Consider the following 57,671-nt stretch of genomic DNA (forward strand, 5'->3'; position numbering starts at 1 on the left):
CCGGCAGCCATCGGAGCTTGCTTAGCAACAGGGGACGAGACTCTCGTCATTGCGGGAGACGGTGGCTTTCAATTGAACATACAGGAATTAGATACGGTTGTCCGGCTGCATCTGCCCATTAAAATAGTGGTTATGAATAATAGCTCTCTGGGAATGGTGAGGCAGTTCCAGAATTTGTATTTTGAGGGCAGGAAACAGTCTACAGTAAATCCTAATCCTTCATTTATCGATATTGTTAAAGCTTATACCATTCCGGCCTTTCAAATGAATAACACGGATGATATTCATCAGCTTGAACAGTTCTTAAGTACTAAGGGACCGGCATTTATTGAGGTTAAGGTGGACAGAACAACCGACGTCTATCCCAAGCTGGTTGTAAATAGGCCTATTGAGGATATGTATCCGTATCTGGACAGGGACGAATTGAAAAGAATCATGCTAATCGACCTCGCGTCAGAGATGGGTCATCCTGAGTAAATCTCTCCTAGCCCAGAGGGAGATCACCAACGAAGAAGCGGTGTCCATCTGCTGAATGCAGTGGAACACCGCTTTTCTGTAGTTCGGTCCGGCTTCTGCATATATTGCCTTTGCAAAGAATAATTTAATTATTATGCAATACAACAATAGAGGTGAGTAGATGAAATATTTCCAGAATCATGTGCATGGGATGGAGGGGCTCTGTAATCAGCTGATGGCTCTTTACCGGGCAGTATCGGAAGCATTCCTGTGCATTGAACGGGGCGAATCGGCCTGTATTATCCTTGCTGATGGTCAAACACGCAACTTTATTAATCTGACCAACGAACCTTTTTTTTCACCTTTATCTATTGATGCTTTCATAGAGGTAGATCAATTCCAGTCAGTCCTGGCCTCCCGAAGTGTGTCACTCCTACGAATGAGAGATGCAGAATCATTGTCTGAACTGGCGGTTAGATGCTCCCGTTTCCCTATCAGCACCATGACTCCAGAGGAGGCCCTTAACACGGGGATCTGGATAGCTGCTTCATTTCCTTTTGCCGCCAAGCCGTTGGAATTAGCCCACACGATCATCGGCTCTATGTCCCATTACCCCAAATGGGCTGCTATGCAATTACGTATCGAAGGAGATATATTGTATGGCCAAGAGGCCATGAACATAAGTCTTGATAATTACGCACAGCAGTATGTGCATCTGGCAGCCGGCCACTTGGCTCAGTTCCCTGCAATGTCGGCAGTATATATAGCAACCGGTGTGAAGGAAGAGGTTCTCAGAAGGGCTTCCAAAGAGCTGACGGAAAGATTCCCAGATACGGTTCTGCTTAGTAAAAAAGAAATTCTGCGGCGATCTTCGGGACTTTGGGAGGAATTTCAAGCCCTGTCTCTGGAAGAGCAGGCGTTGGTGGATTGGCTGGTCTGCCTGAATGCTCCTCACTTTCTGGGTCCGCACGGGAACTCCTTTTCGTACCTGGCCGGATACATGCGTCACTACCGTGGATTAGAGCCAGACACTACATTATTATGGCCGGAGTACCAGCCTTACTGGGATTTATGGTTTCCCAGAGTGTGAACAGAAGCTGTAACCAATTGTTTTTTATGTATAAAAAAGTCGTGCGTGAATATTAATCAAAAGAGGTGTTAGGCGTTTTTTGGGAAGCAGAGGCGTAGTTTGAAATTGAAAGGGGTTAATATAATGGATGTACCGAACCCTGAACAAGGGAGCTATTTCAGTTGTGGATCACAATCGGTATTGGCGGAGAATGGTTATGTATCCAATCCCTCCTGTGTTTCTATAGGCAACCATGTAAATGTGCAGGCGGGTTATCACTGGAGGATCAAGGGAGCGGATTCAGGCAATGCTCCTAGTTTGACAATTAAGGACGGTTGCAGTATTGGAGCAGGTTTTCATGTTAACAGTAACCATAAAGTCCACATAGGCCGGAATGTGCAGATTGAACCTTATGTCATTATATCAGACCGGACGGTTAGACCGGGTTTTCCAAGTTGGGTAAGCACTTCAGAAGAGATGAATAGCCCGGAAACGCTGGAGGTGGGGGATGGATGTGTCCTTCGCGCACATAGCGTAATTGCCGGAAATGTAAATATTGGAAAATTCAGTATTGTTGAGCTTAATAGTGTAGTTGTTGAGGATGTTCCAAGCTTCTGCACGGTCTCCGGCAATCCCGCTGTCGTTACCAAAGTGTTCATTCCTGAAACACTCGAATGGGTTATCGTGCACGGTGAGGAAGAAACAAAAGCTGCACTTGAACGCCGCCGGGAGCATCCCCTGTTGTCGATAGTCATTCCGACCTATAATCGTGCTCATCATCTGAACAATAATCTTCAATCCATTTATAGTCAAATTTGTGATGAGGACCTGGTGGAAGTGGTAGTCACGGATAATCACTCGCAGGATACTACACAGGAGGTCGGTGAGTCATATACCAAGTTATTCTCCAGCTTTCGTTATAGCCGGAATGAACAGAACATAGGGTTCGATCTCAATATGGCTCATGTCTCCTCACTGGCGAGAGGGAGCTTTATTAAATTGAATGGAGACGATGATTACTGGCTTGATGGGGCGCTGATTGATTTCATAGGGATTGTGCTCAACAACCTTGATTGTGCGCTGTTTCATACGAATCAGTTGGATACGGATGGGCAAGTAGTTACCATGGAGGGCAGTGATCTATTCCTGACACATACAAGTAATGATGCGGTGCACATGACCATGAATACGATGAAACGCTCACTTTGGAGTCAGATTGAGGATACAACGAAGTATGCTTCCACGGGGATCATTCATATGTATTGGCTATATGATATTCTTGCTTTGGACCCTAAGTTTTGTATAATAAACCAAAAATTATATTATTTTGCAGGGGTTGCGCCAGAGGGATATAACGTAGGTAGAATGGTAATTAAGAGTGCGCTGGATGTGTTTCTGCATTATGAAGGCCGGACTCTGAAAAGTGAGACGATTCGTGAGGAGAAGAAGAAGCGTGTGTACGGGGTGATTATTCCATTGTACGATATTATTGTGAGATATGGATACTCAAGTGACATCTCGAATTATGAAGATTATTATACAGAATACTACGCAAATGAAGATTACTATGAAGATGGGCTGATGAAGCTGCGGGAAATCTCGGCGAGGCGGCTGTGAAGAGTCCCACACCAAATAAGATTGCTATACTGGGAGCCACTGGGCACATTGCGAGGAACCTGATTCTCGGTCTAGCTGCTTCACAGGAGTATGAGCTGTATTTATTCTCACGGTTCAGAGACAGAATGGCCCTTTTCCTGGAGGAAAAGCAGCTTCAGAAACATGCCCGGCTCTGTGAGTACAGTCAATTCGAACTTACGGCGGACTATGATGTGATTATCAATGGGGTGGGGATCGGAGATCCGCGTGACCTCATTCAGCATCCGTTCAAGGTCTTTGAGATTACCGAGCATTACGACAAGCTGATTCTGGAATATCTGCATGAGAATCCGGCTGCCATATATATCAATCTAAGCAGCGGGGCGGTATACGGGTCTGACTTCGACCAGCCTGCTACAGACGGGAAGTGGCTCAAGCTTGATCCCAACCATCTATCCGCTCAGGAATTTTACGGGATCACCAAGCTGAACATGGAGGCCAAGCACAGAAGTCTGGGCCAGTACCGCATTGTGGATCTACGGATATTTGGTTTTTTTAGCGAGTTTATTGATCTGGATTCACGGTATTTGCTGACAGATATCATTGATCACCTTAGAAAGGGAGAGATTCTGCACACCTCATCGGACAACATCGTTAGAGACTATGTGCACCCCTGGGATTTGCTCCAGCTCATCAAGCTGTGTATGAAGGAAGATGTACGGAATAATGTATATGATGTATTTTCACTAAAGCCTGCGGCGAAGTTTGAGATTCTGGATTACTTCGCAGGTTCCTACGGGCTTAAGTATGAAATACAAGATAATCCTTCCTATAACTCCATAACCGGCTCTAAGACTAACTATTATTCTCTTAACCACAGAGCCACCCAAATAGGCTACCTGCCCCGTTACACGTCGCTCCAGAGCATAAAGAACGGTTATGATCAATTGATACGCGTATAACTAAATACCATATTCTCCGTTCGTGCTATGTGAACAAACACCATTCTAAGAGAGCTGTCCGGTTCTCCGTCTGGGGATCGACCGGATCAATTTCCGAAAGCATCGGTACGTACAGCAACTACCCGTATGAGACGAAGTGGACCTTCAACTCCGCTCTGAGTCAATGACAGATCAAATGAAATTCATGTTTCCCGTCCCTCAGGGAATTCTAGAACTGGAGAGTTATCTACCATTCTGAAAGCGGTGAGGACGGAATTCATGAAGCAAGCTTCCGGTACAACTGAAGAAGATAAGAAATTGAAATGGTGGCAGCTAAGCCTGCTTGGGATTGCGGGGACGATTGGAACCGGGTATTTCCTCGGCTCGGGGCTGGCAATCACAATCGGCGGACCGGCGGTGCTGCTGGTATATCTGTTAGCTGCGGCGGGGACTTATGTTGTATTCGATGCCCTGGCCCGGATGACGGCGGAGCAGCCTGAACAAGGCTCCTTCCGCTCCTATGCGAAGCAAGCGTTCGGGAATTGGGCCGGCTTCGGCAGCGGTTGGCTGTATTGGTTCTCGGAGCTGCTGATTATGGGCAGCCAGCTCACCGCATTATCCATATTCTCGCGCTTTTGGTTCCCGGCCGTACCCATGTGGGTGTTCGCGGCCGGGTTCGCGGCGGTTGGACTGGGGATTGTATTCTTCGGGAATACAGGCTTCGACCGGGTGGAGAATGTGCTGGCCGTCATCAAGATGGCGGCCATTCTGATGTTCCTGGCGCTGGCGGCGGCGCTGCTGGCAGGCTGGATTGGCGGCGGCAAGTACACCCCGAAGCTGCCGCAGGGTTATAAGGGGTTCTTTCCTGCGGGAGGTATCGGGCTTTGTTCTGCGTTTATTTTTGCCTTTTATGCCTATGGGGGCATTGAGGTGCTGGGGATTATGTCTTACAGGCTCAAGAATCCGGAGGATGCCCCGAAGGCAGGGAAGGTGATGCTGGTGGGACTGGCGTCCGTGTATATCCTGTCTATTGGACTTGCGGTAATTATGGTACCGCTGAGCGCTTTTAACCCGAAGGAAAGTCCCTTCGTGCTGGCCTTGCGCAGCGAACATCTGGCCTTCGTGCCGCATCTGTTCAATGGCGTGCTGATCATTGCCGGCTTCTCTACTATGACTGCCTCGCTGTACGCAATCACCTCAATGATGCTTACGCTGGCCCAGGAGGGGGATGCCCCTAAGATGTTCTCGAAGAAATGGAAGGAGAAGTACCCGTTCTTCGCGCTGTGCCTGATTGCCGCCGGTCTGAGCGGTGCCATTATGATGTCCTTATGGTTGCCGGGGAAGGTGTATGAATACATCACCACCGCTGCCGGACTGATGATTCTCTATAACTGGGCCTTCATTCTGCTCTCCTCGGGCAGGCTGCTGAAGCCGAGTACGCTGGGCGCAGTGAAGCGCTGGAGCGGACTGATACTGATTCTGGTGGCGGTCACCGGAACCTTGTTCCATAAGCTGAGCCGCCCGGGCTTCTACATCAGCCTGCTGATTGTAGCGCTGATTGCGCTGGGGGACTGGATCGTTCAGCATGTCCGCAGCAAGCATGCAGCCGTACCCTATCCTTCACTGCATGGGGGTCCAGGAATTCGGATTAAGGGCATTCGGCTGCGGAAGAACAAGATCTAATGGAATAAAGGCAGCGATTCTCCGGTTTGGGAGAATCGCTGCCTTGTTTATAGCTAATTTTAAATTAAAGTAATGATGGTCACTTCGCATCTGTTTGGGGTAGTAATAATTACAGGAGTACCTAACATATTTTGGACCTGCATGGTAGTATTTACTCCTCCGATAAGATCAATAATCGCATTTGCAGTGTGATTGACATTTGAGGAGTTAGTGGATAAAGATAATGTTCCCTTAACAAAATTCGTTGGGGGATCAGGGAAAGTACCAATGGAAAGTTGGTATCTGTTATCAGGAGTACCTCCTACAGAATATATGACTAGATAAGAGTGCCCAGCGGTTAAATTAATGGTTCCAGGTGGTGTAAGTGTTACTGTGTCGCTTGTTCCATTAAGAGTATCAAACGGCACCGGACCTTGAGGCTCGGCAGTCAGACCGGTAACCGATATAGTAGCATACACAGCGTTAAGAGGTTCACCTGATACACCTGTCACCCCAGTTGGTCCTGTCACTCCGGTGGGTCCGGTGACACCGGTGGGTCCGGTGACGCCGGCGGGTCCGGTGACACCAGTGGGTCCGGTGGTGCCTGTTGGTCCAGTAGTACCAGTGGGTCCGGTGACGCCAGTTGGCCCGGTGACGCCTGTCGGCCCGGTGGTGCCGGTGGGCCCGGTGACGCCGGTGGGTCCGGTGACGCCAGTGGGTCCAGTGATGCCTGTCGGCCCGGTGACGCCCGTCGGTCCGGTGACACCGGTGGGTCCGGTAACGCCGGTAGGTCCAGTGACGCCAGTGGGTCCGGTGGTTCCCGTCGGCCCGGTGACGCCGGTAGGTCCAGTGACACCAGTTGGTCCGGTGGTTCCCGTCGGCCCTGTGGTGCCGGTGGGCCCGGTGACGCCGGTGGGTCCGGTGGTTCCCGTCGGCCCGGTGACGCCGGTGGGTCCAGTGACGCCGGTGGGTCCGGTGACGCCGGTGGGCCCTGTGACGCCAGTGGGTCCGGTGGTACCAGTGGGCCCGGTGACACCAGTGGGCCCGGTGACGCCAGTGGGCCCTGTGGTTCCCGTCGGCCCGGTGACACCAGTGGGTCCGGTGACACCAGTGGGCCCTGTGGTTCCCGTCGGCCCGGTGACGCCGGTGGGTCCGGTGACGCCAGTAGGTCCGGTGACGCCGGTGGGCCCGGTGGTGCCGGTAGGCCCCGTGACGCCGGTGGGCCCGGTGACGCCGGTGGGTCCGGTGGTTCCCGTCGGCCCGGTGGTGCCGGTAGGCCCCGTGACGCCCGTGGGCCCCGTGACGCCCGTCGGTCCTGTTACCCCTGTATTTCCTGTGTCGCCGGTGGGCCCGGTAACGCCGGTAGGTCCGGTGACGCCGGTGGGTCCGGTAACGCCAGTAGCTCCGGTAGCCCCCGTGGTTCCGGTGACGCCCGTTGGCCCTGTAACACCCGTGGGTCCAGTGGATCCAGTGGGCCCGGTGGTGCCGGTAGGCCCGGTGATGCCCGAGGGACCGGTTAACCCTGTAGGCCCGGTGGTGCCGGTAGGCCCGGTGACGCCCGTCGGCCCTGTTGGACCAGTAATGCTGTCACCAGTAGCACCCTGGGGGCCAGTGGAGCCGCGTTGCCCAATCTCTTGCCAGTCTGTCCAGTGCTCTCCGTCATCCTGACTGCTACGGTAATAGAGGACAGGATTAGAGATATAGAGCTGCTGAATATACTCTCCAACCTTGGAGACGTACAAGGTCCAGACTGCGGGGTGAGCTACAAGCGGCGGACCGTGATGAGGATCTCCTCCATTGGGATTATCGGAGCTGTAGACACCGGCTTCGGTGAATGAGTCTAGATCAGACTCAGACGTTTCCTCGCTTAAAGGTAGAGCGCCTATGTCCTCGGCATCAATTACAACGGCTCCGATCTGGGTGTTGACACTGGTGACGGCTCCTGGAAGTCCAGTAGCTCCAGTCAGTCCAGTCGGTCCTGTTATCGTTGGAATACCAGAGGCGGTCTGTAATTTTGAGTCCAGCATCATTTCCTGGCGGATGATGGTATTCAGCATGGCTTGAGTACTGTTATTCACCTCCAGCACCTGTTCCAGAGTGGCGTTCGGACCGCTTATTCCTGGCAGTGTGCCTAGAGCAAACTGGATTTTCTCCCCTTCCGCATTAACAATGTGGGCCAAACCGAGCTCTTCCATAGCGATGGAAGAGAACAACATGTTAACGACATTATCTCTTGTTAATGTGATCGTTGGAGAGATGTTGGGAATATTAGGCGTAGACAAATGAAACCCTCCTTCATGATTTGATGATCAGTATATCGTTATGTCAACGTATTTATCGTAACTCCGCATCTGGCAGAGACAACTGTTATACTTCCCCCTCCAACATTTTGAACCTCCAAAGTAGCAGCAGTTGTCTCACCGCGAAGATCAATAATGGCACTTGTCGTGTGATTGACATTTGTATTATTGGATGCTGACGTAAGAGTGCCCGGAACGAGAGTATTTGGAGCGCCAGGAGCTACACCCCTTGCAAAGCGGAAGGAGTTATTATTACCGGCTCCTACCGTGTAAATAGCCAGGTAGGCGTGCCCGGCTTGTAAAGTAAAGGTTCCTGCGGCAAGTGCAATATTATTGCTTGTTCCAACATAAGCGTCGAACGGAACAGCTGCATTAGGGCCAACAGTTGGAGACGGGTCGGCGGTTATATTAGCATAGAGGTAGTCATTTGCCGGCCCGGTAAATCCTGTTGGCCCGGTAACGCCGGTCGGTCCGGTAACGCCGGTCGATCCGGTAACCCCCGTTGGTCCGGTAACCCCTGCGGGCCCGGTAACGCCGGTGGGTCCGGTAACACCGGTGGGACCCGTGTCCCCGGTCGGCCCTGAGATGCCGGTCGGTCCAGTGACGCCGGTCGGCCCGGTGTCCCCTGTAGGTCCGGTAACGCCGGTCGCCCCGGTAGTGCCCGTAGGTCCGGTATCCCCCGTGGGCCCGGTAATGCCTGTCGGTCCGGTGTTCCCGGTCGCTCCGGTGATGCCGTTCGGTCCAGTGACGCCTGTTGGTCCAGTGTCTCCGGTCGGTCCGGTAACGCCGTTCGGTCCAGTGACGCCGGTGGGACCCGTGTCGCCGGTGGGTCCGGTAACGCCGGTGGGTCCGGTAACGCCGTCCGGTCCGGTGGTGCCAGTGGGTCCGGTGACGCCTGTTGGCCCGGTGACACCCGTCGGCCCTGTTATCCCTGTATTTCCCGTTGCACCAGTGGGTCCCGTGTCGCCGGTGGCCCCTGTAACCCCAGTGGGGCCCGTAACGCCAGTCGATCCGGTGACGCCGTCCGGTCCAGTGACGCCTGTGGGTCCAGTAACGCCGGTAGGACCTGTGTCCCCGGTCGGTCCGGTAACCCCGGTGGGTCCGGTGACGCCCGTTGGCCCAGTAATGCCCGTCGGCCCGGTAATGCCCGTTGGTCCGGTAAGCCCGGTCGGTCCGGTAACCCCTGTTGGCCCTGTAATCCCAGTGGGCCCGGTAACGCCGGTCTCTCCGGTGATGCCGGTGGATCCGGTAAGCCCGGTTGCTCCAGTCATGCCCGTCTCTCCGGTGAGGCCGGTCTCTCCGGTGGCACCCGTCTCTCCGGTGAGGCCGGTCGCGCCAGTGACGCCCATTATTTCTACGCCCGTCACGCCTGTTATCCCCGTTGATCCTGTGAGACCGGTTGGCCCAATGATGTCCGTCGGCCCGGTGACGCCGGTGGCTCCAGTAACACCGGTTAGTCCGGTCGCACCGGTCTGCCCCTCAATTCCCGTGTCTCCGGTAATCCCAGTTACACCCGTAAGGCCTGCGCCAGTAGCGCCTTTCGGTCCGGTGAAGCCTTGCTGCCCGATCTCTTGCCAGGGTGTCCAGTTCGCTCCCGCATCCTGGCTGCTGCGATAATAGAGGACGGGGTTAGAGATATAGAGCTGCTGAACGTATTCTCCCACCTTGGAGACATATAAGGTCCAGACCGGGGGATGAGCTACAAGCGGCGGACCGTTGTCAGGATCTCCTCCATTAGGATCAGCGGAGCTATAGACACCGGCTTCTGTGAACGAGTCCAGGTTGGAAGTAGACAGCTCCTGGGTTAAAGGCAGAGCCCCTATGTCCTCAGGATCAAGCACAATTGTTCCAGTTTGGCCGTTGATACTTAATACGCCGCCAGCAGCACCCGTGGTTCCTGTTGGCCCCGTCGCTCCAATTACAATTTTAAGATTCGAGGCAGTGCTTAAAACAGAATCCAGCATCATTTCATGCTTGGAGGTCGTATTCAGCATGGAGCGTACGTTGTTGCCCAGCTGCAGCAACTGGGCAACAGTAGCTGGCGGACCGCTGAGTCCCGGCAGCGTGCCCAGAGCATACTGGATCTTCTCTCCCTCTGCATTGAGAATGTGAGCCAAACCGAGTTCTTCCATAGCGATTGAAGAGAATAACAGGTTAACGGCATCATCCCTCGTCAATGTGATCGATGGTGTTATATTTGGAATATTAGGTGTTGACAAATAAAACCCTCCTTCATGATTTAATCGTTCATTATCTTAGTGTCACAATCGTCACCTGGCATCTGGCACCATTAACAATAGCAGCTGAACTTTGAGCATTCAGGACTGCTAGTGTAATTGAAGAGACTGTCATAAGATCAATAACCGTAGTCGAAGTGTGATTAGCGTCGGAGCCGCTTGTTGCTAGTGTCAGAGTTCCTGGTATCACTGTATCTGGAGGACCCGGAAACACACCTCTAGCGAACTGAAAGGACTTATCCCGCTCGGACCCTACAGAATAGATGGCTAGATAAATATGACCGCCAGCCAAAGTGAATATTCCTGTTGTGGTATCAAGTGATATATTGTTACTTCCACCTGTAGGAATAATGGTGTTGAAGGGAACCGGGGAATTCCCATTAACAGTAGGAGTGCCGCTGTCGATAGTGGCATTGGCAAAGTCACTGGATAATCCTGCTGCCCCAGTCGCTCCTGTGACAACCCCTGTAGCGCCGGTAAAGCCTGTATTGCCAGTGAGGCCTGTAGCGCCGGTAATGCCCCCTGTAACGCTGGTAACGCCGGTAGCGCCAGTGAAGCCTGTGTCACCGGTAACGCCCCCCGTGACGCTGGTAATGCCCGTAACTCCAGTAAAGCCTGTGTCACCGGTAACGCCCCCCGTGACGCTGGTAATGCCCGTAGCGCCGGTGAAGCCCGTGTCGCCGGTAATGCCCCCTGTGACGCTGGTAACACCCGTGTCGCCAGTCGCACCCCCCGTGATACTGGTTACGCCCGTAGCACCGGTGAAGCCTGTGTCGCCGGTAACGCCCCCTGTGATGCTGGTAACGCCGGTAACGCCGGTGAACCCTGTATCCCCAGTAGCACCGCCTGTAATACTTGTTGTGCCCGTAACACCTGTGAAGCCCGTGTCACCGGTCACGCCGCCAGTGACGCTGGTCACACCCGTGTCACCGGTAACGCCCCCCGTGACGCTGGTCACGCCCGTAGCGCCGGTGAAACCCGTATCGCCGGTAACGCCCCCCGTGATGCTAGTCACGCCCGTAACGCCAGTGAAGCCCGTGTCGCCGGTCACGCCTCCCGTGACGCTGGTAAGGCCCGTAACACCGGTGAAGCCTGTGTCACCGGTCACGCCGCCGGTAACGCTGGTAACACCCGTGTCGCCCGTAATGTCCCCAGTGACGCCCGTCCCCCCCGTGTCACCGGTAACGCCTGTGTTTCCGGTCACGCCCGTGTCGCCAGTAATACCTGTTGCTCCGGTGAAAGCTGTAGCGCTGGTAACACCCGTTGCGCCTGTGAATCCCGTAACGCCCGTAACGCCAGTGAGGCCGGTCTCGCCCGTGGGTCCAGAAGTAACACCCGTTGGCCCGGTGACACCTGTAAGTCCAGTGACACCTGTCGATCCGGTGACACCAGTAGGTCCAGTGGCACCTGTAGGTCCGGTCACACCCGTGTTCCCGGTAACACCGGTATTTCCAGTATCGCCTGTGGCTCCGGAGACGCCTGTATGACCGGTAACCCCTGTGTTCCCGGTCATGCCCGTGTTTCCGGTGATACCTTCGGGTCCGGTGTTCCCGGTAACGCCTTGTGGAGCTACAGTAGCATCTGGACCGGTCGGGCCTGTGATACCTGTCGCGCCGCGTTCGCCAATCTCTTGCCATGCAGTCCAGTTCACTCCGTTATCTGGACTGCTGCGATAATAAAGGGCAGGATTGGAGATATAAATCTGCTGAATGAAAGACCCAACCCGAGATACATACAGGGTCCAGACGGCTCGATGCGCTACTGGCGGACTGTCAACAGGGGGGAATCCATGAGGATCGTTGGAACTGTAGACTCCGGCTTGGGTAAATGAGCCTAAGGGGTAATAAGAAGGATTCTCTGTGAGGGGAACTGCTCCTACTTCTGCAGGGTCCAGCACAACATCTCCAGTCAGGCCATTGACGCTGGTAACAGGACTTGCAGCACCCGCAGGCCCAACAGGACCTGAGGGACCAATCATGCTGGGAACACTTGAAGCAGCCTCCAGCTTGGAATCAAGCATCATTTCCTGACGGAGAATGGTGCCCAGTAACCCTTGTGCGCTATTGTTCACCGCCAGAATCTGTGCCAGAGTGGCAGGTGGACTGGTGAGTCCCGGCAGTGTACCCAGTGCGAACTGGATTTTCTCTCCTTCTGTATTAATAATATGAGCCAAACCGAGTTCTTCCATGGCAATGGAAGAGAACAACATATTAATTGCATCGTCCCGCGTCAATGTAATTGACGGAGTTATATTGGGAACATTTGGCGTTGACAAATAAATACCTCCTTCATAATTGGGTAGTTCAGTATATGTCGATACTCAATTATGGGAAGGAGTCTAGCCTATTCTAGTTATGTAGTTTGTTCATGGGATTTTTGGTACGGAGCGCCCGATGTTCTGGCAGATTGCAACGGATCGGACACTCCCCGGTGGAGGGCCTTTCTAACGGAAGAAGAGCAGCCTGGCAGCCTGAACGCCGAAATAGAAGCCGAAGCCGACCAGCGACAGGCCGGACAGGACGGAGATTGCCTTCAACACCCGGGGCGTCAGGAACTTGCGGAACATGCTGGAGGCTGCGGCCATGGTCACATCCCAGAGCAGAATCCCGAGGACGATGGCACCGCTGTAGATCAGGAGCTGTTGCATCGGGTATTCGTTGACCGCCTTGGCTAAGATGGAGCCGTAGATGCCTAGCCAGAATAGGATGGAGAGGGGGTTGAACAGCGACATCAGGAACCCGGACACGAAGGAACTGAACAGTGTGACCCCGCTGCCCCTCATCTCTGCTCCCGACAATTCCCCCGAATGCCTGATGCTCTCTACTCCGGTGTAGACAAGGACAAAGAACCCGAACAACCACAGGAACGCCTTGATGAAGGGGGCATCCAGCAGATGAATCATGCCGAAATATACCAGCAGCATGTAAATGATATCGGCGCTGACCGCACCGAGGCCGACTGCCCAGGAATGCATGAAGCCTCCGCGCAATCCCTTGTCGAGCTGCGCCGCATTGATGGGGCCGATCGGTGCCGACAGGGATAAACCCAGAACCATATAACCTATAAATATGTTAATGTTGTCCACCTCCTTGATATAGCTAACTTATTCAGCCAATGTCAGGATTAGGACAACCAGCAAGAGGCCCGCGGATGACCGCCTACACGCATAAGGGGCAATTCGTTAAGCCATAATAGGCAGATGTGAAATCAGATGGAGGAATGGAATTAAATGCTTATTAACGTAATCATCGGATGGATTATTCCTTGGTGTATTGCCAGTTATTTTCTCAGACAAGACAGCTCAGTTATCCTGCTCATCGCACCTATTGCAAGTGTAATCGCCTTTGTGTTCGATGAGGTCGGATACCATATGAAGTGGTGGAGCATTACCCCGGCCGGCTCGGGCATTCTATCCTTTCTTCCCTATAATCTGGGGATATTTCCGGTGGTCTCCTGTCTGCTTATCTATACGGTAAGGAGGTCTTCCCTGAATTCGCTGCTGCTTCTCCTGCTCTTTACGTTCTGCAAAACTATGTTTGAGTTCTGCCTGGTGTTAAGCGGGAAAGTAAGCTATGCTCACGGCTGGAATCTGGGCTGGACGTTTGTATCTTATTTACTGGCCTGTTCGTTATGCTACCTCTGGTATCTGATGGTTAAGGGCAGGTCCCTCTTCAACTGATGTTGGCTGCACAGCAGCATTCCGATTCAAGGGTATAAATACAGTCGTTAGACCGACAATAAGCAGAATGCGAAACTAATTGAAGGTGGTTCGACGATGAAAGGGTCTAAAGGGGCATTAATTGCACTGTCTTCCATCCCGCTGATTATGACACTGGGCAACTCCATGCTGTTGCCGATTCTGCCGCAGATTTCCAAGGCGCTGCGGATCAGTGCTTTTCAAGTCAGTATGATTATTACGGTCTATGGCCTGATCGCCATTCTGATGATTCCCATTGCCGGGTATTTATCGGACCGTTTCGGGCGGAAAATCGTCATTCTGCCCAGTCTGCTGCTGGCTGCCCTGGGCGGAGCAGGATGTGTGGCCGCAGCCTGGTTCTTCACGGGAATCACTGCGTATTGGATCATACTGGCTGGACGCTTGGTTCAGGGGATCGGAGCCGCAGGCGCTTTTCCCATCGTGCTTCCGTTCGTAGGCGATCTGTTCAAGGATGAGAAGGAGGTCAGTAAGGGCCTTGGCCTGATCGAAACCTCCAACACCTTCGGCAAGGTGCTAAGCCCGATCCTGGGAGCTTATCTGGGAGCTCTGTTGTGGTACGCTCCGTTCATTGCCATTCCGGTCCTGTGCCTAATTTCGTTCCTGCTGGTGATCTTCCTGGTCAAGCAGCCGAAGACCGGGGAGCAGGCGGTCAAGACAAGCCTTAAGCAATTCCTGACCGGGATCAGAGAGATTCTGCATGAGCGGGGGCGCTGGCTGTATGCCATTTTTGCGATTGGCGGCATCTGTATGTTTGCAATCTTCGGGGTATTGTTCTATTTATCGGAGATCCTGGAGTCGAAATATAACCTGCATGGTGCCTACAAAGGCTTCGTGCTGGCCGTTCCGCTTGCCCTGCTGTGTCTGGCTTCTTACGGAAGCGGCAAGATCATCGGGAAAAACAAGCTGCTCATGAAATGGCTCGGGTTCGGCGGCATGGCCTTACTGACAGCCTCCACGCTAGTGACAGGTTTCAACGAGAACATCTATTACATGGTAGGCTTCCTGAGTGTAAGCGGGATCGGGATCGGGGTGGTTCTGCCCTGCATGGATGCGCTGATTACAGAAGGAATCGAGAAGGAAAATCGGGGCACGATTACTTCCCTATACAGCAGCATGAGATTCATCGGGGTCGCGCTGGGACCGCCGGTGGTGTCACTCTTAATGAATCGGGGACACTGGACCTTGTTCGGCACCATGGCAGGTGTCGGTGCGGTTGGCGGCCTGCTGTCCTTCTTCGCGGTGACTCCCAGTAAGGAGGATTCGGAAGGAGAAGGGCAGCCGGAGCGGAGCCAGTATAAGCGGAAGAAAGCAAATCCATTGCGCCAGCGCGCACGGTAACTTAAGATCATACGAGCCATATGCAAGCATAACCCATTCTTCACATTCCTAATATAACATGGTATATTAGGATGTGTCTTTGAGAGAAAGTGGTAATGGAGGTGCTTGAATATGGCCAATGACTCGGGCTCGATCCCGATGTATGAAATGATTTTTAGAACGCTGCGCGAACGGATCACACAACATGAATATAAAGCCGGGGACCGGGTTCCCTCCGAGAAAGAGCTGTGCAGTGAATTCGGGGTGAGCCGGATTACAGCCAAGAAAGCCCTCAAGCTGCTGGCCGATGAACAACTGATTATCCGCCAGCCGGGCAGGGGCTCCTTCGTCGCCGATGCGAATTCGTTATTAATGAAACCGTTTGATTTCCAGCAGCCGCCCGGGACCCCCGGCAAGAAACAGATTATTGGACTGGTCATTACACACTTCAGTGATATGTACGGTACCGAGCTGATCTACGGGATGGAAGAGGCTTCGCGGGACCATGACGCCTTCCTGGTGGTGCGGCGGTCGTTCGGGATTCCAGAACTGGAAGAGAAGGCGATTCAGCAGCTTCTGGGGATTGGTGTGGATGGGCTGATTATTTTTCCGGCACAAGGCGAATACTTCAGCGCCGAGATTCTGAAGCTGGTCATTCAGAAATTCCCGTTCGTCATGATTGACCGTTACCTGAAGGGGATCCCCGCTTCGTCCGTCAGTACGGATAATGTGCAGGCCGCCAAGGAGGCAACCCGTTATCTGTTCGGGCTGGGACACCGGCATATCGGATTCCTGGCTCCGCCGCCGGCGAATACCACAGCCATTGAGGAACGGATCGACGGCATTATTGAAGCTCATGTGGAGCATAATCTGCTGTTGAACCGAGAGCTATGGATGGAGACGATTACGTCCACCATGCCGAATGTCTTCGACCCGCAGGCACGGATCGGAGATGTGGACAGGCTGGTGGAGCATCTGCGGAAATATCCGCAGATTACGGCATTGTTTGCTGCGGAGTATGACATCGCTTTGCTGGTGGAGGAGGCGGCAGGCCAGCTGGGACTGCGCATTCCCGAAGACTTGTCCGTCATCTGCTTCGACAGTCCCGATCCGCATGAGGGCTGCCGAATGACGCATATGCGTCAGAATCAGTTCAGCATCGGCAAGCAAGCCTTCGAGAATGTGCTGACGATGCAGGGACAAGAACAGCCCATCACCCGGATTCTGTTGCCGGCTCAATTCATTCCTGGCCGCTCAACCGCACAGGCGCGGCAGGAGTGAATTGGTTGGTGTGAGAGTGCCTGAAATGGCAGAATGCCCAATGGCCGGAGTGAGATTAAAGCCTTCGTTTGCGAGGGCTTTTTTGTCGTAGCGTGCCCAGAGGCACGCATTATCTAGTTGGAAACTATAGTTTCCTGCTGCTGTGGAAAAGGTTAGTATAAATTACTTGAAACCGCATACAATTCGATGATACAGCGGCATATGGACCAAATGTATGTGAAAAACAGGAATGTGTTTGCACGCTGGCCACGGCTTGAATGTATGTGGAAAACAGCATATATTGTGCTCGCAAACAGGCACACGGCCAAATGTATGTGAAAAACAGCATACATTTGCTCGCAAGTAGGCACACGGCCCGAATGTATGTGGAAAACAGCATACGTTGTGCTCCAAAGCAAGCGCATGGCCCGAATGTATGTGAAAAACAGCATACATTGTGTTACCCTTCTTCATTCCACCCCCATCAAAGTAATTTCCCCATACATAGAAATAACATATCTGTACATAATATTTATACCATTAGATCAGGATAGTCTATAAATATACCAATAATATATTGACATGTTTATAGTATTTGTTTACTATGATGAAAGCGTTTGAAATATTGATATATACTATTTGGAGGTGCAACATACAACCTTGAAACTGCAGAATGAAATTCCAAAGTCCGTCCATGATTTGATCGAGAGGGTACAGAGAGAGCTTCCAGACTCTTCCAAGCTGGCCAAGATGTTCGAGGACTGCATCATCAATACGATTGGTACCACGATTTCACCAAAAGCGGACGGGACCACTTTTGTTATAACAGGTGATATACCAGCTATGTGGCTGCGTGATTCCGCGGCGCAGGTCCGCCCGTATCTGCTGCTTGCCGCCGAGGACCCGGGGATGGAGGCGATGATCGCGGGGCTGGTGAAGCGGCAGATGAATTATATCCTGCTTGATCCGTATGCCAATGCTTTCAATGAAACGGCGAACGGCCACGGACATCAATCCGATCTGACCGAGATGAGCCCATGGATCTGGGAACGTAAATATGAGATTGACTCGCTGGCTTATCCGATTCAGCTCAGTTATCTGCTATGGAAGAATAGCGGCTGTGTCACGCAGTTCGATGAGACCTTCCGCCGGGCTGCCCTTGCGATCCTGAAGCTGTGGAGAGTGGAGCAGCATCATGAGACCAAGTCCCCGTATACCTTCCAGCGTCTGGATGCCCCGCTTACGGATACATTGGCCAGAGAAGGCAAAGGCAGTGAGACCTCATATACCGGGATGACCTGGTCGGGCTTCCGTCCAAGTGACGATAACTGTGAATACGGGTATCTGATTCCGTCCAATATGTTCGCTGTCGTTGTCCTGCGTTATCTGGAAGAGATTGCCGGTGAGATCTACGGGGATCAGGAGCTTGCAGCATCCGCGAAGAAGCTGGGCGATGAGATCAATCAGGGAATACAAGAGCATGGCATCTATAATCATCCCGTATATGGGAGAATCTATGCTTATGAGACGGATGGGCTGGGCCACTACAATCTGATGGATGACGCCAATGTTCCAAGCCTGCTGTCCCTGCCGTATCTGGGCTACACAGACGAGAGCGACGAGGTGTACCGCAATACCCGGAAGTTCATTCTGAGCGAGGACAATCCTTATTACTATAAAGGACGCGTGGCTGAAGGCATCGGAAGCCCGCATACCCCGGAGGGTTATATCTGGCACATCGCATTGTCGATGCAGGGCCTAACTTCCCCGGAACGCAGCGAGAAAGCGCGCTTACTCCAGCTCATTCAAGACACGGATGCCGGAACCGGCCTGACCCATGAAGGCTTTTCCGTGGAGGATGCTTCACAGTTCACCCGTCCATGGTTCTCCTGGTCGAATATGCTGTTCAGTGAACTGATTATGGATTATTGCGGTTTTCGGGTGTTGAAGTAGCTCTGGTACGGTTTGATCTGCGGAAGAAACGGCTTAGCCGTTCTTCCTGAAGCTTTTATGAAAGCGTTATGAAACCATAAAACAAAGGGGCAAAGACAAATGAAAACAAATAAATTAAAAGTAACGATGACAGCGGCCATGGCTTCCCTTCTTCTGTTGACAACGGCCTGTTCAAGCGGCAATTCCAATGCGGGTTCGGGAAATGCTGGAGGCAAGGAAGAAGTCACCATTACCTTCCGTTCGTCAGGCTCAGAAGACACATTGGCCAAATATTTCAAATCCGGGCTGATTGAGAAATTCGAAACCGCGAACCCGGATATTAAGATTAATATCGCCCCGGTACTGGCCAGTGAAGGGGACTATACTTCCAAGATCGTACTGCAGATGAAGTCTCCTGACACAGCGCCGGACATTGTGGCTGAAGACACCTCAATCATCAAGTCGGATGCGGCAGCCGGCTATCTGGAGCCGCTCGATACACAGGTTGCAGGCTGGAGTGACTGGAAGGACAAGTTCATTGAGAACCTCAAAGAAGGGGTAACCGGTGAAGACGGCAAAGTCTACGGCGTTCCGGCCACCTCCGATACCCGGGGAATCTGGTATAACAAAGAGCTGCTGGCGCAAGCGGGATTGCCGGTGCCTTTCAAGCCTGCGAACTGGGAAGAAGTACTTCAGGCCGCACGCACCATCAAGGATAAGCTGCCGGGTGTAACCCCGCTGAATATGATCGTGGGCAAGTCCAGCGGAGAAGGCGTAACCATGCAGACCCTGGAAATGCTGCTGTATGGAACGAACGACACGCTCTATAATGACCAAACGAAGAAATGGGTGGTAAACAGCCCGGGTCTGCTTGACTCCTTCAAATTCATCAATCAGGTATTCAATGTGGATAAAACAGGACCAACGATGCAGGTTGCCCTTAACGGACAAGCCGGCAGCATTGCCTTCCAGCAGCTCTTTCCGCAAGGCAAGCTGGCTATGGCGGTGGATGGAAGCTGGGCAGGATCGACCTGGTTCGAGAACGGCGCGGCTCCAATTGCAAATGTAGCAGAGAAGATGGGCTTCGCCCCGTTCCCGACGCAGAACGGTCAAGCCCCTGGGGCCATCACCATGTCCGGCGGCTGGGCCTGGTCGATTCCGGCACAATCGCAGAACAAAGAAGCGGCATGGAAATTCCTTGAATTCCTGATGAATCAGGAGAATGCTACAGGACGCGTAGTAGCAGAGGGCAACCTGAGCCCGCGTAACGATTCCGTGGATGTAGCAGGCTATACTGACCGTACGTTTACCGCCGAAGCTCAGGCTTTGCTGGAAGTGGCTAAATTCCGTCCGGCCAATGATCAGTATGCTACCGTATCCGCACAGCTTCAGAGCATTGTAGAGAGCATTGCATCCGGCAAGCTTACACCGGAAGATGGCGTGAAGCAGTTGAAGGATAACGTAGCCCGCTCGCTTGGCGAAGATAAAGTAGAAGTTAAATAGAGGATTTGAGAATTCGGATAAGAGGAGAAGCGATTCTCCTCTTTCGGATTTGGAGGGGGAGTGACCTATGAAAAGAAAGTCGCGGGGCGCATTTTTATTTCTGTCGCCTTCTGTCTTGCTGCTGCTGATATTCTTTATCGTACCGATTATTCTAACGATTTGCTTTGCCTTTACCAATATGGCCTTGACGGGGAGCGCCGCCCGTAACCTGCAATTCATCGGGTTCCAGAATTTCACCAACATGTTCCAGGACCCGGATTTCCGGATCAGCGTCTTAAGAACCTTGGTCTTCCTGATTTTCTCAGCGGTCATCGGCCAGGTCGTGCTCGGCTTCATTCTGGCCTTGTTAATGAAGGAGAAGAATGTAACCTTCCGCCGGATCATCGGCATTATTGTCATTGCGGGCTGGGTTACACCGGAGATCGTAGTCGCCTTCTGTATGGTTGCGTTCTTCAGTGATAACGGGTCCCTCAATCAGATCATCGGCTGGTTTGGCATTAGCCCGGTCTCCTGGCTGTTCAGCTTCCCGATGGTGAGTGTAATCATTGCGAACATCTGGCACGGGACCGCTTTTTCGATGATGGTCTATCAATCGGCACTGGATGAGATTCCTAAGGATATCGAGGAAGCCGCCACCATCGACGGGGCAAGCAACTTCAAAATTCTAAGCTACATCACCATCCCAATGGTTAAAGGTTCGATTGTCACCAACATGATGCTCGTAACGCTACAGACGCTGGGCGTATTCACACTTATCTATACCATGACCGGAGGGGGCCCGGGTACGGCCACTCAGACCTTGCCGGTATTTATGTACAATCAGGCCTTCGTCAATTATCAATTCGGATACGGTACCGCGATTTCACTTGTGCTGCTGGTGATCGGAATTGTTGCAAGCTTGTTCTACATGAAATCAATGAAAGTCAAGGTCTAACCCTGAAGGAGGTGCATCACTGTGGTCAAGCATAGGCTTCAACGTAATATACAATACGGCATTCTGGTGGTTCTGGGACTCTGCTTCCTGCTGCCGTTATTCTGGATTCTGCTCGCTTCGTTTGATACAAATGCCCAGCAGGGTATAAGGTTCCCCAATTTCACGCTGGATAACTTCTCGGCAGTGCTCGGAGACAGCGGCAATCTGCGCTCGTTCGGCGTGGGTGTCATTCTCTCCGGAGGTCAGGCGACACTGGTCGTCCTTGCATCCGTACTGGCTGCCTATCCCTTATCCCGTTATGAGATGCGTTTCAAAAAAAGCTTTCTGCTCAGCATCCTGTTCATGACGGCGCTGCCGATTACGGCTGTCATGGTTCCGGTATTTCAAATGTTCCTGTTCTTCAAATTACAGAATTCAATCTTCGCTACCATGCTCTTCCTCACTTCATCTTCCCTTCCGTATGGCATCTGGATGATGAAGAGCTTCATGGACTCCGTGCCGATTGATCTGGAGGAAGCAGCATGGATCGACGGAGCCTCGGTATGGGGCGGATTAAGAAGGATCGTTGCCCCGCTCATGCTTCCGGGTATCGCAACGATTGCCATCTTCACCTTCTCGGGCAGCTGGGGCAACTTCTTCGTGCCGTATATTCTGCTGCAGACGCCGGAGAAGCTGCCGGCATCCGTCACGATCTATCAATTCTTCGGCAGCCACGGCATGGTCGAATATGGCAGACTGGCTGCCTTCTCACTGCTCTATACGATGCCTTCCGTAGTGCTGTATATGTTCTCCCAGCGGTATATGTCCAAAGGGTTCAGCATGGGCGGAGCGACAAAAGGATAATGGAGGATTACCCCTATGACTAAGCACAAAAAGGCGCATATCATCTCGCATACCCACTGGGACCGCGAGTGGTATATGCCTTATGAACATCATCATTTGTTATTGATTGAACTGATGGACAAGCTGCTGGATACGCTGGATCAAGACCCGGAGTACCGTTATTTCCACCTGGACGGACAGACGATTATCCGCGAGGATTATCTGCAGGTCCGTCCGGAGCAGAGAGAACGGCTGGACCGCTATATCCGTGAAGGACGCATTCATTTCGGTCCGTGGTACGTGCTCCAGGACGAGTTCCTGACCAGCGGGGAGGCGAATCTGCGCAATCTGCTGATCGGGCATATGGACGCCAGACCCTTCGGGATCATCTCCAAAACCGGCTATTTCCCTGACTCCTTCGGCAATATGGGCCAGGCACCGCAGATTCTTCAGCAGGCCGGAATTACGAATGCCATCTTCGGACGCGGCGTGAAGCCGACAGGCTTCAATAATGAAGTCAGCGAGAACGATACCTACGAGTCTCCTTATTCCGAGATGATCTGGCGTTCGCCGGACGGCTCGGAGGTGCTGGGCGTGCTGTTCGCCAACTGGTACTGCAACGGGATGGAGGTTCCGGCCGATCCGGTGGCCGCCAAGGCTTATTGGGACAAGAATCTCGCGGACGCCGAGAAGTTCGCTTCTACTCCGCATCTGCTGTTCATGAACGGGTGCGATCATCAGCCGATCCAGACGGATCTGTCCGAGGCCATCCGCACCGCCTCCAGCCTGTATCCCGAGGTAGAGTTCGTGCATTCCAACTTCGACGAATATCTGAAGGCGCTGGAGAATAATCTTCCCGGCGATCTGGTTACAGTGGAGGGCGAGCTGCGCAGCCAGCATACGGATGGATGGGGGACACTGGTCAATACGGCATCCTCGCGGGTATACCTGAAGCAGTTGAACCAATCCGGCCAGACCCTGCTGGAAAAGGTGGCTGAGCCGCTGGCGGCGTTCGCCGCGCTGGCAGGGGTGCAGGCTTATCCGCATCATCTGCTGACGTATGCGTGGAAGACGCTGATGCAGAACCATCCGCATGACAGTATCTGCGGCTGCAGCGTGGACGAGGTACACCGGGAGATGGTAACCCGGTTCGCCAAGAGCAGCCAGATGGCTGAAGGGATTGCCGCCCAGAGCGCGGCGGCACTCACCGAAGCCATCGATGTCTCCTCGGTAGCGGCCTGGGGACCGGAAGCCGTTCCGTTCACCGTGTTCAATACCAGCGGCTGGTCGAGAAGCGGAACCCTAACGGCGGAGCTGATTACGGCGAAGAAATATTTCCCGCAGGGACCTACGCCACAGTCGCTGGCGAAGGAGCTGGGGCAGGAGCCGCTGCCACAGTGGCTGGTAAGGGACGAAGAGGGCAAAGTGATTCCGGCAGAGATTGAGGATCTGGGTGTCCATTTCGGGTACGAGCTGCCGAAGGACCGCTTCCGCCAGCCATATATGGCGCGCAAGGTCCGGGTAACCTTCCCGGCAGCGGATGTGCTGGCGCTGGGCTACCGCACGTATGCCCTGGTGGCCGGAGCCTCTGGATCAGAAGCGGCTCCGCTAGACGCAGTTCATGTGCAGGGCCACACCATGGAGAATGCCAAGCTGATTGTTGCGGTTGCTGATAATGGTACCGTGACTGTTACAGATAAGCAGTCCGGTGCGGTATATGCCGGGCTGAACGCATACGAGAACACCGGTGATATCGGCAATGAGTATGTCTACCGCCAGCCGGAAGGCAGCGAAGTGCTGACCACCGAAGGCTTAACGGCTGAGATCACTTGCATCGAGCAGTCCCGCTCGCGCGTGGTCATGCAGAGCGTGCTGCGGTGGGAGGTTCCGGCAAGTGCAGACGAGGCCTTCCTCACTGAGAAGCGGGAGATGGTTCCGTTCACGGAGCGCAATGCCGGGCGTTCGGAGCAGATGGTTTCGCTTGTACTGACAACCCATTACACGCTGGAAGCCGGAAGCGGAATGCTCCAGGTCAGAACCCGCTTCAATAACCAGGCCAAGGATCAGCGGCTCAGAGCCTTGTTCCCTACAGGACTCGAAGCGGATCATCACTATGCGGACTCCGTCTTCGAGGTGGCCAGACGTAATAACCGGCCAGCGGCAGAATGGATCAATCCGAGCAACGCCCAGCATCAGCAGGTATTCGTCAGTGTTGCAGACGGAGTCCATGGACTTGCCGTGGCGAACAAAGGCCTGAATGAATACGAGGTTCTGCTGGACGGGAAGAACACGATTGCCGTGACCCTGCTGCGTTCCTCCTCTGAGCTGGGAGACTGGGGCGTGTTCGAGACGCCGGAGGCCCAGTGCCTGGGCGAGCAGAGCGTAGAATATGCAATCATCCCTTACACTGGTGACGGCGCTGTATCCGGTGCTTATGCCCAGGCTTACCAATACCAGATTCCATGGACGGTCCTTCAGACCCAAGGCCCGGCTGCACGCGTACCGGCCGTCAATGGACGTCCGCATGCAGGCGGAATGGCTCTGCCGGTATCCGGGCAGTGGCTAAGCTGGAATGCCGAAGCTTCCCCGTTGGCCTTCTCCACCCTGAAGCTATCCGAGGAGACGGGCGATCTCGTGGCCCGCTGGTACAATCTGGGCGCAGAAGCAGCTGAGCTTAAAGTTACCCCTTCCTTCAAGGCCGGGGCGGTCTACGAGAGTGATGTGCTGGAGCGCCGGGTCTCGAAGCTGGCAGCAGCGGAGCAGACCGTGGACGGCTACAAGATCGTCACGCAGGTGTATGAGCTGGAGGACTAAGCAGCACCCTGTAGGCGAAGTGACTTAAAATGGAACTTAAGCGGTACAGACTAGATGCTCATTCAAAATTGAGCTTTGGTTTGTACCGTTTTTTCGTGCGCAATCCGGACAATCTGGTAGTTTTAGCGGATTTGGCGGACAGCTTGAGTCCTGGCTGCCGATGCTGGCGGATCACCGTCGGCGGGGTCCGGAATACGCACGGTAGTTCCACACCCAAGAGAGGGACTGCATTGCGCCAGCATGCGCGGTAGGCCAAGGGCCACAAAGTCCGTGGATTTTTTGGATAATTGGATAATCAAAACAACATCTCCTGAATACATTAACTTATATCAGAAAGTCACTATGGCTGAAGCCAATTGTGATTCTGTCAGGAGGAGCAAATATGAATTCATGGAATAGCAGCAGACCGGTCTTTGAAACAGATGTACGGGGAACGCATTATTATACCGCTTGGGAGGGGCACCGCAGATTTGGTTACGATCTGGTTCGTCATATGCAGCCTAACACAATAGTAGAATTAGGAACGTACTTTGGCGCTTCCCATTTTTCATTCTGTCAGGCCGTAAAAGATCACGGTCTTTCAACGAAAAGCTATGCGGTTGATACCTGGATAGGCGATAAGCATTCGGGAACCTATGATGAAGATTTTTTTCAGTCCGTGCAATCGTGCGCAACTATCTTTTACCCCGGCATTTCTCATCTGCTGCGTATGACCTTCGACGAAGCATTGAATGAATTTCCGGACAAGAGCATAGACTTGCTTCATATTGACGGTCTGCATACTTACGAAGCGGTTAAACATGATTTTGAGTCATGGCTGCCCAAGCTGGCGGATCAAGGTGTTGTTCTGCTACATGATGTTACCGTTGTAAAAGATGACTTCGGCGTCTACCGTTTGTGGGGAGAACTGCAGATGCACTACCCGGCGGTACAATTCGAACATTGCTTCGGGCTCGGTGTTCTGATGCCCAAGGGATACTCCCCCTTAACCTCTTCTATGGTGGCTAACTGGGGGAGAATCAAGCCGATGTATCCTTAAGTTACTACTGAAGCAACCTCGCTTCCTTCCGGATTAATCCGCTTCAAGCACACTTCGGATCGCCTTGACAACCAGCTCCGGCTGATCGTGAATCACCATATGACCGCTCTTCTCAGCGACAATCAGTTCACTGTTCGATGACAGTTTCAGCATTCCGCGTTGGCCGGCCTGCCAGATACCCTCAAGCCGGCGGCCGGCTTCTTCCGAAATCCCAAACGCAGCGTAATCCTGAGGCAAACCCCGGGCAATAATCTTCACCGGAAGGGAGCCGAAGTGCTGCCCACGTATCGCATCCTCGGTAGAGTCGGCCAGTGCTGCTTCCTGCTCCTTGGCAGCGAAATAGGCAGGCGTGGAAATAACGTTAATGAACTGTGCCCGATCCTGCTCCGCAACCAGGCCCGCGAGGAGCTGGTCCTGGAACAGGTGAAGCGCCCCGGAGCGCTTGAGCAGGCTCAGCAGGTAAGCACTGGGGTTACCAGCCACATTCTCTGCCTCCAGAATTGGCTTCGTCTCCCGGTCGTCATTCTCGGGTCTGGCATCAATCAGCACCAGCCCGGTGACTTCCTCCGGGTAGGTCTGGGTGAACAGCCTGGCATACATGCCCCCGAGGGAGTGGCCGACCATCAGGTACGGGCCGGGAAGACCCGCATTCTTCAGCGCGGTATGCAGCTCACGCACAATGTTGGCGCCGGAGCGTTCCGAATCCGCCTGTTCACTCCAGGCATATCCCGCCCGGTCATAAGTGACAACGGTGGCTTGTTCGGCTAATTGTTCAGGAATGTCTCTCCATGACAGGCTGGTTTCACCGCTGCCTGCTTCCAGAATAATGGTGGGGGCTCCTGCCCCAGATTGGCGGATGTGCAGGTTATAGCCTCCGGCATCCACCAGTTGACCTGGTGCAGGATAGTTTTTACGGGCAGTGGTAGAGGCGATGGCCTCATACAGGAAGCCCGAGCCTGTGACAAGCAAGGACGCAGACATAAGGATTAGCAGGAATTTGAGCAGTCTGCTCCGCAGCTTCGGGGCAGGAGTCTTCGGGTGACTGGAAGAGTTAGTCATGGTAGTAGGTACGTCTCCTTTTTTACAATACATACGTCTCCTTTTTTACAATACAATTGTATTATTTAAAAAACAGTATAACAGCCTGTCCCGCAATTAAGCAATTGCTGAGACCTGGAAAAATAGCGTCTCCACAGCCGGATCTGCCGGTCGCGTAGAAGAGCTGTGCCTTCAAGTCTGCCGGACCAGCCGTTTAAGTCCCCCTCCACAAGGGTAAAGTACAAACAAATAACCCGGAAGAGAAAGGCGGTAAGCTTATGTTGTGGGGATTAATCGGACTTGTAGTGGTGGTATGGCTGTTAGGCCTTATCTTTGATTTCATGGGCAATATGATCCATCTTCTGCTGTTTGTCGCAGCGGTCCTATTCGTGATTAACTTGTTCAAGGGACGGTCGCGGAGATAACGGGAAATGAGTGGATAGGTGAAGCTGAATGTTCACAATACACAGTGGCTGCGTTAGGCAGCAAAGCATGTGTCCCTATGAAGGCGGGCATGTGCTTTTTTCGGTGCTTTTGCGAAGAGGGAGGGGCCCCACTCCACAGTCCGTAACATTGTGGAGTATCCTGCAAGAAGTGCAGGAATATTACCCAACAGAAGCGGGCGATGCTGAAATCCTGCATGAAATGCAACAAAACCAACGCTAACTTGCTTTAAACACCGGAATTCCTGCAAATGATGCAACAATGTAGCGTAGCCGGTAACATTTTTAGAGGAATCCTGCAAAATGTGCAACAATGCGATCCATAGCACTTTCATTCGTTAGGATGATTTTGTTCTGTTCAGTCTGGTGCATGTCTGGACACCTATTCCCCGGTTGCCTATAATAAATGAAAATGTACTTGGAGGAGAATCAATGCGTAAACCAATCATCGCCGTCGATATGGACGATACGATCTGCCATCTCGTCAAACGTGCGATATACCACAACAACATTGAATTTCCTACACATCCGCTTCGCTACGAAGATATGATGGATTGGAACACAGACCATCTGCGCCACCCGGACAGCACCATGGATCTGTTCTTCGGCCGACCCGGCCTGTACGAGGAGCTGGAGCTGTTCGACGAATATGTGGTGGAAGAGATGGAGAAGCTGCACAACGCCTATGATGTCATTATTGTAACGGCCGCTGTTCCGAAGACGGTGCTGGAGAAATGGAACTGGCTGCAAAAGCATATGCCGTTCATCCCGGCCGACAATTTCTTCACCTGCAAGCGGAAGCATCTGATCGGCTATGACCTGCTGATTGATGACGGCCCGCATAACCTGCTGCCTGCCGTACAGGCAGGGAAGAAGGTGCTCTGTATCCCGCATCCGTGGAACCTGAGGGCACGTGAGCAATACTCTTTTCCGCTGATGACCTCCTGGGAGGGTGCATCGGCGCGGGTGGATGAGATTTTGCAGGCGTAGGGTGAAACTGATCTTAACATGATTAATTGCTTGAAGATGAGCCTCGCTGCTGCGGGCTTATTCTGCTATGTCCGGGATACTTTCGCCGTCTGTACTGCCATAAATCCGCTGTCGAACATTATCAATATTTGCGGTATGATGGGTGTAACTTTGCGTTTCTTGCTTCAAGGAGGATTGCAGTTTTGTATAAAGGGTTAAAGAGTAAGGTTAATCAAAGCAAAAAGCTGAGTCTCACCACGCTGCTCACAGGTTTGGTGACACTGGTGGTTCTGCTAACTTCGAGTATTCTTCTGCTCGGTTCGTATGAGTCCAAGAAGCGGTCCTTAATGGAGACCACGCTTCATCTGAATTACCTCAATGCTGATCGTATGTCGAGGACCATGGATTCCTTATTTCAGTCCATGCACGGGACTCTGGAATACAACGCCGCCAGGCTGTCTGACATAGAAGCTATGCCGCCGCAGCAAGTGAATGATTCCCTAGATCTGATGCGCAGCAGCAGCAATTTCTTCAATTCCATCACTGTGGTCGACGCCAGCGGATTCATCCGCCATGTCTCACCTGCCAGCATAGGGACTACAGGCAAGCACATCACCTCAGAGAATAGCAAGGAAGCATTAGCGCTCCGCAAGCCGTATATTTCTTCCCCTTATTTGACGGCCAATACCAAGCGGTTAATCGTATTTTTGAGCCAGCCCATCTTCGATGCTGCGGGAACCTATGCTGGAATTATTAGCGGCACCATCTATCTTCAGGAGAATAATGTGCTGTCTGAGATTTTTGACAATGGACAGGAGGATGATTCGGGGGTTTATTATTATATTGTGGATTCAGAAGGGCATCTGGTGTATCACCCGGATAAAACGCGGATTGGCACAGATGTCAGCATTAATGAGGTTGTGCAGCAGCTGATGAATAAGCAAAGCGGAGAACAGCGTGTCACGAACACCCGGGGCATCGAGATGCTGGCCGGTTATTCCAGTGTGCCCGCCAATGGCTGGGGAATCGTGGTTGTCTCCCCGATTAGCCAGATTCATAAGGAGCTGATCGGGCATTTCCGTACCCTGATCGGGTATTCCTCCTTACCGTTCATTCTGCTGCTGTTGGGCGTTATTCTGCTGGCCCGCAAGTTTGCGCGTCCCTTCGTCTATCTGGCAGATGTCGTAAGCAGAATGGGCAAGCAACAGATAGAGCTGCAGGAAGCGAAGCGGTATTGGAGCCGGGAGGCGTACTTACTGACAGACGGGGTGTCACTTGCCCTGGCCAATATCCAGCAGCAGACTGAGCAGTTGACCCATGAAGCTGCAACGGATGTGCTGACCGGTCTGATGAACCGCAGATCCCTGGAACATACGATTAACCAGCGGATAAGCTCCGGTGCTCCCTTCTCGCTGGTGATGCTGGATATAGATAAATTCAAGCTCGTCAATGACACTTACGGCCATAACCTGGGTGATGAGGTTCTGAAGCATGTTGTCCGGGTCATCGTAACCTCGCTTCGCCCGGATGATATCTGTTACCGCTACGGCGGGGAAGAATTTGTTATTCTGCTGGCCCGGACCACGCCTGCTGAAGCCTTCAGCGCTGCTGAACGAATTCGTCTTGCAGTTGAGCGGAGCCAGGGGCCGATTGCGGCGAGGCTTACGGTTTTACAGGGAATTGCTCACTACCCTTCCCATGCCGCCGACCTTGCGGAACTGCTTGTGAAGGCGGATCAGGCCTTGTATCTGGCGAAGAGCAGAGGGCGCAACCAGTCCGTGATTGCGGAGTCCTAGCCGAATTTACTTTGAATTGTGAATATCGCGCTTTGAATACTTTTGCGTTATAATCGAGAAAAATTTCCTGAAGGTGGAGCAATGTGAGAATTGGTACAAAAAGATTACGCCTTCAGACCGCCATCACCCTGATGACCTGCGGCATCGTCGTGCTGGTGCTGCTGATTGTGTATGTAATGTTCGGCATGAGATTCTCCGAAGAAGCCCGGGCTTCTCTGGAGAACAAGGCCATCACGATTGCCCGCACGGTCTCGCGCACGCCGGGAGTGGTGGACGGGCTGCTTGCAGAGTCCGATTCCGGCAGCATCCAGCGTTATGCAACCGATATTAGCGCCATCAATGACGTTCAATTCGTGGTGGTCATGGATATGGGAGGGATTCGCCGTTCCCACCCCGATCCCAAGCTGATCGGCAAGCATTTCATGGGCGGGGATGAGACCGATGCACTGCATGGCAAGGAGACCATATCCGTGGCTGAAGGCTCGCTTGGTTATTCTGTGAGAGCGTTCTCACCGATCTTCGCCGCTGACGGCAAGCAGGTTGGAGCAGTAGCTGTAGGCATATCGCTTGGCAGCGTCCGTTCCGCCGTTCAGCAGAACCGCTGGATTATCTACTCGGGCATCCTGGTCGGCGGGCTGATGGGGATATTCGGTGCCATTCTGCTCGCCCGCAAAATCAAGCGGATGATGTTCGGCATGGAGCCGGGAGAGATCGCCAAATTACTGGAGGAGCGCAGCGCCATGCTGCAATCGACCAAGGAAGGGATTCTGGCCGTCGATAAGGAATCGCGGATTACCCTGGTGAATGCCGAGGCCCGCAGGCTGATGAACAGCGTCGGCTTGAGCCAGGACCCGGTAGGCAAGCAGGCCGGGCAGTTCTGGCCGCTGCTGCGGATGGAGAAGGTGCTGGATACCGGCGAAGCCTTGCTGGATAAGGAAGTGGAGCAGAGCGGCATTACGCTGCTGGTGAATGTGGTTCCGGTCCGGGTGAACGGAATCATCGAAGGGGCTATTGCCACGTTCCGGGACAAGACCGAGATCAGTATTCTGATGGAGCGGCTCTCCGGCATCTCCCTGTACGCCGAGGCACTGCGTGCCCAGACCCATGAGTTCATGAACAAGCTGCATGTCATTATGGGGCTGAATACGATGCGGCGGTACGACCGGCTGGAAGAATATCTGACGGATATTGTACAGAGCATCCAGACAGAGGCGGATTCAGTAGTCCGGCTGGTCAAAGACCCGGTGATGGTCGGCTTCCTGCTCGGCAAGCTCAGCAGAATCAGGGAGGCCGATGTGCGGCTGGTTATCCGGGATGATGGGTTGCTGCCTGAAGCGGCGGATCACGAGGTGGCGCGGGAGCTGGTCACGATCGCGGGCAACCTTCTGGACAATGCGCTGGAGGCGCTCCAAGGCGCGGACAACAAGCAGATCGAGATGGGGTTCCGGCATAAGGACAACCTGCTTACCCTTAAGGTCAGTGATAACGGGACGGGCATATCGTCGGAGAATGGAGATCACCTGTTTGAGCAGGGCTATTCAACCAAAGGCGGAGACCGGGGCGTAGGGCTGTATCTGGTGCGGCGAAGTGTAGACAAGCTGGGCGGTACGATTACGTATGACAGCCTGGAGGGGGAAGGCACCGAATTCACGGTGCAGATTCCGTATAGAGCGAAGAATTAAATTAATCATGAAAAGGGTGGATAGCCCATGAAGAGTGGTGATAACGATTATGATAAAAGTACTTATCGTTGAAGATGATCCTATGGTATCGGAGATGAATAAGTTTTATGTGCAGCAGGTGGAGGGCTTCCGTGCCGATGGCTGGGCCAGCTCGGCGGAAGAAGTGCTGGGTATGCTGGAGAAGCAGGCCTATGACCTGATCCTGCTGGATATTTACATGAAGGAGAGCAACGGGCTGGAGCTGCTGTCCGAGATCCGGCGCAGAGGCGTGAAGATTGATGTCATTGTCATCTCGGCCGCAAGCGACAAGGAGAGCATTCAGGAAGCGCTGCAGAACGGAGCGGTGGACTACTTGATTAAGCCGTTTGAATTCTCCAGGCTCCGGGCAGCGCTTAATGGATACAGGGAACAGAACAAGCTATTCCGCAGCCAGGAGCGGCTGAACCAGTCGGAGCTGGACAGGCTGTCCCGGTTCAAGCAGGAACGGACGTCCTCGCAGGAGCTGGCCAAGGGCTTCACCCGTCAGACGCTCCAGACGATCTGGCGTGCCGTGGAGGCCTGTGGCAGCGAGCTGTTCTCCGCTGAGGAGATCTCAGCGGTATCCGGAATCTCACGCGTCTCCGCCGGCAAATATCTGATCGGGCTAACGGAGATGGGAGTGCTGGAAATGGACCTCGTCTACGGCAGCATCGGCAGGCCGGTGCAGAAATACCGGCTCGCCCCGAACGGTAAGGGATTGATTACTAAGTATATTTGAGTGCGTAAGAGTATAACTAACTATTTCTGGAGCTCCTGCCGTGCAACCTGCGGCGGAGCTTTTTGTATTGCGCAGAGAGCGGAAGCGGGCTGGGAGGTGAAATGAAAGGGATAAATCCCTTTGATTTGGTCGAAAGTGGGCTGGATGGGGAAATGAAAGGGAAAAATCCCTTTGAATCGGCCGAAAGTGGGCGGTAGGCGAAAATGAAAGGGATAAGTCCCTTTGAATCAGCCAAAAGTGGGGTGGGGAGCCGAAATGAGAGGGACAAATCCCAATGAATTAGCCAAAGGTTGGCGGTAGGAGAAAATGAAGAGCACTAATGCACCTGAATTAGCCAAAAGTCAGCGATAGGCGAAAATGAAGAGCACTAATGCACCTGAATCAGCCAAAAGTCAGCGATAGGCGAAAATGAAGAGCACTAATGCACCTGAATTAGCCGAAAGTCAGCGATAGGCGAAAATGAAGAGCACTAATGCACCTGATGTAATCAGGCTACGTCTGCAACTCCCTGATACTAACTATGTTACCTGCCTCCCCCTGATACTACCTGTCTCCATCTGACCCTACCCGACTCCATCTACGCCCTCCCCAGCAACTATAGTCAGATTCGACCAAGTGGAGCACTCTACTAATATCATTTACCAACAATGCTCCTACCACTGCCCTCTACCAATGCTCTTTACTAATTCTCTACACTAATGCGTTGTACTAACCCACTCTACTAATCCCCGCCAATCCCAGCGTCCCCCAGCCCCCTCTCCTGACAGCGCTTACTTTAATAATTTACAAAACCCCTTTATTATTTTCATAAAAACAAAAGCGCTTTCAAAGCAGCTATGATGAATTTGTAAAAGAGTTAAGGAGGTAAGGTTAACATGCAAAAAGCAATTCAACCCCCGATTTCGGTACCGGAACAGCAGCCTGTTGTACTGAAGCAAGGAGAACAGGGTTTCGTCCAGAAGCTTCTGCATTTAAAAGTAGGCGTTATTCCGCTCCCATTGTATGTGGTATTTGCATTCATTATTTTTGCGGCTTCTGTGCTTGGTGAACTGCCAAATGATATGATCGGCGGCTTTGCAGTAATTATTGTACTGGGGGTGCTGCTCAGTGATCTGGGCTTCAAGCTTCCGATTCTCAAGAATATCGGCGGTCCTGCGATCCTCTCCCTAATGATTCCATCGTTTCTGGTGTTCTGGAATGTGCTTGATCCTTCGGTGCTCGAATCGGTCAACACGCTGATGAAGACCTCGAACTTCCTGTACCTGTACATCTCGATTCTGGTAGCCGGAAGTATTACCGGGATGAACCGGACCACGCTGATTAACGGCTTCATCCGCATCTTCATTCCGATGATGGCCGGAACAATCGCCGCAGTCGCTGCGGGGATGGGCGTAGGGATGCTGCTCGGCTATAGCGCACACCGGACGTTGTTCTACATCGTTGTGCCTATTATTGGCGGCGGCGTCGGTGAAGGGATTCTCCCGCTGTCCATCGCGTTCTCGCAGATTCTTGGCGGCGAATCCGGGTCGTATGTGGCGCAGATGATTCCGGCGGCGGTGATCGGCAACGTGTTTGCGATTATCGGTGCGGGGCTGCTCAAGCGGATGGCTGACAAAAACCCGTCCATCACCGGTAACGGTGTACTCGTGAAGGCGAAGGACGGCCAAAAGCTGGCCGGCAGCACCTATGACAGTCTGAAACCGGACTTCCTGCTGATGGGCGCGGGCCTGCTGTTCGCCTGCGGATTGTTCATCACCGGACATCTGCTGTCGCCGTTCGTCGGTATTCCGGGTCCGATCCTGATGATCTTCGCAGCGGCGCTGCTGAAGATTTCCAAGCTGCTGCCTGCCAAAATTGAGCAGGGTGCTTATCAGCTCTACAAGCTGGTATCCGGTACTTTAACCTGGCCGCTGATGGTCGGCCTCGGGATGCTGTACATTCCGCTGAAGGATGTCGCCGCCCTGATCTCGCTTCCTTATATTATTGTTTGCGCTACCGTTATTGTGGCGATGACGATCACCGGCTATTTTACCGGCAAATGGGTCAATATGTATCCCGTAGAAGCGGCCATTGTTACCGGCTGCCGCGGCGGCCTTGGCGGAACAGGCGATGTAGCCATTCTGTCTGCCTCGGGACGCATGGAGCTGATGCCGTTCGCACAGATCTCCACTCGGATCGGCGGCGCTATTACGGTGGTTGTGGCCACGCTGCTCATCGCAGTATGGGGTGGCTAATCAGGGAGCTCAATCAGCAGAAGAGATGCCTGAATCACATGAAATCGCATCCAATCGTGTCTAAATCGTGGACAATTTTCAGGTGTCAGCTTTTATCTTGCCAATCCGATAATTATCGCGGAGAATGACTAAGGGAGTATATGAAATGCAGAGTTGACGGGCCTGCATACGGGTCTGGTACGGTTCCGGATGCAGGAAGATCCGCTATATATAGAAAGATCCGAGAGGGATGCAACAAACGGTTAACCAGCTGAATGGAGGAGTTAATATGGAACTATTAGAAGAAATTATGCTGCTGCATAAAGGCGGTAAGCTCGAAACTACCCTGAAGCATCCGATTCTGTGCAAAGACGACCTGTCCAAAGTCTACACGCCGGGTGTGGCGAAGGTCTGTCAGGCGATTGCCGACGATCAGTCCCAGGCTTACGAGCTAACCACGAAGAAGAATACCGTAGCTGTCATATCCGATGGTACGGCTGTACTGGGGCTTGGCGATATCGGGCCGAAGGCGGCCATGCCGGTAATGGAAGGTAAGGCGGCACTCTTCAAGCAGTTTGCCGATGTGGACGCTGTACCGATCTGTCTGGATACCAAGAATACCGAAGAGATTATTGCGATTGTAAAAGCGCTTGCCCCGACGTTCGGCGGCATTAATCTGGAGGACATCTCCTCTCCGCGCTGCTTCGAGATTGAAGCCAGACTTAGAGCCGAGCTGGACATTCCGGTCTTCCATGATGATCAGCACGGTACAGCAATTGTCGTGACAGCCGGACTTCTGAATGCGCTCAAGGTATGCGGCAAGGATATCAAGGATGTCAAAATCGTAGTCAACGGCATCGGCGCAGCCGGCATCTCCGTCTCCAAAATGCTGCTGCATGCCGGAGCGGTGAACCTGATCGGCGTGGACCGGGAGGGCGCGATTAACCGGCTGGCGGATTATGAGCGCAGTCACTGGAGCGATTACGCCCAGATTACGAACCCTTATCTTGAAATCGGAAGTCTGTCCGATGTAATCAAAGGCGCGGATGTCTTCATCGGAGTCTCTGCACCGGACGTGCTGAAGCTGGAAGATGTGCTGAACATGGCCACAGATCCGATTGTGTTCGCCATGGCGAACCCGATGCCAGAGATTGATCCCGCGATTGCTGCGCCGCATGTAAGAGTCATGGCGACCGGCCGTTCCGACTATCCGAACCAGATTAACAATGTGCTGTGCTTCCCTGGGATATTCAGAGGGGCGCTGGATTGTGAAGCCACAGATATTAATGAAGACATGAAGCTGGCGGCAGCGGAGGCGATCTCCTCAGTGATTGACCCATCCGAGCTGCACGAGAAATATATCATCCCGGATGCCTTCGATCCGCGCGTGGTAGAGAGAATCCGCATGGCTGTAGCCGAAGCGGCAGCTAAGAGCGGCGTAGCCCGTAAGGACCTGCTGGTCGGCGTAAACTGATACCTATATTAATGAAGATACAGCAAACGGCAAGCTCTTTAGATGAGCTTGCCGTTTTTTGCGGAATTTATAGCTTTGGGATTTGTGATGATGGAATTGGGGTAATGAACGGGAGATTCTGGGCCGGATATGGGAATTCCGGCTGTACATAAATATGAACCTGGAGGGAACAAGATGAGTGAGCAAGAAGTGGAAGCTATCGGCTGGGATGCCATTGAAGATCAGATGAAGGTACTGTACGGGCAACAGGAGCCGAAGCATTATGCGGCAATGCTGCCGTATAGCCTGGGAGGCAATGACCCGCTGAACGGAATCAGCGCCTATGCAGCCGAGCAGCCATATCCGCATTGGCATTTCGTAACCTTCGGCTTCACCGAACTGTTCGAGAAGGAGTCCGAGGACCCTGAATACAGCGGCTATGGCTTCGAGCTGACCTTCCGCCTGGCGCGCAGTGCAGAAGAACAGGAGCCTCCAGCCTGGGCGATCAATCTGCTGCAGAACATGGCCAGATATGTGTTCTCCAGCGGCAATATCTTTGCTTCCGGCCATCACCTGGATGCCAATGGCCCGATATGCCTGGGAGCAGATACTGGGCTGACGGCGCTGGCGTTCACCGATGACCCGGAGCTTCCGGCTGTGGATACGCCGAACGGCCGTGTGGAATTTCTGCAGATGGTAGGGATCACAGCGGACGAGCTGGAAGCGATGATGTCCTGGAATACCAACGCCTTTCTGGAGGCCGGCAGGGAGGTTCTCCCCCACTATATCACCGATCTTGCCCGGGGTTCACTGCTCGAACTTCCGGCCATCCAGGAAGCGGTGCGTCAGGGTATCGACCGTGACGGTTCCCAGACGGGCATTCTGTATGTGGATGAGCTGGGCTATGAGCCTGGCACAAGCCGTCTGATTGGCACAGCACCGGCCGTCCTGACTATAGGCGCACGGCAGGCACCGATTATAGCCAAGCTGCTGCGCGGCCGGCTGCTGAAGGGGAAGCCGCTGACGCTGACCAGCAAGAAGCGGCAGGTGATGCTGGAGCACAGACCTGATAACGAGAGTGTGGTCAACGAGGAGTTTGTCAGCATCGGCCTAACGGAAGAGGCAGTCCTGGAGCTGGAGGCGAAGCTCCAGCCTAAGGAAGGGGAGCTGCGGCTGTCTGCCGCCAAAGCGTTGAAGGTGCAGATCCGCAAGACTTACATCAAAGACCAGGAAGGCAATGTGGTCAAAACTATCGGCTAACCGCGCGGACGACAGCTTTCTTTTCGGCAAATAGATACCCGTCTATCTCAGCGCCGTTTCATTAGGAAATTAAACATAGCCGTATTCCGGCCTGGAGACCCAATCTTTAGCTTATCTTTAGACTTGGTTTAGTCAGAATTAAGAAACCCCGGCTATATTTAAGTGAACAAGAAACGCTGCTCAAAATAACGGAACGGGAGTCCACTATGGCCAAATTGAATTTGTTTATCCGCATTTGTATTGCCGTGCTGCTGGTGCTGGGCATTATCTACGTAGGCTCACTGGTAGACTTTATTTTTACCCCTATTATCTCGCTCTTCAATGTTGTGATGGTGCCGTTAATGCTGGCCGTATTCTTCTATTATCTGCTTAGGCCCCTGATTGACTTCCTGTCCTCGCGCAAATTGAAGCGGACGCTGGCGATCCTGTTGGTCTATCTGGTCATTGCTGTTCTGCTGCTGGGCTTCACGGTAGGCGTATGGCCATCGCTGCAAAGTCAGCTGCTGAACCTGGGGAACAATATGCCGGGTGTGCTGAGAGCAGTGGGAGAGCAGTTAAGCAAGCTGGAGAACACGGAGCTGCTGTCAGGTCTGATTCCCGAGAATATGAACCTGTCCAGCCAATTGATGGGCTATTTGAATACAGGCTTTTCGCTGGCAACGGGCTATGTGTCCGGGCTCTTCTCCTTTGTCTCTAATTTTGCGATTGTGCTCTTCACCTTTCCGATCCTGCTATTCTACATGCTGAAGGAAGGCGGGAAGTTCGGCGATAAGCTCGTGAGCTTCTTCCCGAGACGCTATCACGAGGAGGGCGCGGGGGTGATTGCCGAGATTGACGGCGTGATGGGCAGCTTCATCGTCGGCAGAGTGCTGGTTAATCTGGCGCTGGGCGTCCTGATGTACATCGGTTTTCTGATTATTGGCCTGCCGTATGCGCTGCTGCTGACGCTGGTGGCGGTGCTGATGAACTTTATCCCATTTATCGGAGCCATTCTGTCTACTGTGCCAATCTTCATCATCGGTCTGTTTGAGTCCCCGTCTACGGCGGTCTGGTCCATTGTGGTCGTGCTCGTTGCGCAGCAGATTCAGGATAACCTGGTTGCCCCCTATATCTTCGGCAAAAGCATGGATATCCACCCGCTGACCACCATTATTCTCGTCTTGGCCGGCGGCGATTTCGGCGGAATCATCGGCATCCTGGTCATTATTCCGGTCTATATGATGCTCAAGATCATCATCGTCAAGCTCTATCAGCTCTTCATCCGCAAGCGCTGGGACGAGGAGCCGGAGCCGACAGCGCCAATAGGGCCGGCGGAGCCGGTGCCCGGAGGCACGGTGTCTTCTGCGGAAGTGGCGGAGTAGTAGTAGAGTTAAATAAGGCAGATTAGGGCGGATTAGCGCGGATTAGCGCGTGGATGGGGCAGAGAAAGTGCGAGGTTGGATGAAGCAAGGGTGAGCTTGGATGAAGTGAGAGCGAGTAGGTTGAAGTAAGAGTGGAGTTGGTCCGAGCTTGGGGCAGAGGTGGAAAAAAGGCACTTATTGCGCTCCGAATGACCGGTTACGGGGCAGCAGTTGGAAAAAGTACATCTAATCTTCCGAATTATAAGGATTCGCCGAAAGTCGGCCCCAGTAAGTGTTGTTTATCCAACTAATATAAGGAAGTGTATCTCTAGCGCGAAATTAGATGTACTAAATCCACTTGCTTCATCTGCAGCACTATGAGCTGTAAGCATACAATCGCATACTGATCTGAACCAGAAAAAAGGTCTATCCCCAAAGCCATCATACGGCCGGGATAGACCTTCTTCAATTAGAATCACCATGAGCAGAAGGGGGCCGCTATGTGGACGGGCCAGCATGTGGCTTCAGCCGTTATGCCCCCATAGCTTAACTGCTTGGAAATTATCCGTGCACATCCCGGCCAGTACCGAATGCTCTACTCACTGCTACTCCCGCATCAAAAACGCCCGTGTCCGCTCCAGCTTCGGGTTGCCGAAGATCTCCTCCGGTGTGCCGGATTCGGCAATGTCCCCGTTGTCCATGAAGAATACGCGGTCGGCGACATCGCGGGCGAAGCTCATCTCATGGGTGACGATCATCATCGTCATGTTCTCCTCGGCGAGCTGGCGGATGACGCGCAGCACCTCGCCGGTCAGCTCGGGATCAAGCGCCGAGGTTGGCTCATCGAACAGGAGAATATCCGGGCTGAGCATCATCGCTCTGGCGATGGCGACCCGCTGCTTTTGCCCGCCCGACAGCGTGGAGGGGTAGACGTCCGCTTTGTCGGAGAGGCCTACCTTGGCGAGCAGCTCCCGGCTCTTGGCCGTGATCTGCTGCACACTCTCCCGCTTCAGCGTGCGCGGGGCAAGCTCCAGGTTGTCCCGCACACTGAGATGCGGAAAAAGATTGAAATGCTGGAACACCATCCCCATGCTTGAGGTGATGTCTCTAATCGCTGCCGTACTGGCGTAACGGCCATTCTCAACAAGCGCTTTCCCGCAGATCGAAATGCTGCCCCCGGTGACCTCCTCCAGATGCACGAGACTGCGCAGCATGGTGCTTTTACCGGAGCCCGAGGGTCCGATCACGGCAACGACTTCGCCGGGCTTCACGTCAAAGCTTATCTGGTTCAGCACACTGAGGCTGCCGAAGTCTTTCTTCAATTGCCGTACTTCAATCATGCTACTCATAGCCAAACAGCCCTTCTACTCAAATTTGAAACGTCTCTCCAGCAGCTTAAAGAATAGTGTCAGCACCAGTGTCATCAGCAGATAAATAACGCCCGCTACGACAAAAGGAGTGACGGTAAAATCACGGTTCACCGCCGTCTTGGCGAAATTCAGCAGCTCAGGCACCGCCACGGCATACAGCAGCGCGGTATCCTTGACCAGTGTAATAGACTCATTGGCAACCGCAGGCAGCGCCACCCGGAACATCTGGGCGAGAATCACCTTGCGCAGCGTCTGCCACCGGCTTAAGCCCAGAACCTTGGCCGCTTCATGCTGGCCTTTATCGATCGAGAGCAGCCCGCCCCGGAAAATCTCGGCGAAATAAGCGCCGTAATTGAGAATGAAGCCCAGGCTGGCCGCTACAAAACGGTCCATAACCAGATATTCCCCGATTACGGGAATCTGCGGCAAACCGAAGCAGAAGAAGAACAATTGCAGCAAGAGCGGCGTTCCGCGCATGACGTAAATATAAGCGTGGGCGATCCAGGCCAGCGGCTTTAGCGTGCTTTTGGCCATCAGAGTGACCACCATCCCGAGCGGAATGGACAGCACGATCACGATCAGGAACAGCAGCACCGTGGTCCGGGCACCTTCAAGCATCGGTCCGGAAATTCTAATAATATAATCGATATCCATGTCTTAACCGGCTCCTAAACGATAGCATCTAGTTCAATACCTTATTCTCTCCGAACCACTTGGTTGAGATTTCAGCGGCTGTTCCGTCACTGTTCAGCTCGTCCAGCGCCTTCTGCAGCTCTTTCAGCAGTTCATCATTGCCCTTCTTGATTCCAATACCATATTGCTCAGGAGCCAGTGATTCTTCCATCAGCTTGTACGTATCCGGCTCCTTGGCTATGTAATATCTGGCGACAACTTCATCAATAACTACCCCATCCACACGGCCGGACTTGAGGTCTGTCAGAGCCAGGACATTGTCGGGGTATTCGGACACGTCCTTAAGCTCGGCTTTGATCGGACTGGCATCCAGGGCATCGGCGGCAGAAGAGAGGCTCTGAAGTCCGATTTCCTTGCCGGCCAGATCCTGAAGCTTCGCCAGCGATGAACCGGCCAGCACTACTACCACCTGGCTATTCTCCAGATAAGGCTTGGTGAACAGCACCTTCTCCTTGCGCTCGTCCGTGATGGTGTATCCGTTCCAGATCATATCAATCCGGCCGCTGTTCAGCTCGGATTCCTTGGCGGACCAGTCAATCGGCTGGAAGGTAACCTCCTTGCCCATCTTCTTGACAGCCGCTCGCGCATAGTCAATATCGAAGCCGACAAGCTCATTGTCGTCATCCCGGAAGCCCATCGGGGCGAACTTGTCGTCTATGCCGATCACCAGCTTGCCGTCCTTATTCCCTGAACTGGAGCAGCCGGACAGTACAGCAACAGCCAGCGCCATTAATAATAGTATCCATAATCCTTGCTTCTTCATCTCTCTAATCCCCCTAGTAGATTGCGTGCCGCATCCGCCCGCTTTAGTTCGTTAATACGTTATCAGGCTATCATAATAGCATATCATGTGAGCTTATGTCGATAGAGTTCATAGAGGCAGATGTGTCCAAAATAAATCAAACTCTCCGTCCCGGTGCTGACCGTGTTCATGTGTGCTTATCCTCCGTATATACAGTAACCGCCTCCATCCCGGAAGAGCCGGAAATGAAGGCGGTTACTGTTAACGGCGGTATGTTGCGGGCATCAGACTGCTGGATTTACACTAGCTGACCTGACTTTATTTAATCTCAATATTGCGTGTTGCCCGATTGGCTGGTCTTGCCCGAGGCAAAGCCCTTGAATAGGGTGGGCACATTGCGGTAGCGGGTATTGGTAATCCGGGCTGCGCTGCTGCTGCTGTCTGTGCGGAAGATGGAATCCTTGACGTTCGAAATGTCCGAGTTGTCCAGTGTGAAGTTCACCGTGTAGGAGGTGCCGCCGTTCTGGCGGGCCAGCTTGCCGATATCATCGGCTCTGAAATTCTTAATGTTGATGGTGCCCGCAGCATTCGCCTGAAACACTTTATCGTAGGCTTTGTACGCACCTCCGCCTGTAATATTGACGGTGCCGGAGGCCTTCAGGGTCAGGGCATCCTCGCCGACATCCTGCCAGGTTACGTTGGAGATGGTAGCATTCCCGTAACAGTGCACCCCGTCTGCGCCGGGTGCGCCGATAATTACATTTTTGAGTGTAGCATTCTTTTCCAGCCGGAAGATGGGCTTCTGATTCTCTGCCTGGCTGCCGTCTCCGAGCGTGCTCGGATTGGCGACGAACGTCTGGCCATTGCCGTTATACGTCTCACCGGCCTTCACTACAATCGTCGAATTCACCACAATTGGCGATGCGGCTGATACCTCGGGGGGACTGGCAACATAGAACGAAGACAACAGTGCAACCGACAGGAGCAAGCCAACTACCTTTTTCAAAAACATTCCGCCCTTCAACTGTAGAATTGAGATCCGGCGCACCGGTCCCTTGCGGGCAATCCAGCCAGATGTGCACCTCTGACTGCACCCGATATCTAACCTATTCAGAACACGTGTGCATAGAACATAAACCTTACATGGAGATCAATTTCCATATTTCCGACACAATTGGGCAAGGGTTGCAAGCTGAGAGATAAAGGATAACAATGGTAGAATAATAGAGCAATAGAAGCGGAGGAGAATAGAATGACCCAGGAAGAATTTGACGAGATGATGGAGATTCAGTGGCAGAGAGAGAAAGAAGAGAAGGTGAAGAAGTACAGCATTCTGAATACCTTGGCGCTAAAAGGGCAGACCGTTCTGGCGGGCTCCTCGCTGATGGAGTTTTTTCCGGTAAATGAATTACAGCAGACGCTGGAGAAGCAGACGGTGATCTATAACCGCGGTATTGCAGGCTATGTGACCCGGGAATTGCTTGAAGCGCTGGAGGTCTGTGTGCTGGAGCTTGCGCCTTCGAAGCTGTTCATTAATATCGGCACCAACGACATCAGTTCAGCGGATGGTGAATATGAGCCCGGGAAGCTGCTTGCGAATTACAATGAGATTCTGACCCGGATCGGGGCCAGGCTGCCGGAGTGCAAGGTGTATGTCATGGCGTATTATCCGGTGAATGCTAAGGCCGACTTCCCCGGAATGGATGAGGAGATGCGGGAGAATTACTTCAGAACGAGAACCAATGCGGCGCTGCTGGAAGCGAACCGGGCAGTGGAGGCGCTTGCGCTTGGGCACGGATATCAGTTCATCAATGTGAATGAGGGACTGATGGACGCCGAAGGGAATCTGAAGGAAGAGTATACGATGGATGGTGTGCATATGTATGCTAACGGGTATGCGGTGGTTTTTGGTAATCTGAAAAAATATTTATAAGCAGCCTCACGCAGCAAGAGCAGCGGTCTTCCGGTAGCGAGAGAGGCGCTGCTCTTGCTGTTGAGGTCGCAGTAAACGGGGCTCTGAGTCGGGTCCCAACCCTCAGATCAGCTCCCGTCTCCGTTTCAAATACACATACAGCACAATTCCCGACACGGAGCAGACCGCTGCGCATAGCCCGATGAACCCGTACCCCGCCTGGAGTCCGCGGAGCAGGCCAAGCTCGGTGGTGGAGCCGTAGAATGCTTTGACGGACTCAATAACCCAGCCGATAATATAGTTGCCGATGACGCTCCCGAGGCCCATTAAGGTGACCACAAAGGTAATGGCCGTATCGCTTCCGTTCGGGTAACGGCGGGCGATGAAGGCCATCACGGTAGGATAGATAATAGCGATCCCAGCCCCGGATAGGGCGAACAGAAAGGCGAGACGCTCCCCGCCGGCCAGGGCGGCGAAGGTGCAGACGGCCGAGAAGCAGGAGAAAATAATCAGCGAGAGCACGAAGCCGATCCGGTCTGTCAGCGCACCCAGCAGGAGTCGTCCCAGGGAGAATAGCAGGAAGAAGGCTGACAGTAAGCCGGAAGCCCGGACAGTGTCCCAGGCATAAGCCTTTTCCAGAAAGTTAACCAGCCAGCCGCCCACCGCCAGCTCTGAGACCACGCCGAAGGACAGGATCATCACCATCATCCACAGCGCGGGATCGCGCGTCAGGGTACGGAAGGAGGTGCGGTCCTCCTGTGGCAGATCATCCCCGGGAAACGTGCTGCGCAGCGCCGACAGGATCGGCAGCAGGCAGAGCGATAGCATGACCAGATACATGCCCCGCCAGTCCAGCGTATGGCCGAATACACTCAGCGACATAACCCCGGTTGCCAGCAGCGGCGCTACAGTTGAGCTTAGGCCGTAGAAGAAGTGGGATAGGTTCATCATCATCCCCGTGTTTTTGACGAATATGCGTGCCCCCAGAATCGCCAGCCCGATCTCCAGCATCCCGTTCCCTATGTACATCAGAAAGTAAGAGGAGGCAAACAAGGGATAGCTGTGCGACAGGAAAATCAGCACGCCTGAGATCACCATCGAGGCGAAGGAAATAACGGTGACTGCCTTGATGCCCCATTTGCGGACAAGAATAGCGGTGAAGGAGCAGGCGAGCAGATAGCCCAGCGCGTTCAGCGAGAGCAGGGTGCCGAGCTGGCCTTCATCCAGGTTGAACGACAGCTGAATCCGCGGAATCGCGGGACCCTTGATATTTTCCGAGATTCCAAAGACGACAAAGCCGAGGAAGATCGTGACGAGTTGCATGATATAGACGGTGTTGCGTTTGCTGGTAGAAGGGGTGGGTTGAGCTTTCAAGGTATAGTGCCTCCTGAATGATTGCTTGTTGGAATACGTGTTATTGTAGTCAGTTTCCGGCGAAAGGGCAAGGGGGGATTGTATTCATGGCATTTGTCCCGTGGAGACAAGACTAAGATTTGCGACTATGTAGATGGGCTGGACTTAAGAGTATAAAATAGCGTGCGGTTATTACCTAAAGTGAGCACCTCAATGACCGCTCCCATATGTGGACCGATAGGATTAGGCTCGAAGGTGCTCTAAAGTGGAGATACAGATTTACAGGATTTGAATAATGCTCAACCTTGTTCGTGCCGGAAGAAAAGCAGCGGAGCCTCCTGAAAGTACAGCACTAACAGTAAAGTTGAGGTTCTGTGTTCCGGCCCCCGTCTGAATGAGAGTACTTCCTTGTAAGGTCAATCCTGTTCCGTTCGTGTATTCTTTCTCCACAATTACAGTTAAAGGTTGCAAATCGGTGTTCAGATAAGTTAGCAGTTCAACATCCGCCGTTGTTGCAACAACATTAACACTGATTCTGGCGGTAAGGATTACCAAGTAGAAGCTGTTTGGCTGCAAAGTAATATACTGATTTGCAGGTCCAACAAGTGTGATTCCGCTCCCGTTATTAAATGTTTCTGTAAATGTCACAGCCGTATATGCTGCTACAATATTTCCCGCAACGAATTGAAATGCGGCATTGTTGGCAACGATACTAGGGCCGGTAACACCGGTGAGTCCGGTAGCGCCGGTGAGTCCGGTAGCGCCAGTGAGTCCGGTAGCGCCAGTGAGTCCGGTAACACCAGTGAGTCCGGTAGCGCCAGTGAGTCCGGTAACACCAGTGAGTCCGGTAACACCGGTGAGGCCAGTAGCGCCGGTGGTTCCGGTAGCACCTGTAAGACCGGTAGCACCGGTGGCTCCGGTAATTCCCGTGAGGCCGGTAACTCCTCTAGCACCTGTACTACCCGTTGCCCCTGCCCCTGGACCGGTCGGTCCAGTTACACCTCGAAGCCCGGTAGCTCCGGTTGCCCCTGCGCCAGGACCGGTTGGACCGGTTACACCGCCAGGTCCCGTCGCTCCTGTATTTCCGGTTGCCCCCGCCCCTGGACCCGTCGGCCCGGTTGCTCCGCCAGGCCCCGTTGCCCCTTGGGGGCCGGTCATTCCTGCGCCGGTGGGTCCCGTCGGTCCTCTTGCTCCAGTAGGCCCTATCCCTCCACCGTTATGTTCTCCGAGCAGTTCTTCAGACACTAGTCGGTGAGCCGTTACTAACTGGCCTGTGCTGCTCTTGCCCCACACTGAAATTTGAAGCGGATCGCTGTCTTCAGACGTACTTGGCGTAACAAAGACAAATTCAAAGGCATCAAAATCAGCGTAATAATTCCTCGTAAGAACTTGATTCGCAGAAAGAGGGTGTAATTCGCTTACATACAGCACTCTCGTTCCGGCAGTCAAATGATAACCCTGAATCGATACGGTGGATGACGTGTCCACGCTGCGATTATCAATTTTAACGGTAACCTGCTGGGTCGGCCTCACTCCGCTAATCGGGTTATTTTCGATCGGTCCTGTGGATAAATGAGCCATTTCTTCATCCCTTCCTGTCCGTGAATTTGGATTTCGTTCCAGTCAGCGGCATACTTTATGATTAATTAATACAGTAATATTCATGCTTACAGGTATTCATGCATATCGGTTTGGTGTGTACTTGGGGGTTGAAGCACCAACAGTTTGACCCATAGCTGGCTTGCTAATGGATCTTGAAGTAGAATTTGCTGAAGCAAGCAGCGAACGACCGAAAAAAAGGAACGATACTCCAATAAAGGGGTATCGTTCCTTTTTTGCATATTCATCAAGCGCACATTACCGGTTTGCAATAATCCGCTGCTGTTTAAGGAGATAGCAGTGGGACCTGTTGGAGCCAGCCGGAGCTGTGAATTGGTTGAGCGCAGATAAGTTCATTGGGTTGTTAACTATTCATTTGCATAATGGGCATCCTGCTTTTGCTCTTTTTCTAGCTCTATATTTAAGAAATTTTAAATATGCTTACATTACTGTAAGTGTCAGATTGTCCTGTGATTTGCAAGGTTAAACCCGTAATCCCTTGTGCCGTGACTGGGAAAATAAGCTCTGAGTCGGCGGTAGTTACATTTATCAGACCACTGGCCGCCAGCGCCAGGCCGCCAGGTCCTGCAGTTCCTCCGCTTGCTTTATACAGATAGGAGGGGAAGGGGGTAATTGTACCATTCAAGGTAGGTAAAACAGTTATAATATCAGCATTTGCTGAGGTATCACTAATGTACAATCGGATGTTGTAGGCAACAAAATAAATTCCTGTTTCTGGTATCACTATACTTTGGTTCCCGCCAGTACCTCCAAGGTTAATCCCCTGAGCAAATACCGTATTGAACGGGGTATTTACCGTTACGCCATTAGTCACTGTTGTGTTATTGACCGGTACAAATCGTCCATGAGTGGCCAAGATATTAGGCCCTGTAGTTCCGGTTGACCCAGCTAACCCCGTGGTTCCAGTTGGGCCAGCAAGCCCTGTGGTTCCAGTTGGCCCAGCTAATCCTGTAGTTCCAGTCGGGCCGTCTAATCCGGTCACTCCTGTAGCACCGGTACCACCCGTTGCTCCTGCCCCTGGCCCGGTAGGTCCGGTCACTCCGGTAGGTCCCGTTACTCCTGCACCAGTAGGCCCTGTGGGCCCGGCCGTTCCGGATGGACCAATCGGCCCTGGATCACCTGGCGCCCCTGTAGGACCGGTTGCTCCTGCACCGGGTCCGGTGGGGCCGGTCGGTCCTCTTTCTCCTGTAGGTCCTATCCCTCCGCCGTTATGTTCTCCGAGCAGTTCTTCAGACTTAGCAGTTTGGTGCGGACTTAGAGGTTGAGTCCGGTATAACAGGGCAAATGACTAACAGGAAGTGCAATGAATTTTCCTTATCTTTCTCGCTGAAACGGTACTGTCATACCTATCTTTTACGATGGAATTCTGCCCATTGTTGATGATGCTTCGCCTGAGACATATCTCCCAGAGCCTGATAGCAGAGAGAGAGCTGCTGATGCGGAAGCCAGGTGTGATAGACGTTGTCAATAGCAGACCAAGCATACCGTTCTCCCGGAGGGGAAGAATAAGCCGATTTATACCAGAATATGGCAGCCTCCAAATTGCCAGATTTCAGGAAATGTTCCCCCATCCGGCAACTGAAGGCGGGATAAGGGACATCCATGGATAGAGCCTCGAGTGTAAGCTCCAGCTCTTTCTCCGGCTGATTGTTATATACATAGCAGGTTGCCAGCTTGTGAAGGATGAACACCCTGTTCTCCAAGGGTATTTCAGGATGATCTTTGCACAGCTCGTAATAATGAATGGCTTGTTTAAATTGCTTATGCGAGTGGCATTCTCTGGCATAATTCAGCATATCGGATACGTTGAAGGAGTAGCCCCTGGCCAGATGGCGTTCATAGATGTCCAGATTTCGTCTAGAAGGTGTTGCGTCAGGAGCACTTCCTGTTTTGGTATGAGTAACAGTAATATCTGATTTGATTAGATGGTACGAATCCTCTGTTGTTATATCTTCGTGTACGATTCCCTTCCAGATGAAGCCTTTGGTACGCTTGAGAAGCCGCAGCCTTGTGGTGTTACTGATGAATTTCCGGCTGTTGTCCTGCGGAATTTCGTAATTCATGGAGACAGCGTCTACCTCTTCTGTGAGCGTATTTTTTAAATGCTCCAACTTGACCTTGTCCTCGGGAGTCAGAATATCGTCGGCATCCAGCCACAGAATATAGTCCTTGGTAGCATATTTGAAGGATTCGTTCCGGGCAGCAGAGAAATCGTCAATCCACTCGAAGTCGTAGATATGCTGCGTCCACTTTGCTGCAATCTCCTTGGTGCGGTCTGTTGAGCCGGTATCGACGATAATGATCTCATCGGGAATGCCTTCTATGGAAGAGAGGCAATGATCCAGGTTCTGCTCTTCATTCTTGACGATTAGACACAAACTGATTGTAGCCACAGCTTACCCTCCTATATTGTCGATCATTACATAGAAGGGAGGTGCGCGACTGCTTAGACGCACCTCTCTTGTATTAGGGGAGACACAGACTGTTGATTTGTTCTAACTCTGCATTAAGACATAAACGGATCAATAACACTCCAAAGCGGCGAGGCTCCAACTGAAATGGTAGCGAGCACCGTGTTCGTATTCTGATCAACAACAATTACGGCATTCGACGCTCCAATGCTGGCATAGACCAGATTAGATTGAACGGTATTCCGCAATAGTGTAATGAATGGATTCACTGCAGGAGAGTCTTGATTGGTTCCTGTTGTAATCGTACCGACGATAGGGTAAGGGGAGGTTCCGTCTATGACACTAACATAGTTAGCACTATAGCTCGTTACATAAAAGCGGTTGGTCAGCAAGTTCCCTGCAACGTTCGTAAAATTATTGCCGGTGGTTATGGTACCTAAAATGGCATAGCTTGTTGCATCAATCACATTCACAACACCTGGGGTCGTATAATGTGAAACCCATAACTGCCTGCGAAGAGGGTCGATCAGAATTCCATGTGGTCTGGTGGCAGCGGTAAATGTCGTAATTACTGTATTGTTATTTCCATCAAGGACTGAAACATAATCTGAAGAGATATAAATGATGTCACTGAGCGGATTGATATCGATGTTAACAGGTCTGGCTGCAATATTAGAAACGGTTGTAACTACCCCTGTAGGGATATCTACTACCCAAATATTAGTGGACCCGACAGCAAAGTTAGCTACGTATAGTTTATTCGTAAAGGTATTAATGGCCATTCCGCGAGGGAGTCCCCCCACAGGATAAGTGGCAGTAATCTGATTTGTCATTTCGTCATATTGAATAATGTCGGTGTCGTTAGAGTAATAGAGAAGGTGCCGTTGTGTATCTACTGCTGCACTATCAAAGTTCGTTTTGGCGATTGCGAAGGTTGTTACGATTTCGTTCGATAAGGCGTTAATGACAGACACGGTATTATTAGTTCCGACATACAGCATTGGGGGATTCAAGGTTCCAGGTACACCCGTAGTTCCGGTGGATCCGGTAAGCCCGGTAACGCCTGTAGGACCAGTGACCCCAGTGACCCCAGTGACCCCGGTGACCCCAGTGGCCCCGGTAGGCCCGGTAACGGCGGTAGGACCAGTGACCCCAGTGACCCCGGTGGCTCCGGTAGGTCCGGTAACGGCGGTAGGACCAGTGACCCCAGTGACCCCGGTAGGCCCTGTAGGTCCGGTTGCCCCAGCCCCAGTACCGGTAGGTCCGGTCACTCCCCGCGGCCCCGTCACTCCTGTGGGTCCGGTTGCCCCAGCTCCTGGACCTGTAGGTCCGGTCACTCCTCGAGGCCCCGTCGCTCCTGTGGGTCCGGTTACCCCAGCCCCTGCACCAGTAGGTCCTGTTACTCCCCGCGGCCCCGTCACTCCTGCGCCGGTGGGTCCGGTGGGTCCGTTTGCACCAGTAGGACCTGTCCCTCCGCCGTTATTTTTGCCAAGCAGTTCTTCGGACACCAACCGGTGTGCGGTTACCAGTTGACCTGTATTGCTCTTGCCCCACACCGAAATCTGAACGAAGTCACTTAACTCAGGTGCATTTTCAGATGTAACAAATATAAATTCAAAACCATTGAAATCAGCGTAATAATCCTTCGTAATGACTTGATTTGCTGCAAGCTGGACTACTTCGCTAACGTACAAGACTCTTGTTCCCGCGTTTAGATAGAACCCCTGAATAGATACTGAGTAAGCTGAGCCAACGCTGCGATTATCGATTTTAACGGTAACCTGCTGAGTAGGCCTCGTTCCGCTAACCGGGTTATTTTCGATCGGTCCTGTTGATAAAAAGGCCATTACTTGATCACTTCCTGTCTGTATATTTAGATTTCTTTCAAGTATGTGCGTAATAACATGTCATGCGGAGTCTGCACATAACCGGAAATACTCCCGTCAGCAGCATACTTAATGATTAATACAGTAATATTCAGACTTAGCGGTTTGGTGTGGACTTTGAAGGTTGAGGCATAGAAGAGAGGTGCGCAACTGCTTGCGCACCTCTCCTTGTAATACGTGAGACACAGACAGTTCTGCTCTTAGCCTGCGTTATGACATAAATGGATCAATAACACTCCATACAGGCGTGTTTCCAACTGGAATGGTAGCAAGCACCTTATTGGTATTCTGATCAATAACGACCACGGCATTCGACCCTCCAATGCTGGCATAGACCAGATTAGATTGAACACTGTTCAGCAGTAATGTTATGAATGGATTAACAGCAGGAGAGTCTTGGTTGGTCCCTGTTGCAATCGTGCCAACTATGTTATAAGGAGTAGTTCCGTCTATGACGCTAACATAGGATGTGCTGTAATTGGATACATAAAAGCGGTTGGTCAGCAAGTTCCCTGCAATATTCGAAAGATTCCTGCCAACAGTAATTGTACCAACAATCGCATGGGTGATCGGATCAATAACATTTACAATGCCTGGGTCCGCATAATTTGCCACCCAAAGCTGGTCACGCAGGGGGTCGATTATGATTCCATGAGGTCTGCCGGAAGAAGGAAGTGAAAACGTCGTAATAACTGAGTTATTGTTCCCATCAATAACTGAAACATAGTTACCGGCAATATAAATTCTATTGTTAAGTGGATTGATATCAATCTGAACAGGAAAAGCTGTGACATTAGGAATTGTTGTAACTGCTCCTGAGGAGATATCGATTTGCCAAATATTATTGGCTGCACCTTGAGAGTTGGCTACATACAGCTTATTCGTAAGGGTATTAATGGCCATTCCGCGGGGCGTTCCTCCAACCGGGTAAGTGGCGGTTATCTGGTTCGTTATTTCGTCATACTGAATAATGTTGCCAGCATCAGAATAATACAAAAGATGACGTTGTGTATCTATTGTCGCACTTCCAAAGTACGTGCTCGTAATTGCAAAGCTTGAAACGATTTCGTTCGTTAAGGCGTTAATGACAGACACATATTTATTAGTTCCATTAGAGCCTACATACAGCATTGGGGGATGCAAGGTTCCAGTCGGCCCGGTTACGCCGGTGAGTCCGGTGACGCCCGTTAAGCCAGTAACGCCGGTAAGTCCCGTGGCTCCGGTGAGTCCCGTGGCACCGGTCTCCCCGGTGAGTCCCGTGGCACCGGTCTCCCCGGTGAGTCCCGTGGCACCGGTCTCCCCGGTGAGTCCCGTGGCACCGGTCTCCCCGGTGAGTCCCGTGGCACCGGTCTCCCCGGTGAGTCCCGTGGCACCGGTCTCCCCGGTAAGTCCTGTGGCCCCAGTCTGCCCGGTAAGTCCCGTGGCTCCGGTCTCCCCGGTGAGTCCCGTGGCACCGGTCTCCCCGGTAAGTCCCGTGGCCCCAGTCTGCCCGGTAAGTCCTGTGGCCCCAGTCTCCCCGGTAAGTCCTGTGGCCCCAGTCTGCCCGGTAAGTCCCGTGGCCCCAGTCTGCCCGGTGAGTCCCGTGGCACCGGTCTGCCCGGTAAGCCCCGTGGCCCCAGTCTCCCCGGTAAGTCCTGTGGCCCCAGTCTGCCCGGTAAGTCCCGTGGCCCCGGTCTGCCCGGTGAGTCCCGTGGCACCGGTCTGCCCGGTAAGCCCCGTGGCACCGGTCTGCCCGGTAAGCCCCGTGGCCCCAGTCTGCCCGGTAAGCCCCGTGGCCCCAGTCTGCCCGGTAAGCCCCGTGGTCCCGGTCTCCCCGGTAAGTCCCGTGGCACCAGTCACCCCGGTGAGTCCTGTGGCTCCAGTCTCTCCTGTAAGGCCAGTAACTCCGGCCCCAGTCGGCCCCGTGGGTCCTTGTTCGCCAATGGGAATCCAACCACCCGGATAGCTGGTTCCGCCATCCTGACTGCTGCGGTAGTAGAGGGAAGGATTGGAGATGTAGAGCTGCTGGACAAAGTCGCCGACGCGGGAGACATACAGGGTCCAGACGGCTTTGTGGAGGACAGGTGGACTGTTCTGTGCATCTGGACCGAACGGGTTTGCCGAGCTGTAGACCCCCGGCTGGTTGAATTGATTCAGATTACTACCCGAAAACTCATCATTGTTGATCGGGAAGACACCAACTTCGGCATCCAGCACGACATCGCCGGTCTGACCATTCACACTGGTGACGGCCCCAGGGGCTCCGGTAGGACCGGCAGGACCGGTAGGTCCAGCCAGTGTCGGAAGGCTGGCAGCGGTCGTCAGCTTGGAATCCAGCATCATCTCCTGGCGGGAGATAGCATTCAGCAAGGACCGGGCGCTGTCATTGATCTCCAGCAACTGGGCAAGTGTAGCAGGAGGGCCGGTAAGGCCCGGCAGTGTGCCCAGGGCGTACTGGATCTTCTCCCCTTCAGCGTTAATGATATGGGCTAATCCAAGCTCTTCCATGGCAATGGAAGAGAATAGCAGATTGACGACATCATCCCTCGATAATGCAACCGTAGGTGTGATGTTTGGAATATTGGGATTCGACAAGAGTTTAACCTCCTCAAGTTGGATTAATCCACAATATTCTATGAATCTTTCTGGTGAAACGGATAGTTACCTATTATTGACCAATGATCTCAGTGGAAGATGGAGTACCAGATGGAACCGGTAATTCAGGCTTTCGTGGTTGTTGTAATCAGGCCGTTCAGATTGGCAAGCGTTATGCTCAGGAGATTTTGATGATAGTGATCATTGAATAATTTGGAATTCTTCCGTCATTGGTGCCGGTTAGCATCGTAACACTTGCATTGCCGCCATTTCTAACGGCAATTTTGTCGTTAGCGTTCAAGGAGAAAATATCGAACATGGTAACAGAACCAGAGGAACTTGCATATGCAATTGACCTGCTTACCCCTGATGGTGTAGGTCCACTCATGAACTCAAACACTCCGTCCGAACCACTTGCAACAGAAACAGTACACGTTACATGATAAACTCCATTTGCAGGAACTATAAAATCTTTTGAAGCGGCATTCCATGTAATACCAAGAGATTGAGCTGGTGCGATGAAACCTATTTTATCATTTGGAGTAAGAATAACCGCAGTAGTAGAAGAATCTGCAAAGCTAACGGCATAAGCTGTTGAAAGGGTACCTGTAGCCCCGGTAACACCCGTGAGCCCGGTAACGCCCGTGAGGCCTGTAACGCCCGTGAGACCCGTAACGCCTGTGAGCCCGGTAACGCCCGTAAGGCCGGTAGCACCTGTCATGCCGGTAGTGCCAGTAGGCCCGGGAAGCCCTGCCCCGGTAGGTCCAGCCTCTCCAGGAGGGCCTTGTTCTCCAGCAGGTCCTGTCGCTCCGACGTTATTTTCACCAAGCAGTTCTTCAGATACCAGACGGTGTGCGGTTACCAGTTGACCTGTGCTACTCTTGCCCCACACCGATATTTGAACAGATTGATTCCTATCAGCGGGAGTATCGGGTGTAATAAATTTAAATTCAAAACCATTAAAATCAGCATAATATTCCTTCGTGATGACTTGATTCTCTGTAATAGCGAGTACTTCGTTCACATACATGTGCCTTGTTCCTGCATTTAGATAATACCCCTGAATGGAGACTGAGGAAGCCGAGATCCCACTGCTGTTAACGATTTTAACAGTAACCTGCTGAGTTGGCCTTATCCCGTTAACCAGGTTATTCTCGATGGGTCCTGTTGATAAAAAGGCCATTCCTTCATCACTTCCTGCCATTATATTTGAGAACGGTTTCAGTGCACATGCGGAGTCTGCAACATAATTAATAATAATTAATATATGAATATTCAGGTTTAATGGTTTGGTGCGGAGTTAGGTCAGAATCTGCTACAACTAAGCGTATGGATAAAAGAAAGAGACAGCTTCAGGAGTAATCAAGCTTCCGAAGTTGCCTCTTTCTATTCATTAGTTTAAGGTTTGCACCTATGCGAGTGTAGCAGGAGGAACGCTGATTCCAGTCAGCGTCCCCAAAGCAAATTGGAGATTCTCGCCTTCGGCGTTAATAATATGGGCAAGTGCCAGTTCTTCCATGGCAATGGAGGATAACAGCAGGTTAATGGCATCGTCCCTTGTTAACGTAATCGTAGGGCTGATGTTAGGGATGCTGGGATTGGACAACAGGTTAGCCTCCTTGAAGTAGGATACTGTCATCATATTCCTGGAAATTACCCGATGAGACGGTAACAACCTATAAGTATCCAATATTTCGTCAATCCTCTGTAAAAGAGGCAACGGGATGCTATCGCAGTTCGCTCGGTGTCCGCAGCTTGACCTGCTTGAACACCCGGTTGAAGGTGCGGATGTTGGTGAAGCCGCATTCCAAAGCGATATCCAGAATGCTTTTGTCGGTGCCCAGCAGCAGCCGTTCCGCCTGGTTGACGCGGATGCTGTTCAGGTAAGCGACGAAGCTCATACCTGAGATGCTTTTGAAGAAGCGGGAGAAGTAGAACAGGCTCATATTGGCATGCCGGGCGGCATCGGCCAGGGTGATGGGGTGCATGTAATGGACATCCAGATACTCCAGCACCTCCTGCATAATCTTCATATTGGTAATGCGCCGCTTATCCTTATGCGGATTCACGATATCCAGCGGCATCTGCCGCAGAATCAGCGCACACAGCTCATGCAGCAGGCCGGTCACCAGTTGTTCATGATGCGGGGGTTTCTCCAGATACTCCTCGAGCAGCTCCTGCATAATCGCGGACAGGCGGGGATTGCCTTGCTCAGGAACAGACTGGCTCTGGTCCAGAAAAGGAGACATCAGCCGCATATTCAGGGGCCAGCCGGCCGGATATCCGATCAGTGAAGGATTGAAAATAACCATCAGCAGCTTGGACTGGCTGTTCTTGCTGTCATAATAATGAATATCCCCGCTGCTGCATACGGCCAGATCCCCGGCGGTCAGCACCCGTGTCTCGGAGTTAATCCCCATCCGGATCGACCCCTCCAGGACATAGACAATCTCCAGATCATTGTGCCAGTGGGCCAAAAAATCAATATTACGGCTTACAAAGGCAGTGAAGGGAAACGCATAGCCATACGTCCGGTTCTCGTGAAATGCTCTCATGGTTACTCCTGTTCTCGTCCTCCCGGCAGTTCGTCAGGAAGCGGTTTCAGTGATTTGCTGCTTATCGCATAATGCAGTCTTAAATTTAGCAAAAAATGACCATTCCTACAAGTAAAATGACGAGCAGGAACGGCCGCAATGAATTACAATTTCTTCAGGAAGACCGGATCTTAATCAATCTATAACCCGAACTTGGATAAATAGGACAAAAAGGAGAGCTTGATATGGCAAAGAAGGCATTGATTGTAAAAGGCGGATGGGACGGGCATGAACCGAATGAGGTAGCGGCGATTTTTGCGGATATTCTTAAGAATGAAGGCTTCGAGGTTGAAGTCTCGGATACGCTGGACAGCTTCAATGATGCCGAGGCACTGAAGGCGCTGAACCTGATCGTGCCGGTGTGGACCATGGGTGAAATCAAGGGGGAGCAGTGTTCGGCGGTTCTGGGGGCTGTGGCTTCCGGCGTAGGCATCGCGGGCTGTCACGGCGGGATGTGCGATTCCTTCCGTACCAATACGGAATGGCAATTTTTGACCGGATCGCAATGGGTGGCGCATCCCTTCAATGATGGGGTGGATTATGAAGTGAACATCGTGAAATCCGGCTCCAGCCCGATTGTGGAAGGCATGCAGGACTTCATGGTGAAGTCGGAGCAGTATTATCTGCACGTCGATCCGGCGGTGAATGTACTGGCTACCACTACTTTTGTTATGAGTGAAGGGGAGCATTCGGCCAATGGTGTCATCACGATGCCGGTCGTCTACACGAAGAAATGGGGCCAGGGCAAGGTATTCTATAACGCGCTTGGACATCATGCGGATGTGTTCGATATTCCGGAGGCCAAGGAACTGATGCGCCGGGGCTTCTTGTGGGCAGCCAAATAAACGAAGGACAAGGTGGGAGACAGCGTGCGTAAAGTAAAAATTGGGATTGTCGGCTGCGGAAATATCAGCGGCATTTATTTCGAGAATTTGACGGGAACGTTCAAGAATACGGAGGTCTACGCCTGTTCGGATCTTAATCTGGAGCGGGCGCAGCAGGCCGCAGAGCAGTACGGGGTTCCGAATGTCTGGACGACAGCGGAGCTGTTGGCTTCGGATGAGATTGAGATTGTCGTGAATCTGACCACGCCTAATTACCATTTCGATGTGTGTAAGCAAGCACTGCTCGCAGGCAAGCATGTGTATGTGGAAAAGCCGCTGTCGTTGTCGCTTGAGAACGGAACCGAGCTGGTCGCATTGGCAAAAGAAAAGAATCTGTTCATCGGCTGTGCTCCTGACACCTTCCTTGGGGGTGGTCTGCAGACCTGCGCCAAGCTGATTGCAGACGGATATATCGGCGAGCCGGTGGCGGCAACGGCCTTTATGCTCTGCCATGGTCATGAGAGCTGGCACCCAGACCCTGAATTCTACTACCAGGCCGGCGGCGGCCCGATGTTCGATATGGGCCCGTATTATCTGACCGCTCTGGTATCTCTGCTGGGCCCAGCAACTACGGTATGCGGCATGACCAAGACTTCGTTCCCTACCCGGACAATCACCAGTGAGAAGAAGTTCGGCAAGGTAGTGGACGTTGAAGTCCCTACGCATGTGGCCGGAACAATCCAGTTCGCCAGCGGTACGGTTGCCACGATGATTACCAGCTTCGATGTCTGGCACAGCACGCTGCCGCGCATTGAGATCTACGGCTCGCTGGGCACCCTGATTGTGCCGGACCCGAACACCTTCGGCGGCCCGATCCTGCTGCGTCCGGCGCATAGCTCCGAATTCAAGGAGGTTCCGGTGGTCCATAGCTATGAGGGCAACAGCCGGGGCATCGGCGTGGCGGATATGGCCCGCTGCATCGGGACCGGAGAGACCCCGCGCGCAAACGGTGAGCTGGCGAATCATGTGCTGGAGATCATGCATGCCTTCCACACCAGCTCCGACTCGAAGCGCTATGCCGAGCTGACCACCACCTGTGAGCAGCCGAAGCTGCTGGCTCCGGGACTGATTAAGGGATATT

The 57,671-nt window shown here is 52.7% G+C and carries 43 protein-coding genes and 1 pseudogene (2 of these 44 cut by a window edge); 26 read left to right on the top strand and 18 right to left on the bottom strand.

Annotation, left to right across the window (positions count from 1 at the left end; genetic code table 11):
* From MHH78_RS11970 to MHH78_RS11990, 5 genes are all read left to right on the top strand, one after another.
* Positions 1 to 477, top strand: the 3' end of a protein-coding gene (locus MHH78_RS11970) for a thiamine pyrophosphate-binding protein (RefSeq protein ID WP_340827976.1). Its footprint begins 1,299 nt before the window's first position; 477 of the gene's 1,776 nt are visible here — the last part of the coding sequence; the start codon falls outside the window, past its left edge; its stop codon occupies positions 475 to 477.
* A 160-nt stretch (positions 478 to 637) separates the two neighbouring features.
* Positions 638 to 1,546 (top strand): hypothetical protein, encoded by a 909-nt coding sequence (locus MHH78_RS11975; RefSeq protein ID WP_076084119.1) that lies wholly within the window; start codon positions 638 to 640, stop codon positions 1,544 to 1,546.
* Between the two features lie 123 nt (positions 1,547 to 1,669).
* The gene (locus MHH78_RS11980; protein ID WP_083685655.1) at positions 1,670 to 3,142 is read left to right on the top strand and encodes a glycosyltransferase; all 1,473 of its coding nucleotides are present in this window, start codon (positions 1,670 to 1,672) and stop codon (positions 3,140 to 3,142) included.
* Positions 3,139 to 4,083, top strand: a complete 945-nt coding sequence (locus MHH78_RS11985; protein ID WP_076084125.1) for an NAD-dependent epimerase/dehydratase family protein — start codon at positions 3,139 to 3,141, stop codon at positions 4,081 to 4,083. Before MHH78_RS11980 ends, MHH78_RS11985 begins: the two co-directional genes overlap by 4 nt.
* A gap of 258 nt (positions 4,084 to 4,341) precedes the next feature.
* A complete protein-coding gene (locus MHH78_RS11990; RefSeq protein WP_076084128.1) occupies positions 4,342 to 5,745 on the top strand; it encodes an amino acid permease in 1,404 nt (467 codons plus the stop codon).
* 59 nt (positions 5,746 to 5,804) lie between these two features.
* Here the strand turns inward: MHH78_RS11990 and MHH78_RS11995 are convergent, their stop codons facing one another.
* The 4 genes from MHH78_RS11995 to MHH78_RS12010 all read right to left on the bottom strand — a co-directional run bounded on the left by MHH78_RS11995 (position 5,805) and on the right by MHH78_RS12010 (position 13,316).
* Entirely contained in the window at positions 5,805 to 8,006 is a 2,202-nt protein-coding gene (locus tag MHH78_RS11995) for a pyocin knob domain-containing protein (RefSeq protein WP_341167522.1), read from the bottom strand.
* Between the two features lie 38 nt (positions 8,007 to 8,044).
* Complete coding sequence (locus tag MHH78_RS12000) at positions 8,045 to 10,243, bottom strand: collagen-like protein (protein ID WP_341167523.1); 2,199 nt, start codon at positions 10,241 to 10,243, stop codon at positions 8,045 to 8,047.
* A 31-nt stretch (positions 10,244 to 10,274) separates the two neighbouring features.
* Positions 10,275 to 12,536: a beta strand repeat-containing protein gene (locus MHH78_RS12005; RefSeq protein ID WP_076084134.1), complete on the bottom strand. Its 2,262-nt coding sequence runs from the start codon at positions 12,534 to 12,536 to the stop codon at positions 10,275 to 10,277.
* A 168-nt stretch (positions 12,537 to 12,704) separates the two neighbouring features.
* On the bottom strand, positions 12,705 to 13,316 hold the full coding sequence (locus MHH78_RS12010; protein ID WP_341167524.1) for a LysE family transporter: 612 nt from the start codon (positions 13,314 to 13,316) through the stop codon (positions 12,705 to 12,707).
* 174 nt (positions 13,317 to 13,490) lie between these two features.
* Between MHH78_RS12010 and MHH78_RS12015 the strand changes: the two genes are divergently transcribed.
* The 9 genes from MHH78_RS12015 to MHH78_RS12055 all read left to right on the top strand — a co-directional run bounded on the left by MHH78_RS12015 (position 13,491) and on the right by MHH78_RS12055 (position 25,600).
* On the top strand, positions 13,491 to 13,940 hold the full coding sequence (locus tag MHH78_RS12015) for a CBO0543 family protein (RefSeq protein WP_341167525.1): 450 nt from the start codon (positions 13,491 to 13,493) through the stop codon (positions 13,938 to 13,940).
* Positions 13,941 to 14,036: 96 nt separating this feature from the next.
* On the top strand, positions 14,037 to 15,317 hold the full coding sequence (locus tag MHH78_RS12020; RefSeq protein WP_341167526.1) for an MFS transporter: 1,281 nt from the start codon (positions 14,037 to 14,039) through the stop codon (positions 15,315 to 15,317).
* Between the two features lie 111 nt (positions 15,318 to 15,428).
* On the top strand, positions 15,429 to 16,577 hold the full coding sequence (locus MHH78_RS12025; protein WP_076084143.1) for a GntR family transcriptional regulator: 1,149 nt from the start codon (positions 15,429 to 15,431) through the stop codon (positions 16,575 to 16,577).
* 639 nt (positions 16,578 to 17,216) lie between these two features.
* Complete coding sequence (locus MHH78_RS12030; protein WP_445668041.1) at positions 17,217 to 18,509, top strand: glycoside hydrolase family 125 protein; 1,293 nt, start codon at positions 17,217 to 17,219, stop codon at positions 18,507 to 18,509.
* Between the two features lie 99 nt (positions 18,510 to 18,608).
* Positions 18,609 to 19,991: an extracellular solute-binding protein gene (locus tag MHH78_RS12035; RefSeq protein ID WP_341167527.1), complete on the top strand. Its 1,383-nt coding sequence runs from the start codon at positions 18,609 to 18,611 to the stop codon at positions 19,989 to 19,991.
* Positions 19,992 to 20,058: 67 nt separating this feature from the next.
* The gene (locus tag MHH78_RS12040; protein WP_076084149.1) at positions 20,059 to 20,925 is read left to right on the top strand and encodes a carbohydrate ABC transporter permease; all 867 of its coding nucleotides are present in this window, start codon (positions 20,059 to 20,061) and stop codon (positions 20,923 to 20,925) included.
* A 21-nt stretch (positions 20,926 to 20,946) separates the two neighbouring features.
* Entirely contained in the window at positions 20,947 to 21,768 is an 822-nt protein-coding gene (locus MHH78_RS12045) for a carbohydrate ABC transporter permease (protein ID WP_076084152.1), read from the top strand.
* A 15-nt stretch (positions 21,769 to 21,783) separates the two neighbouring features.
* Positions 21,784 to 24,561, top strand: coding sequence for an alpha-mannosidase (locus tag MHH78_RS12050; protein WP_341167528.1), 2,778 nt, complete (start codon positions 21,784 to 21,786; stop codon positions 24,559 to 24,561).
* Positions 24,562 to 24,943: 382 nt separating this feature from the next.
* Positions 24,944 to 25,600 carry a class I SAM-dependent methyltransferase gene (locus tag MHH78_RS12055; protein WP_076084158.1) on the top strand — a complete coding sequence of 219 codons (657 nt, stop codon included), beginning with the start codon at positions 24,944 to 24,946 and terminating at the stop codon, positions 25,598 to 25,600.
* 33 nt (positions 25,601 to 25,633) lie between these two features.
* Here MHH78_RS12055 and MHH78_RS12060 read toward each other — a convergent pair whose 3' ends face one another.
* Positions 25,634 to 26,659, bottom strand: coding sequence for an alpha/beta fold hydrolase (locus MHH78_RS12060; RefSeq protein WP_445668042.1), 1,026 nt, complete (start codon positions 26,657 to 26,659; stop codon positions 25,634 to 25,636).
* Between the two features lie 257 nt (positions 26,660 to 26,916).
* Here MHH78_RS12060 and MHH78_RS12065 point away from each other — a divergent pair, with 257 nt between their 5' ends.
* From MHH78_RS12065 to MHH78_RS12105, 9 genes are all read left to right on the top strand, one after another.
* The gene (locus MHH78_RS12065) at positions 26,917 to 27,063 is read left to right on the top strand and encodes a lmo0937 family membrane protein (RefSeq protein WP_143803867.1); all 147 of its coding nucleotides are present in this window, start codon (positions 26,917 to 26,919) and stop codon (positions 27,061 to 27,063) included.
* Between the two features lie 450 nt (positions 27,064 to 27,513).
* On the top strand, positions 27,514 to 28,071 hold the full coding sequence (locus tag MHH78_RS12070; RefSeq protein ID WP_341167529.1) for a 5' nucleotidase, NT5C type: 558 nt from the start codon (positions 27,514 to 27,516) through the stop codon (positions 28,069 to 28,071).
* Between the two features lie 182 nt (positions 28,072 to 28,253).
* A complete protein-coding gene (locus MHH78_RS12075; protein WP_341167530.1) occupies positions 28,254 to 29,846 on the top strand; it encodes a diguanylate cyclase in 1,593 nt (530 codons plus the stop codon).
* Between the two features lie 83 nt (positions 29,847 to 29,929).
* On the top strand, positions 29,930 to 31,528 hold the full coding sequence (gene dcuS, locus MHH78_RS12080) for a DcuS/MalK family sensor histidine kinase (RefSeq protein WP_341167531.1): 1,599 nt from the start codon (positions 29,930 to 29,932) through the stop codon (positions 31,526 to 31,528).
* Positions 31,529 to 31,577: 49 nt separating this feature from the next.
* The gene (locus tag MHH78_RS12085) at positions 31,578 to 32,285 is read left to right on the top strand and encodes a response regulator (RefSeq protein WP_076084170.1); all 708 of its coding nucleotides are present in this window, start codon (positions 31,578 to 31,580) and stop codon (positions 32,283 to 32,285) included.
* Positions 32,286 to 33,160: 875 nt separating this feature from the next.
* Entirely contained in the window at positions 33,161 to 34,519 is a 1,359-nt protein-coding gene (locus MHH78_RS12090; RefSeq protein WP_341167532.1) for a 2-hydroxycarboxylate transporter family protein, read from the top strand.
* Positions 34,520 to 34,787: 268 nt separating this feature from the next.
* On the top strand, positions 34,788 to 35,972 hold the full coding sequence (locus MHH78_RS12095) for an NAD(P)-dependent malic enzyme (RefSeq protein ID WP_076084177.1): 1,185 nt from the start codon (positions 34,788 to 34,790) through the stop codon (positions 35,970 to 35,972).
* A 174-nt stretch (positions 35,973 to 36,146) separates the two neighbouring features.
* Entirely contained in the window at positions 36,147 to 37,211 is a 1,065-nt protein-coding gene (locus MHH78_RS12100) for a suppressor of fused domain protein (protein ID WP_341167533.1), read from the top strand.
* Between the two features lie 206 nt (positions 37,212 to 37,417).
* A complete protein-coding gene (locus tag MHH78_RS12105) occupies positions 37,418 to 38,572 on the top strand; it encodes an AI-2E family transporter (RefSeq protein WP_083685659.1) in 1,155 nt (384 codons plus the stop codon).
* 584 nt (positions 38,573 to 39,156) lie between these two features.
* Here the strand turns inward: MHH78_RS12105 and MHH78_RS12110 are convergent.
* The 4 genes from MHH78_RS12110 to MHH78_RS12125 form a co-directional block, all read right to left on the bottom strand.
* The gene (locus MHH78_RS12110) at positions 39,157 to 39,900 is read right to left on the bottom strand and encodes an amino acid ABC transporter ATP-binding protein (RefSeq protein WP_341167534.1); all 744 of its coding nucleotides are present in this window, start codon (positions 39,898 to 39,900) and stop codon (positions 39,157 to 39,159) included.
* Positions 39,901 to 39,915: 15 nt separating this feature from the next.
* On the bottom strand, positions 39,916 to 40,575 hold the full coding sequence (locus tag MHH78_RS12115) for an amino acid ABC transporter permease (protein ID WP_076084183.1): 660 nt from the start codon (positions 40,573 to 40,575) through the stop codon (positions 39,916 to 39,918).
* Positions 40,576 to 40,603: 28 nt separating this feature from the next.
* Positions 40,604 to 41,377, bottom strand: a complete 774-nt coding sequence (locus MHH78_RS12120; protein WP_076084186.1) for an amino acid ABC transporter substrate-binding protein — start codon at positions 41,375 to 41,377, stop codon at positions 40,604 to 40,606.
* 307 nt (positions 41,378 to 41,684) lie between these two features.
* Positions 41,685 to 42,368, bottom strand: coding sequence for a pectate lyase (locus tag MHH78_RS12125; protein ID WP_036731535.1), 684 nt, complete (start codon positions 42,366 to 42,368; stop codon positions 41,685 to 41,687).
* A 240-nt stretch (positions 42,369 to 42,608) separates the two neighbouring features.
* Here MHH78_RS12125 and MHH78_RS12130 point away from each other — a divergent pair, with 240 nt between their 5' ends.
* Positions 42,609 to 43,289: a GDSL-type esterase/lipase family protein gene (locus tag MHH78_RS12130; RefSeq protein ID WP_341167535.1), complete on the top strand. Its 681-nt coding sequence runs from the start codon at positions 42,609 to 42,611 to the stop codon at positions 43,287 to 43,289.
* Positions 43,290 to 43,391: 102 nt separating this feature from the next.
* Here the strand turns inward: MHH78_RS12130 and MHH78_RS12135 are convergent, their stop codons facing one another.
* From MHH78_RS12135 to MHH78_RS12175, 9 genes and pseudogenes are all read right to left on the bottom strand, one after another.
* Complete coding sequence (locus tag MHH78_RS12135; RefSeq protein WP_341170316.1) at positions 43,392 to 44,591, bottom strand: MFS transporter; 1,200 nt, start codon at positions 44,589 to 44,591, stop codon at positions 43,392 to 43,394.
* A gap of 309 nt (positions 44,592 to 44,900) precedes the next feature.
* The gene (locus tag MHH78_RS12140) at positions 44,901 to 46,202 is read right to left on the bottom strand and encodes a hypothetical protein (protein WP_341167536.1); all 1,302 of its coding nucleotides are present in this window, start codon (positions 46,200 to 46,202) and stop codon (positions 44,901 to 44,903) included.
* A 439-nt stretch (positions 46,203 to 46,641) separates the two neighbouring features.
* Entirely contained in the window at positions 46,642 to 47,223 is a 582-nt protein-coding gene (locus tag MHH78_RS33935) for a collagen-like triple helix repeat-containing protein (RefSeq protein WP_445668043.1), read from the bottom strand.
* Between the two features lie 364 nt (positions 47,224 to 47,587).
* Positions 47,588 to 48,634 (bottom strand): tetratricopeptide repeat-containing glycosyltransferase family 2 protein, encoded by a 1,047-nt coding sequence (locus MHH78_RS12150; protein ID WP_341167537.1) that lies wholly within the window; start codon positions 48,632 to 48,634, stop codon positions 47,588 to 47,590.
* Between the two features lie 113 nt (positions 48,635 to 48,747).
* Positions 48,748 to 50,499 (bottom strand): YVTN family beta-propeller repeat-containing protein, encoded by a 1,752-nt coding sequence (locus tag MHH78_RS12155; RefSeq protein WP_341167538.1) that lies wholly within the window; start codon positions 50,497 to 50,499, stop codon positions 48,748 to 48,750.
* Between the two features lie 249 nt (positions 50,500 to 50,748).
* Positions 50,749 to 53,112, bottom strand: coding sequence for a collagen-like protein (locus MHH78_RS12160; protein WP_341167539.1), 2,364 nt, complete (start codon positions 53,110 to 53,112; stop codon positions 50,749 to 50,751).
* A gap of 178 nt (positions 53,113 to 53,290) precedes the next feature.
* Positions 53,291 to 54,295 (bottom strand): hypothetical protein, encoded by a 1,005-nt coding sequence (locus MHH78_RS12165; RefSeq protein WP_341167540.1) that lies wholly within the window; start codon positions 54,293 to 54,295, stop codon positions 53,291 to 53,293.
* A 234-nt stretch (positions 54,296 to 54,529) separates the two neighbouring features.
* Positions 54,530 to 54,718 (bottom strand): annotated as a pseudogene (locus tag MHH78_RS12170) (BclA C-terminal domain-containing protein); the annotation flags it as partial.
* A 121-nt stretch (positions 54,719 to 54,839) separates the two neighbouring features.
* Positions 54,840 to 55,667 (bottom strand): AraC family transcriptional regulator, encoded by an 828-nt coding sequence (locus tag MHH78_RS12175; protein ID WP_341167542.1) that lies wholly within the window; start codon positions 55,665 to 55,667, stop codon positions 54,840 to 54,842.
* A gap of 224 nt (positions 55,668 to 55,891) precedes the next feature.
* On the opposite strand from MHH78_RS12175, the gene MHH78_RS12180 reads away from it, so the two are divergent.
* Both MHH78_RS12180 and MHH78_RS12185 read left to right on the top strand, forming a co-directional pair.
* Positions 55,892 to 56,551 carry a ThuA domain-containing protein gene (locus MHH78_RS12180; RefSeq protein ID WP_341167543.1) on the top strand — a complete coding sequence of 220 codons (660 nt, stop codon included), beginning with the start codon at positions 55,892 to 55,894 and terminating at the stop codon, positions 56,549 to 56,551.
* A 24-nt stretch (positions 56,552 to 56,575) separates the two neighbouring features.
* Positions 56,576 to 57,671, top strand: partial view of a Gfo/Idh/MocA family protein gene (locus MHH78_RS12185; RefSeq protein ID WP_341167544.1) — the 5' portion only. The gene runs 8 nt beyond the window's last position; only the first 1,096 of its 1,104 coding nucleotides appear in the window; it begins with the start codon at positions 56,576 to 56,578; its stop codon lies off the right edge, out of view.

The organism is Paenibacillus sp. FSL H3-0333, assembly GCF_038002805.1.
In the GTDB taxonomy this organism is placed as follows: Bacteria; Bacillota; Bacilli; order Paenibacillales; family Paenibacillaceae; genus Paenibacillus_AQ; species Paenibacillus_AQ silagei.

Excerpts from the sequence above, each read along its gene's own strand:
- MHH78_RS12175 (WP_341167542.1), bottom strand. The coding sequence starts at position 55,667 with ATGAGAGCATTTCACGAGAACCGGACGTATGGCTATGCGTTTCCCTTC.
- MHH78_RS12125 (WP_036731535.1), bottom strand. The coding sequence starts at position 42,368 with ATGTTTTTGAAAAAGGTAGTTGGCTTGCTCCTGTCGGTTGCACTGTTG.
- MHH78_RS12065 (WP_143803867.1), top strand. The coding sequence starts at position 26,917 with ATGTTGTGGGGATTAATCGGACTTGTAGTGGTGGTATGGCTGTTAGGC.
- MHH78_RS12105 (WP_083685659.1), top strand. The coding sequence starts at position 37,418 with ATGGCCAAATTGAATTTGTTTATCCGCATTTGTATTGCCGTGCTGCTG.
- MHH78_RS12115 (WP_076084183.1), bottom strand. The coding sequence starts at position 40,575 with ATGGATATCGATTATATTATTAGAATTTCCGGACCGATGCTTGAAGGT.
- MHH78_RS11990 (WP_076084128.1), top strand. The coding sequence starts at position 4,342 with ATGAAGCAAGCTTCCGGTACAACTGAAGAAGATAAGAAATTGAAATGG.
- MHH78_RS12090 (WP_341167532.1), top strand. The coding sequence starts at position 33,161 with ATGCAAAAAGCAATTCAACCCCCGATTTCGGTACCGGAACAGCAGCCT.
- MHH78_RS12025 (WP_076084143.1), top strand. The coding sequence starts at position 15,429 with ATGGCCAATGACTCGGGCTCGATCCCGATGTATGAAATGATTTTTAGA.
- MHH78_RS12010 (WP_341167524.1), bottom strand. The coding sequence starts at position 13,316 with ATGGTTCTGGGTTTATCCCTGTCGGCACCGATCGGCCCCATCAATGCG.
- MHH78_RS12100 (WP_341167533.1), top strand. The coding sequence starts at position 36,147 with ATGAGTGAGCAAGAAGTGGAAGCTATCGGCTGGGATGCCATTGAAGAT.
- MHH78_RS12130 (WP_341167535.1), top strand. The coding sequence starts at position 42,609 with ATGACCCAGGAAGAATTTGACGAGATGATGGAGATTCAGTGGCAGAGA.
- MHH78_RS12110 (WP_341167534.1), bottom strand. The coding sequence starts at position 39,900 with ATGAGTAGCATGATTGAAGTACGGCAATTGAAGAAAGACTTCGGCAGC.
- MHH78_RS12120 (WP_076084186.1), bottom strand. The coding sequence starts at position 41,377 with ATGAAGAAGCAAGGATTATGGATACTATTATTAATGGCGCTGGCTGTT.
- MHH78_RS11975 (WP_076084119.1), top strand. The coding sequence starts at position 638 with ATGAAATATTTCCAGAATCATGTGCATGGGATGGAGGGGCTCTGTAAT.
- MHH78_RS12140 (WP_341167536.1), bottom strand. The coding sequence starts at position 46,202 with ATGGCTCATTTATCCACAGGACCGATCGAAAATAACCCGATTAGCGGA.
- MHH78_RS12165 (WP_341167540.1), bottom strand. The coding sequence starts at position 54,295 with ATGGCCTTTTTATCAACAGGACCCATCGAGAATAACCTGGTTAACGGG.
- MHH78_RS12095 (WP_076084177.1), top strand. The coding sequence starts at position 34,788 with ATGGAACTATTAGAAGAAATTATGCTGCTGCATAAAGGCGGTAAGCTC.
- MHH78_RS12070 (WP_341167529.1), top strand. The coding sequence starts at position 27,514 with ATGCGTAAACCAATCATCGCCGTCGATATGGACGATACGATCTGCCAT.
- MHH78_RS12055 (WP_076084158.1), top strand. The coding sequence starts at position 24,944 with ATGAATTCATGGAATAGCAGCAGACCGGTCTTTGAAACAGATGTACGG.
- MHH78_RS12180 (WP_341167543.1), top strand. The coding sequence starts at position 55,892 with ATGGCAAAGAAGGCATTGATTGTAAAAGGCGGATGGGACGGGCATGAA.
- MHH78_RS12085 (WP_076084170.1), top strand. The coding sequence starts at position 31,578 with ATGATAAAAGTACTTATCGTTGAAGATGATCCTATGGTATCGGAGATG.
- MHH78_RS12015 (WP_341167525.1), top strand. The coding sequence starts at position 13,491 with ATGCTTATTAACGTAATCATCGGATGGATTATTCCTTGGTGTATTGCC.
- MHH78_RS11980 (WP_083685655.1), top strand. The coding sequence starts at position 1,670 with ATGGATGTACCGAACCCTGAACAAGGGAGCTATTTCAGTTGTGGATCA.
- MHH78_RS12135 (WP_341170316.1), bottom strand. The coding sequence starts at position 44,591 with ATGCAACTCGTCACGATCTTCCTCGGCTTTGTCGTCTTTGGAATCTCG.
- MHH78_RS12060 (WP_445668042.1), bottom strand. The coding sequence starts at position 26,659 with ATGACTAACTCTTCCAGTCACCCGAAGACTCCTGCCCCGAAGCTGCGG.
- MHH78_RS12020 (WP_341167526.1), top strand. The coding sequence starts at position 14,037 with ATGAAAGGGTCTAAAGGGGCATTAATTGCACTGTCTTCCATCCCGCTG.
- MHH78_RS12040 (WP_076084149.1), top strand. The coding sequence starts at position 20,059 with ATGAAAAGAAAGTCGCGGGGCGCATTTTTATTTCTGTCGCCTTCTGTC.
- MHH78_RS12155 (WP_341167538.1), bottom strand. The coding sequence starts at position 50,499 with ATGGCCTTTTTATCAACAGGACCGATCGAAAATAACCCGGTTAGCGGA.
- MHH78_RS12035 (WP_341167527.1), top strand. The coding sequence starts at position 18,609 with ATGAAAACAAATAAATTAAAAGTAACGATGACAGCGGCCATGGCTTCC.
- MHH78_RS12050 (WP_341167528.1), top strand. The coding sequence starts at position 21,784 with ATGACTAAGCACAAAAAGGCGCATATCATCTCGCATACCCACTGGGAC.